This window comes from Ralstonia sp. SET104 (assembly GCF_003851545.1).
In the GTDB taxonomy this organism is placed as follows: domain Bacteria; phylum Pseudomonadota; class Gammaproteobacteria; order Burkholderiales; family Burkholderiaceae; genus Ralstonia.
Genome location: NZ_BHVX01000022.1, coordinates 1 through 54037, shown reverse-complemented (window position 1 = coordinate 54037; position 54037 = coordinate 1). Strand labels below are relative to the sequence as shown.

The window sequence follows — 54037 nt, the reverse complement described above, 5'->3', positions numbered from 1 at the left end:
AGGGCTGAGTCCTGTGCAATACAGAACTCAGCCCTGTCAGGCCTAGCCTTACGAACCGTCCAATTTTACGGGGTCAGTTCACACATTGCGGGCGTAATGAGATGGTCACCCCCACACCCTACGAGCGGGTCACGCTGGTAGGGTGTGTTTCTTTGTGGAGGCCATCATGCAGAACGTCACGCTGGTTGGGATCGACCTGGGCAAGCACAGCTTTCACCTTCACGGGCAGGACCAGCACGGCAAGGCCGTGTTTCGCAAGAAGGTGAGCCGCAAGCAACTGATCGAGTTCTTCGCCACGTTGCGGGCCTGTACCGTGGTCATGGAAGCCTGCGCCGGGGCCCACCACATGGCTCGCAAACTGGCCGCGTTCGGCCATCAGGTCAAACTCATCTCACCGCAGTTCGTGCGGCCCTTCGTCAAGGGCAACAAGAACGATTTCGTCGACGCTGAGGCGATCTGCGAAGCGGCGTCCCGTCCCTCCATGCGGTTCGTGAGCCCCAAGACAGAGTCGCAACAAACACTCTCGGCGCTGCATCGGGTGCGCGAATCGCTGATCCGCGACCGCACCAAGACGGTCAACCAGATCCACGGCTTCCTGCTCGAATTCGGAATCAGCCTGCCGACAGGCCAGGCGGTCATCAAGCGCTTGCCGTCGGTGCTAGCCGAGCACCCGTTGCCGCCCCGCTTGGTTGGCATCCTTGATCGGTTGCACGCCCACTTCAAGTACCTCAGCGAGCAGGTTGACGAGATCGATCGCGAGATGGGTCGGCAGCTCGCCGAAGATGACCTGGGGCAACGCCTGCTGTCGATTCCCGGTGTAGGGCCGATCACTGCGAGCGTGTTGGCTACTGAGATGGGCGATGGCAAGCAATATAGCTGCGGCCGGGACTTTGCCGCGTCGATCGGACTGGTCCCGCGTCAATACAGCACTGGTGGGCGAGCCAACCTGCTCGGCATCAGCAAGCGCGGGGACAAGAATATCCGCCGCCTGTTGGTTCAATGCGCCAGGTCCTACATGCAGCGGCTGGAGCGGCAAACCGGCCGGCTTGCCGACTGGGTTCGGGCCATGCTGATGCGGCGGCACTCAAACGTCGTCGCCTGCGCCTTGGCCAACAAGCTGGCGCGCACCGCGTGGGCGCTGGCGGCGCACCACACCACGTTCAGGGTGGACACGGGCGCTCAGCAAGCCTGAGCGCCCGCTATCCACCCCGGCCGTATTGAACCTCTCCCACCTGGCTTTGCGACCGCTGACATCTGATGACGTGAACGGCACACCGGCCTGACGGACAACCTGGCAAACAAATCGGCTCTCGAAGCCGTGGGCGTTTTAAAGGACCTTCAGGCGCGATTCTCATCGTGGCGCGGGCAGCCTCTGCCCACAACGACGCCGGATAGATTTAGGCAAGCCAACCACACCATCCAACTTCAGGGTTGCAAAAGTGGGGGTGACCATAGATTTTGTTTGTGCCGTCTGTTTGTGCCGTCGGGAAGCATGATTATTGCGAACCGAGTCGCCATTGCCGCGTCTCACTCTCATCGCAACCCGGAAGCCATGATGATTCGTTCCCCCCGTCCGTCCCGCTCCCTCTTGTGTATTCCGCTGGCGGCGGCCGCCATGCTGGCCGGTTGCGCGACAGTCACCCCGGGCCCGTTCCAGATCACTGTGCGCGATGCCGACGACACTGTGCTGGAGCAATTCCAGTTTCAGGCCGGCTCGCAGGGGGCGCTTGAGACCGCAATGATCGGCATGTGCCGCGTGTATCCGGAAGCCACCGTCATCGCCGAGCAGCTCTCCACGCACGAACACCTGGAGGAGCGTTGCAAGCGCTCGTTTGCTTCGATGCTCGCGCCGTCCTGATGCCGCGCTGAAGCGGCTACCATGTCGCCTCATCGGCTGGCATTGCCGGCCTTGTGTGAATCCCTGAACACGCACCTGAGGCCCACGTGAGCCAGCAAGACGAGTCCTCGCAGATTTCCCAGATTTCCCGTTTTGCCGCGGCACGGCCGCGCCTGCTGTCGTCGTTTGTTCTGGGCGCCGTTGCGGTTGCCGTTGTGCCCGCGCACGGGTGGCTTGTCCGTCTGCTGCTCGGCTGGGACGTCGCCGTGTGGACGTACCTGATCCTGATCACGGTGATGATGCTGCGCGCGGACCCGCACCGCATTCGCGCTGTCGCCCGCCGTGAAGATGAGCGCGCATCTGCCGTGCTGGCGGTGGTCTGCCTCGGTGTGGTGGCCAGCATGGTGGCGATTGCGTTTGAGTTGGCGACAGCCAAGTCGGCAGGGCACGCACAGGCATCGCACTACGTGTTCACCGGCATTACGGTGCTGGGCGCGTGGCTGATGGTGCCGATGATGTTCACGGTGCACTACGCGCATCTGTATTACCGCGCGCCCCATGCGCCGCCGCTGCGGTTTCCAGACGAGGAGCTCGAGCCCGATTACTGGGATTTCCTCTACTTCTCTTTTACGATCGCGGTCGCCAGCCAGACGGCCGATGTCAGCATCCGTTCGCGCGCGATGCGGCGGGCAGTGCTAGGGCAATCGCTGCTGTCGTTCTTCTTCAATACGAGCATTCTCGCGCTCTCCATCAACATTGCTGCCGGCCTGTTTTCATGACGATGCTGCCTCCAGAGCTTCCCCCCAGCGCGCACACCCGCCCCATCAACGCCGTCAGCTACGTGCTGGTGGCAATCATGATAGCGACCGTGCTGTGGCTGCATTTGCTGCCGGCGGCCATTGCCGGCTTCCTCGTCTACGCGTTGGCACGCAAGCTGGAAGCGCGCCTGCGCGAGCGACGCATGCTGTCCAGGCGCGCGAAGGCGACTGCGGTGATCGCCGTGTCCGTCATTGCAGCGCTCATTCTTGCGGGGCTGGGCATCGGGATTGGCCGCCTGGTCGAGCACGGACACGGGCTTGAAGGGATGCTTACGCGCATTGCCGACGTGCTTGAAAACGTGCGGGAATCGTTGCCGGCAGCAGTGGTCGACTACGTTCCGCAGTCGGTGTCCGAGCTGCGTATGCAGCTTGTGCAGATGATCAAGGAGCACGGCCATCAGGTGTCGACGCTCGGTATCGACGGCTTGCGTGCCAGCGCATTGATGCTGGTCGGGCTGATCCTGGGGGCGATGGTGGCGTGGTCGGATATGCCGGACCCGTCGCGCCACAAACCGCTGGCCGCAGCGCTGTTGAACCGGTTGAGCCGGTTGACCGATGCATTTGAAGCCGTGGTGTTTGCGCAGGTGAAGATCTCCGCGCTCAACACAGCGCTCGCTGCCATCTACCTGCTGGGCGCGCTGCCGCTGTTCGGGCAGCACGTGCCGTATTCCAAGTCGTTGATCCTGCTGACCTTCGTGGCCGGGCTGATTCCGGTGGCCGGCAACCTTATCTCCAACGCGGCCATCGTGGTGATGAGCGTGACCGCATCGTTGGAGTTGGCAGTGGCATCGCTGATCTTCCTGGTGGTGGTGCACAAGCTCGAGTATTTCGTGAACGCACGCATCATCGGCAGCCGCATCGACGCGCGCGCGTGGGAGTTGATCCTTGCGTTGATCGTGATGGAAGCGCTGTTTGGCGTGGGCGGCGTAATTGCCGCGCCGGTGCTGTATGCCTACTTGAAGCGCGAGCTGACGGATGCCGGGCTGATCGGCGGACGGACTTCTCGTGTTGATGAGCGGGTTGACCCGCCAGCGCCCCCGCGCTGACGGCATCGGCAGAAAAGAGCGCGCCCTACGGGACGAGGGGCGCGCAATAACTCGCTGACCGAGAGACGTCAGCGAGCCGAGGGTCGGTACACGGGGACGAAGCGCGCGGCGGGCGCGTGACATTGCCGGTGACATCCACGGCTTCGGAGGTGACGAAGCAGCAGACGACCCGGTCGTCTAGCAAGGCCTGATAAAAAAGGTCTCCCATCGCGCGGCATAGCGTTCCCGTTAGCAGGATCATCATGGCTCCCCTCCCTGGTTGACCGATGTGCGGCATCGTGAATGCAGGTCATCGGTTCGGATTGCGGATCGTCGTGCATGCAAGTTGCCCACGCATCGGTTCCGTCAGGCCGTCGGCGCTGGCGCTCGCGGGTGGCTCCGGGCGCCGTGCTGCAGTCCATGCTGGCGAGTATAGAAAGCGTCTCCTGAGCGGCCATGCTCCGAACGGAGTAGCCCCGCGCGCGAAAACGGCTAACAGGTCGGCTGCCTGCCAAGGCAAGCTGGGCGCGGGTTTGCGGGAGGTGGGGGCGGCTCTGATGGAAGCGGCGTCGCGTGGACTGACGCTTCTGCCCCGACAGTAAGTTGTCTGGTTTGCGCTAATCATTGTCAAATTTGCGGTAACACGCCTGCACCGTTTGGGCGCAGCATTGAGCGCTCCCCCGCCTGAACATCGTTACCGCAAACCATCATGCAAACCACCGCAAACGGCACAGCCGCTGATTTGGCCAGCCCCGCGGCCACCCCCGCGGCGCAGGCTGACAAGACCGGTTTTGGCGTGATCGGCGCCATCAGCTTCGCGCATTTCCTCAACGACATGATGCAGTCGTTGATCCTGGCGATCTATCCGCTACTCAAAGGCAACTTCCACCTCGATTTCTCGCAGATCGGGCTGATCACGCTCACGTACCAGATCACGGCGTCGCTGCTGCAGCCGATGGTCGGGCTCTATACCGATAAGCACCCGAAACCGTACTCGCTGTCGGTGGGCATGGGATTTACGCTGGTAGGCCTGCTGCTGCTGTCGGTAGCCCCTAACTTCGGCACGGTGCTGCTTGCGGCTGCGCTGGTGGGCACGGGTTCGTCGATCTTCCATCCGGAATCGTCGCGCGTGGCGCGTATGGCGTCGGGCGGGCGACATGGCCTGGCGCAGTCGCTGTTCCAGGTGGGCGGCAACGTGGGCAGCGCGATGGGACCGTTGCTCGCGGCCATCATCATCATGCCGTACGGGCAGCACAGCCTGGCGTGGTTCTCGATTGCTGCGCTCATTGCCATCTTTGTGCTCTATCACGTGGGCGGCTGGTACAAGCGTGAGCGTGCTGCTGGCCATGGCCGCAAGGCGGGTGGCCGGGCCCATGCCGCCGTCAAACTGTCGGGCGCTCAGGTGGCGTTTGCGATGACGCTGCTGGTCGTGCTGTTGTTCTCCAAGTACTTTTACCTGGCGAGCTTGAACAGCTATTACACGTTCTACCTGATCACCAAGTTCCACCTGTCGGCGCAGACGTCGCAACTGTTCCTGTTCCTCTTTCTGTTCTCGGTGGCGGTGGGCACGATTGTCGGCGGGCCGATCGGCGACCGTGTTGGCCGCAAGGTCGTGATCTGGGTGTCGATCCTGGGTGTGGCGCCGTTCACGCTGCTGCTGCCGTACGCCAATCTGTTCTGGACAGCCGCGCTAACGGTGATCATCGGGTTGGTTCTGGCCTCGGCGTTCTCGGCCATCCTGGTGTACGCGCAGGAACTGATTCCCGGCAAGGTGGGTATGGTGTCGGGCCTGTTCTTCGGGTTTGCGTTTGGGCTGGGCGGTATTGGCGCAGCGGTGCTCGGCAAGCTGGCCGATGCGACCGATATCTACAACGTCTACCACCTGTGCTCGTTCCTGCCGCTCATCGGCCTGCTGACGGTGTTTCTGCCGGACATCGAGCGCAAGCGCCAGCAAACGGCCTGATATGAGAAGCGGATCAGCCCAGCGGTGGGTCGCGTGCGCGCCGTTGCGGTGCGAGGGTCGGGAGGGCAGGTGCTTTGACTTCTGCCTGCAGAACGCTGCCGAGCAGCGCGGGTGCGTTCGGGGGCTGACGTCAAGCGCCGCCGCTTGCTGCACACGGCCACGCGGCCCGATGCGTGGCAGACGTGGTGGCGTATCAGCGGCATGCCGCGCCCGCGTGGGCGTTTGCCTGAGTCACGCTACGAACATTTCTACCTGAGCTTGCAGGCAGCCTCGGCTGGGCAGGGCACTGCCATCGCGTCCAGGCTGATGGCCGGAGATGATCTGAAGGATGGCAGATTGGTGGCGTCGGATGGCTTCCGGCGCGATGGATCGGCGTATTGCCTGCTGGCCGACACGCCTGTCACGGCTGACAGCCCGGCCGGCGCCTGGCTCGCCTGGCTGCGCGAGGAAACAGCGACGACCCTGACGGATCCGGGCGCTTAAGCCGCAGCGTGTCGGCCAGCGCCCAGAATGCCCCGAATGGTGGCCAGATACGCCTCACCCACGGCCCGGTTGAATGGTCGCGCACGCTGCGTGGCCCGCTTACGCGGCGGTGGCGTCAGGCCCAGCGTGCGGCAGACTTCCGACGCATACGGCCGCCCGCGCCCGTCCATGCGCAAAACGACTTCGTTCAGGGCCTGTTCACCCAGGCGCTCGCGCAGCCAGAGCACCGTCTGGCGGTCGTATTCGTTCTCAATGCGGATCAGGTCATCCATGGCGAGTGCTGTATAAATTTACAGTTACTGTAAATATATACAGTTGTTCGCAGATTTCAAGGGCGCTGTTGTGGTGCGCGCCACACCCCCGCGAACCGCGCGTTTTTGGGTCGAACTCGGGGCCGATGTGGTTGGAGACGAGCGGCGTATCGAACGCGGCGAGCGTGTCCGTGCCGCGGATGACGACCTGGTTGCCGTCGGGTCGTCATCGTGCGTCCTCTGCGCGGCTCGCCCCGCGTCAGGCCGTCGGACCGTCAGACCGTCATGCCGCCATCGACGACGATGCATTCGCCGTTGGTGTAGCTCGCGGCGTCGGATACCAGGTAGAGCACCGTGCCGGCCATCTCACGCGGCTCGGCGTGGCGGCGCAGCGGAATCTCGCTGATCCAGCGGTCGTAGGTCGCCTTGTCTTCAAACAGTGCGCCTGCGAACTTGGTCTTGGTCAGGCCCGGCAGCAGCGCGTTGACTCGAATGCCGAACGGCCCGCATTCCTTGGCAAACGCGCGCGTCATATGCGCCACGGCAGCCTTGGTGATGGAGTAGATGCCTTGCTTGTCGCCCGGGTGCAGCGCGTTGACGGACGCGGTATTGACGATCGCGCCGCCGCCCTGCGCTTTCATCATCTTGCCGGCTTCCACCGACATGAAGAAGTAGCCGCGAATGTTCACGTCCACGGTTTTCTCGTAAGCAGCCAGATCGGTCTCGAGAATGTGGCCGAAGTGCGGGTTGGCTGCCGCGTTGTTGATGAGGATGTCGAGCCGGCCGTGCGTGCGCCGGATGGTGTCGAACGCGGCCGTAATGTCTTCCATGCGGCCGACGTGGCAGGCGAGGGCTTCGGCTTTGCCGCCGGCTGCGCGGATGCGTTCGGCCACGACTTCGCAGTCGGCCAGCTTGCGGCTGGATACGATGACGTGCGCGCCCTGTTCAGCAAGCAGCTTGGCGATTTCTTCGCCAATGCCGCGGCTGGCGCCGGTGACCAGGGCGATCTTTCCAGTCAGGTCGAACAGGTTGGTGCTCATGGTGTGCTCCTCCAATGGTTGTGTGTGTTGTGGGCGTCTGCTTGCGCGTTCAGCCGTAGGTCTGGAATTCGCGCCGCGCGGGGTCATCCAGATGCGGAATGCCGTTGAAGGTGGCCAACTGGAACGACTCGGCGTTGAAGAAATACTGAGAGACGCTGCTGTTGCGGATCTGCAGATTCAGTGAAATGGCGCTGGCTGGCGGCGCGGCCAGCACCTGTTGCGCCGTGACGGCGATGGGGCCGCCCGAACTGACCGCCAGCACGCGCTGTCCGCCGCCGGCCCGGATGGCCGCGCGCGCCTCGGCCACGCGCTGCTGGAATGCGGCCCACGTCTCGGGCAGGGGCCCGCGGATCTTGTCGTCGGACCACAATTGCAGCACTTGTTTGAGCGCACGGTAGTGGTCGCGCATCGAGCCCGAAGCCAGCTTTGTCAGTTCGGGAAAGTCTTCACCGAGCGCGGCAAACAGCCCCTGGAAGTCGTACTCGTTCAGCCCGGCATGCTGCTCATACGCCGCGCCCGAGGCGCCCATGCCGCGCAGGATGCCGCCGACGGTCTGCTCATGGCGGCGCAAGGTGCCGCAGATGACGCGATCGAAGATGATGTCTTGCCGCGCGAAGTATTCACCGAGCCAGATGCTCTGCTGCTCGCCGCGTTCGGAGAGCCGGTCGTAGTCCGCCGCGCCAAACGAGGCTTGTCCGTGCCGTACGAGATAAAGCTCCGCCATCGTCTGCTCGCCAAATCAAAGGGAAGTCCAGATTAGCGGCGCGCGCATTATTTGTGAAATTTATTCTATGAATGACCGGTAATGCATGCGGTAAATAGTTTGGCGGCCGCCCGGTTTGCGCTGCAAGGCCCGACTGCATGACTTGCCGACAAGAACAAGCTGCGGCTGACACCCGTGCCGCCTACGCAACATGGCGGCTCCGGCGCGCGCCGATCTTGTGTGTAATGGCTGTTTGCCACTCCGCTCCAAAGGTCCTGCATGAAACCATCCCGCCTTGCCATTGCTGCGCTGCTGCTGTGTGCCTCCGGTCTGTCCTGCGCCGCCGATGCCCACCCCAAGGTGCTGTCCGCCGCCGAGGGTTACCGTGGCGACGCGCTGCACCTGCTTGAGCGCCTGGTCAATATCGATTCCGGCACCGGCAACGAGGCAGGGCTCAGCCAGATCGGCACCGTCGTCACCGACGAACTGCGCAAGGCCGGCGCCCAGGTGGAAACAGTGTCCGCAGCGCCGGCGGTGGGCAACAACATCCTCGCCACCTGGAAGGGCACGGGCAAGACGCGCATCCTGCTGATGGCGCACATGGACACCGTCTTCAAAGACGGCACCGCACGCGCCAAGCCGTTCACGATCAAAGACAAGCGTGCCTACGGCCCCGGCGTGATGGACGACAAAGGCGGTGTTGTTGCCGGGCTGTATGCGATGAAGATCCTGCAGCAGCTCGACTTCAAGCAATACGGGCAGGTGACGCTGCTGCTCAACACCAATGAAGAAACCGGCTCCAAGGGCACGCGCGCGCTGATCGAGCGCGAGGCCAAACAGCACGACGTCACCCTCAACCTGGAGCCGGGCCGGCCTGCCGACGGGCTGGTCGTGTGGCGCAAGGGCAGCGGCACGGCAGAGGTGGACGTGAAGGGCAAGGCAGCACATGCAGGTGTCGCACCCGAATCGGGCCGCAACGCCGCCACTGAACTGGCGCATCAGACGCTGCAGCTCGGCAAGCTTGGCGACAGCGCCAGGCAGACTACCTTCAACGTCACCGTGCTCAAGGCGGGCGATGCGACCAACGTCATCCCAGACCACGCAACCGCGTACGCCGATGTGCGCGTGGCCGTGCCGGAAGAATTCGACCGGGTTGAACGCGACATGGCGCGCGTGTCGGCCAACAAGCTGATCCCGGATACGGAGGTGAAAACCTCGCTGGTGCGCGGCTTCCCCCCGATGCCGCGCAATGCCGCGTCGGATCAGCTTGCCGCCAAGGCACAGGCCATCTACGGCGAGATCGGGCGCAAGCTCACGCTGGAGGGCAGCGGCGGTGCGGCAGATTCCAGCCTGTCTGCCGGAGTCGGCACGCCCACGCTTGACGGCTTTGGCATTGTTGGCGGCGGCATTCACACGCCGGAAGAATATGCGGAAGTGGAGAGTGTGGTGCCGCGTCTTTATCTGCTGTCGCGGATGATCATGGAGCTTGCCGCCGGCAAATAAGTGCTGCGTTCGGCGTAGGTTGAAAAAAACGGGTGGCAGCGATGTGCTGTCACCCGTTTTGTGTTTAAGGCTGTGGCGAAAGCATGCCCAGCCACGCCACCAGCGCCAGGACCAGCGCGGCAAGGCAGGCCTCTGTCCAAAGGCTGTTGCGCAGCGCCTTGACCGCGACGGCGTAGTTGGCGTCTTGGAGGGCGGCGGCAAGCTGCGGGCTCAACCGATAGCGATGGCGGGCAGCGAGGCCAAGCATCAACGCAAACAGCATCAGCTTGGCCAGCAGCAACAGGCCATACGGCGTCGTGAAAAGCGCGTCGAGCGTCGGCCCGACGACGTACAGGTAGTTGATGATGCCCGTGGCAACCAGCAACGTCACGATGATGGTGCCGATTGGCGCAAAGCCGCTGGCGGCGCGGCTGAGCGTCTGCACCGCGTTTGGCGTGTCGGCACGTTTGGCAGACGACAGCAACACGAACGCGACCAACGCACCCACCCACATGCCGGCGGCCAGCAGATGCGCAATGTCGGCGGCGAGATGGAACGTGCCGCGCAGGCCATCGTCCATGGCGCCGTGCCCAGCCCACGCGAGTGTGGCCAGGGCGATGGCGCCCAACAGCGCGAGCCCGATTCGCAGGCGGGCGCGCTGTTGGCGCCACGCAATCGCAATGACAAGGCAAGCGGCGAGCACCGCCACGCGCGTCAGCCACGCCATGCCGACAGCGGTGCCGGTCAGGATCGCGTTGAAGACGTGGCCGGTCAGCTGGGTGTAGGCGGTTGTGCCCGACATCGATTCGGCCATTGCCACCATGTCCCACATCGACAGCACGATGCCCGTGACCACCGATGCCGCGGCCACCCTGCCGTACAACCGTGAGATGGCTGACGACCGGTCGGCCGGGCCAAGCGCGTAGAGGCTGAAAAGCGGCACGCCAAAGAGGACCATCAAGTCCAGATGCAACGCAAAGCGCAGGGCAACGCCCAGCCAGTCCTCCGGCATCGTGTTACTTCACCTGGAATGCGAGGGTGCCGCCCACGCGGTGCGTGTCTGCGGCCACAACGTGCCAGTCGACGCGGTAGGCTCCCGGCGCGAGCGGCTGGGCGGGCAATACGGTCAGTGTCTTCCCGTCGCTGCTGGTGGCGACTTTGGCGGCGATATTCGTCGGGCCAGACGCCGCCGCCATGACCAGCGTGGCATTGCAGAACTGGGCGACCAGTTTTTCGGAGAAGTGCAGCGCGATCTCGGTGGGCGCGGGGCCCACGGATTTGTCGGCGGGGTTTGCCGAGATCAATTTTGGATGGGCCAGCGCCAGCGAGGTGGCGAGCGCGGCGACAACGGCCACACTGGCTTTGGCGATGCGGGAAGGGCTGAGCATAGGCATTCGGGTTTCCTGCGAAGTTCGGGGCTGGGCTAGCGTAACGCATTGTTTTCCGCTCTTGCGCTTACCGGGGGGGGCGAGCACCTGCCAATGTGCGCGCGGCAACGCAACGCCAAACTAGATGTAAACGACCACATCCCGCAACCCGCATGGCGCGGCCGATGTGCTATCGTCGCCGCCACGAAAATTTAACAAATTCCGGGTATGCACGACGTCGTCATCAGCGGCACGGGCCTGTGGGTTGCGCCCGAGGTCATCACCAACGAGGAGCTGGTTGCCTCCTACAACGCCTACACGCAGCGCCACAACGCGCAGCACGCAGCGGCCATTGCCGCAGGCGAGCGGACGGCGCTGGCGGAATCGTCGGCGGAGTTTATCGAGAAGGCGTCGGGCATTCGTCAGCGCTACGTGATCGACAAGGCTGGCGTGCTAGACCCGGCACGCATGCGCCCGCATCTGACACAGCGTCCGGACGATGCGCTGTCTCTGCAAGCAGAGATCGGCGTGGCTGCCGCGCGCGATGCACTGGCCGCTGCCGGCCGCAATGCCGCCGATGTCGACATGCTGCTCTGCGCGACCTCCAACTTTCAGCGCCCGTATCCGGCATTGGGCGTTGAAATCCAGAACGGCATTGGCGCGGGCGGATATGCATTCGACATGAACGTTGCGTGCTCGTCGGCCACCTTTGGTCTGGAGCAGGCCATCAACGCCGTGCGCAGCGGCACTGCGCGCGCCGCGCTTGTGGTGAGCCCCGAGATCACCTCCGGCCACCTCGATTGGAAAGACCGCGATTGCCACTTCATCTTCGGCGACGTGTGCACGGCCGTGCTGGTCGAGCGCGCGCAAGACACGCGGTCCACCGACGCGTGGCGCGTGCTCGGCACCAAATGCGCGACCAGCTTCTCCAACAACATCCGCAACAACGCTGGCTATCTGTCGCGCAGCGAAGACCGCAACCCGGACGACCGAGACCAGCTCTTCCGCCAGGAGGGCCGCAAGGTTTTCAAGGAAGTCTGCCCGATGGCCGCCGAGCACATTGCCGGACATCTTGAATCGCTGGGCCACGCCCCGGCTGACGTGCGCCGCTTCTGGCTGCATCAGGCCAACCTGGCGATGAACCAACTGATCGGCAAGCGCCTGCTGGGGCACGATGCGTCGGCCGACGAGGCGCCGGTCATTCTGGACGAGTTCGCCAATACGGCATCGGCGGGTTCCATCATTGCGTTCCACCGCCATCGCACCGATCTGAAGACGGGCGATCTGGGCATGATCTGCTCGTTTGGCGCGGGTTATTCGATCGGCAGCGTGGCGGTGCAGAAGCTGTAGTTGTTTGGCGGACGATGCGCAGGTTTTGGCCGGCAGCGTCGTCCTGAAGCGCGTCAATGCCTGCGCGTGGACTGCACAGGACTGAGTTGCGATCCACGCCCCACTACCGTCCCGCAGTGGCCCGCAAGATGGATGCAAATGTCCGCAGCGCCTTCTTTGCCACCGGATCTGCCCGCCGCGAGTGCAGCACCACGCTGCGCCCCGGCAGCGGCGGCCAGCCGAACGGTTCTTCCATCAGGATTGCACCGCCAGTGCGCCGAGCGTCGTGGCGCAACACTACGGCGGCATCCAGCATGCCGCGCTCGAATTCCTCCAGCACTTCATACGAACTGGCGATGCGGATTTCCAGCGTGAGTGTTGGCTCCGCGTGGCGCATGTGACGCAGCAGCCGTGGGCTCAGGCATGATGCAGGCACCTCACCACCCAGCCAAGGAGTCCACCATGCCTCTGGTTCAAGTGTCGTTGCGGCGCGGCAAGCCAGCCGCCTACCACCAGGCCATCTTCGATGGCGTCTATCGCGCCATGCGCGAGACTTTCAACGTGCCGGAGGACGATCGCTTCATGGCGATCACCGAGCACGACGCCAGCACCTTCAGCGTCAGCCCCACGTACTTTGGCATCGCGCGCAGCGAAGATGCGATCCTGCTCCAGCTCACCGTCAGCAACACACGCACGCGTGAGCAGAAGCAGGCCCTCTATCGGCGCATCGTCGAGGTGCTGCAAGAAAGCCCCGGCGTGCGCCCCGAAGATGTGTTCATTAACCTGGTGGAAGTGCTGCCCGAGAACTGGTCGTTCGGGCACGGCATTGCGCAGTACGTGGCGGACAAAACCTGAGGCACGCCATGACCCGCGCCAGATCCTGTTCGCCTATGTGAGCGGCCTGCTGAGGGGCATGGCGCTTGTCGTCGGCGCGGCGGTCATGCTGGCGACCGTCGCGCGCGATGTGCTGCGGATGCTCAGTCCTTGAGTGAATCGCCCAGCATGTCCAGCAGAAACTGCGTTCCACGCTCGCGCGATCCGGAATCGTCATAGCCATCCAGGAAGGCGCCCTGCTCGGTCATGACAAGCCGGGTGCCGTTGCCTTCCGAGCGCAGTTCCAGCGTGGCGAGCGAGGCAGAGATCTTGCGCTCGTCCAGGTGCATCACGTACGAATAGACGACGCGCTCGTTGGGGATGACGTCGTGGTACAGCGCCTCGAAGCTCGATACCACGCCGCTGTCCCACCGGCCCTTGACGACTTCGCGGCCACCGGGGGTGGCGTCCATCTCGCGCACGAGCAGCGTGTAGCCGTTGCCACCGGCAAACCACTTGGCCTTGGCGGCCGGGTCGGTCAATGCCTTGAACACGCGGGCGCGCGGTGCGTCGTACGTGCGCTCCACGGTAAAGGTGGCATGCACGACTGAACGCTTGATGCCATTGGTGAGCGGCACGCTTGCGGCTTCGCGCTCCAGCTTGTCCAGCGTTTGCTTCCAGCCTTCGGGCGCGCCCTTGATCATCATCTCGGCAATCGGCGCGAGCGGCGTGTGGGTCTGCGTGACTTCCATACGCGTAGTTTTCGCACCTTCGCCGCCTTCTTGCGCAAACGTGACGACGGTGTAGGCGTTCATCAGCGGGCGGTTGTCGCCGTCCACCACAGTCATGTCGATCACCAGGCGCGCATTCGGCACGATCTCGACAAAGTGGCCCCGCGACCAGTGGTCTTGCCCTTCGGGCGAGCGCATGCACACGTCAAACTTGCCGCCCACGCGAAACTCCACCGTCGCATCGGGCACCGTGAAGTGCGTCGGGCAGAACCAGCGCTTGATGTGTTCTGCAGTGCTCCATGCCTTGAAGACCCAGTCGGGCGATACGGGAAAGGTGCGTGAGATCACGAGCGGGCGGAGGGTGCTGGGGCTTTCAATGGTCGTCGTCATGCGGGTCTCCTTGGGTTTTGAGCGTTTCCAGATAGGCGCCCAGGCGGTCGAAGTGCTGTTCCCACTCTAGGCGTCGTTGGTTGATCCACTGCTCAGCCAGGCTCAGGGCCTCGGGTTCGATACGGCAAGTGCGCACGCGGCCCACCTTTTCTGATCGCACGAGACCGGAGTTCTCCAGCACCGACAGGTGCTGCATGACAGCCGGTAACGAGATGTCGAGCGGTTGCGCCAGCTCGCTGACAGAGGCTGGCCCGCGCACGAGCTGAACCAGCATCGCGCGCCGGTTGCCGTCTGCCAGCGCCTGGAAGGCGAGATCGAGAGAGGTGTCATGGTTAAGCATGTTGTTAACTATAGAGACTCCGAATAGTTAAGCAAGTACTTTATCTTTCTGCCGTTGACACAACTATTTACTTCGCATACAAAGTAAAAACTTCGTATGCGAACTAATCGACACGATGGACAGCATCTTCCAAATCATTCCCGCCGCAGACGGCTACCCATTGGGTGCCACGTTCTGGACGGCGGCCGGCACGCCGCAGGGCGTGGTCGTTATGCACCCGGCGACGGGCGTGCCGCAGCGCATCTACCAGGCGTTTGCGCAGTTCCTGGCCGAACGCGGCTTCCACGCCATCACGTACGACTACCGCGGCATTGGTGCATCCCGGCCCAAGAGCCTGCGCGGCTTTGCTGCCCGCATGCGCGACTGGATGCTGCTCGACGCAGACGGCGTGACGCGGTGGGCGCGGGCGCGTTATCCGGAGTTGCCGCAACTGGCGGTCGGGCATTCAGTGGGCGGCCACGCTATCGGCATGTGCGGTGCGGGCTGGGGTTTGGCCGGCGCGGCGCTGGTGGCCTGCCACACGGGCAACTCGCGCTTCATCCGCAAGCGTGGTGAGCGCTGGCGTGTTGAGTTGATCCTGCGCGGTGTCGGCCCGGCACTGGCGCGGCTGATCGGTTATGTGCCCGGCAAGCGCATGGGCCTGGGTGAAGACCTGCCCGGCGGCGTTGCCATTGAATGGGGCGCGTGGGCCGGCATGCAGCGCTACTTCTTCGATGATCCAACACTGAGTGCCATCGAGCGCTTCAACCGCGTGACGAACCCTGTGATCGTCTACGGCTTTGACGACGACCCCTGGGCCACGCCGCCCGCCATCAACGCGTTGACGCAGCACTTCACCGGCACCTGGGTTGAGCGCCGCCAGATTGCCCCCGCAGACGCAGGCGGCGCCGTCGGGCACATGGGTTTCTTTCGCCCGAAGTTTGTCGACGCGCTGTGGCCAGGGTTGGCCGACTGGCTCGCGGCGCAGGCCGCAACGGCACGCGCGCCTGAAGCCGCGGAGGCTGCATGACGGCACCCGAGCGTCGCCTTGTCTATCTGATCAACGTTGGGCAGCGCCGCATGCAGCGCTGGATTCAGACGCGCTCTGGTGAAGGCGTGACGGCCGCGCAATCCGGCTTGCTGTTCTTCCTCGATAAGAAAGACGGCGCGTTGATGCGCGAGGCTGGTGCCGCGTTAGATCTCGGCCCATCCGCCATGAGCGGCCTCGTGGACCGCACGGCAGACGCTGGCCTGATCGAGCGCCGGCCCGATGCCAGCGACGGCCGCGCATGGCAGCTCTGGCTCACACCCACCGGCCGCGCAGCAATGCTCCAGGCCAAAGAGGGCCTGACCGAATTGAACGCACGGTTGACCGACGGCTTTACCAACGCTGAGATCGACGTCGTTGCGCGCTGGCTGGCCAACCTGCAAACCAAATTCCCCACTGGAGACGAGCAATGAGCGAGCACATTCAACGCCATCAGGCCGATGGCGTGCTGACCCTAACCCTGGCGCGCGCCGACAAGAAGAACGCCATCACCGATGCCATGTACGGCGCGCTGGCCGATGCACTGAACGCCGCCGAACACGACAACGCCGTGCGCGTCGTGCTGCTGCGCGCCGAGGGCGACATGTTCTCGGCCGGCAACGACATCGGTGAATTTGCGTCGACGGCCATGACAGGCGGCAAGGGTGACGCCGAGCGCAACGTCATCCGCTTCCTGCATGCGCTGGCACGCGCTACGCGTCCGCTGGTGGCGGCGGTGCAAGGCCGCGCCGTCGGCATCGGCACGACCATGCTGCTGCATTGCGACTTCGTGCTGCTGGCGGACAACGCACAGCTCTCCACGCCGTTCGTCAATCTGGCGCTGGTGCCGGAAGCGGCATCGAGCCTGCTGATGCCCGCGCGCCTGGGCCACGTGCGCGCGTTCGAGATGTTTGCGCTGGGCGATGCAGTGAGCGCGGAATCGGCGCTTGCATGGGGCTTGGCCAATCGTGTAGTGCCGCTGTATCAGCTTGGCACGGAGGCACAGGCCATTGCTGCGCGATTGGCGCGCCAGCCGCTCGGCGCGCTGACCGAAACCAAGCGCCTGATGCGCGATGCAGAGCTGCTCAAGCAGCAGATGGATGCAGAGAGCGCCTGCTTTGCGCAGCGCCTGAAATCTCCCGAAGCGCATGAGGCCTTCCGGGCGTTTGCCGATCGGCGGCCGCCCAATTTCAACGCCGTGGCGCACTGAGCGCGGCGGTGCTTCGGCAGCCTTGGTCCGGCTGCCTTTTTTATGTCTGGACCGGACCGCCAATTGGCCCGGGGCGGCGAAAGGGCCCGAGGCTGCCGCGCCCGGCACGCCCGGCCACGGCTGATACGTCGATCGGCATCATGCCGCCACGGCGCAGCGCGTTAGCGCCGCGTGTCGAGCGCATCGGGTGCATCGGGTGCATCGTCGTCTTCCAGCGAGAAACGCTGTGCGGCGCGTGTACCGTTGCGCACCGTCTCGTCGACCACGCCCCGGTGCACCAGCTTGTGCCCGGCGTCGGGGGCCACGGTCGGCTGCCCTTGGCTGCGTCGGCTATCGATGCCCGCAATTGGCGCTTCCGGGTCGGGCTCGGGGTTGGTGTTGACCAGTGACGCGTTGGAATAGATGACGTTGTCTTGCCACAGCGACGGGTTCTTGGCCGCCTCCTGGCTTTTGCCGTCAGTGTCGATCGTGCTGCCGGAGGCCTCGGTGCCGGACGCGTCTACAGAGCGGATGCGCTGTGATGCCTGCTGCACGGGGTCGGCCGGGCTGGGGCCTTCAACGTAGGTGGTGCCCGCTTTGCCTGGCTCGTGCAGGGGCGGGCGGGCAGAACGGAATTTGTCGGAGTGCATGACGGGGCTCCTGAGTGAGCGCAGACGGCAAACCTGCCGCAACCGTCATGCCTGCGCGCGGCGTCTACGCGCGCTTGCGTGTGGACCGCTTGCCCGCCTCCTGCAGGAACGCCAGCGCACGCGGTTCCGTTGCGTATGCGCTGTTGATGCGCACCCACGGCGATACCTCCAGATTCGGGCGGAAGTAGTGTCCAGGTGCCAGCGTCACGCCGTGCTTTTCCGCCGTGGGAGCCAGCTCGCGCGAATCCTCCACGTGCGGCACACGCGCCCACAGGAAGTTGCCGCCCGACGGATGGTGAAACACCTCCCAGCCTGCGTCAGCCAGCACATTGAGTGCGGCAATGACGGAGTCACCCGCGCGCTGGCGCAGCCGCTCCACATATTTGCGATAGGCGCCGCGCTCGAGCAGCGTGGTCACCACGGCCTCGGCAAAGCGCGATCCGCCCACGCTCGTGAGCATCTTCACGTTGGTCAGGTCATGCACCAGTTCGCGCTTGGCAATCAGGTAGCCCACCGGCAGCGACGCCGATACCGTCTTGGAAAACCCGCCCACGTAGATCACGTGTTCAAGCTGGTCCAGCGTGGCCAGCCGCGCGGTCGGATCAGCTTGCAGGTCGGCAAAGATGTCGTCTTCGAGAAACGTGAAACCGTGGCGCCGCGCCAGCTCAAGCAACCGGAATGCCACCGGCGGCGACACGACCGAACCGGTCGGGTTCTGCAGCACGCTGTTGATGAAGAACAGCTTGGGCCGGTGCTCGCGCAGCATTGCTTCCGTGATTTCCACGTCGGGGCCATCGCCCCTGCGCGGAATACCGACCAGCTTCACACCGTGCAGCCGCAGCAGGCCGAACACGGTGTAGTAGCCCGGGTCTTCTACAAACACCGTGTCGCCGGGCTTGAGCAGGTGCCGCATCACAAGGTCGATCGCCTGGCTGGTGCCGGCGGTGATCAACACATTGGGTGGCTCTGCCTGGATGCCGAGCTGGCGCGCGCGCATCATGACCTGATGGCGCAGCGCAGTGTTGCCCAGTGGCGAGGCGTAGTCGATCACCGCATGCGTATCCGTGCGCGAGACCTGGCGGATGGCTTGCGTGAGGCCATCCACGTCGCGCCAGTCGGCCGGCACGAACCCGCCGCCAAGCTTGAGCATGCCGTCGGGGTAGCTGAACTGCTCGAAGATGTGTTTGGACTCGGCCTCCGCCCGGCGCGGGTCAGACCAGCCGCGCCCGTCGCGGCCGGTCAGGTTGCTCTCAGCCACGTAAAAGCCCGAACCGTGGCGCGAGCCCAGCAGGCCCAGCGAGACCAGCCGGTCGTAAGCCTCGATCACCGGGAAGCGGCTGATGCCGTAGTCGGCCGCCAGTTGCCGGATCGACGGCAGCTTGGCGCCAGGGCGCACGTCGTTGTCGCGAATCCACGCCTGCACGCCGGCCACAATCTGGTCGGCAATCGGTACGCGGGTGGTGGCATCGATAAGGAGTTTCATGGCGCGGGCAGGGCTGGATGCAGCCGAACAGTCGAATATGACTGTTCGCTACTGTTCAAGGATTGTAGCCAAACGTGCCGAAACCGAGGGTGTGCTTGATCAGCTTGCCGCAGGCGATGCGTCCGCGCTGGGCTGATCGCACTGCGGTTGCAATCGTTTGAAAACAGGGCCGGTCCTCGCAAACAGGGGCCGACCCTTCTTCTTTGCGCATTTTGAAGCCGCATTCGGAACCGCCCCGAACGCATGCGACTCCGGCGATACTGGCGCCTTACGCCCGGTGCATGCATACCGGGCGAAGGCAATGCACCTTCAAAGGAGAGGAGACACAATGCGTACGTCGTCCAAGCGTCGTGGAGCCGTGGTGGGGCGGCTGTTGCGCCTCGTCATCGCGATTGTCGTGTTGGTGGCCGCTTACGTGGCGTTCAACACATGGCGGCACGGCTCGCGCCAGCTCGATGTGCCCGCTGTTACGCCGGTGGCCGTGGATGGTCCAGCCGCTGCAGCGCACTTGGCCGAAGCCGTGCGCGCACGCACCGTATCCAGCGCGACGGATGCGCAACTGAACGCCGACCAGTTCCGCCAGTTGCACGCGATGCTTCAGGCGCGTTACTCCAAGGCGCACGCCGTGCTGCAACGCGAGCAAGTGGGTGACTTTGCGCTGCTCTACACCTGGAAGGGCTCCGATCCATCATTGCCGCCGATCATGCTGATGGCGCACCAGGACGTCGTGCCCATTGCCCCCGGCACAGAAGGCGATTGGACTCAGCCGCCCTTTGACGGCGTGGTGAAAGACGGCATGGTCTGGGGCCGCGGCGCGTGGGACGACAAGGGCAACCTCATCTCGCAGATGGAAGCAATCGAGCTGCTGGCCGCCAGCGGTTTCAAGCCTCGCCGCACCATCCATCTGGCCTTTGGCGCCGATGAGGAGGTGGGTGGCGAGCGCGGTGCCAAGCAGATCGCTGCGCTGCTCAAGTCGCGCGGTGAGCGGCTCGACTTCGTGGTTGACGAAGGGCTGCTGATTACCGAAGGCGTGCTGCCGGGGCTGGCCAAGCCGGCTGCGCTGATCGGCGTGGCGGAAAAGGGCTTTCTCTCCGTGCAGCTCAAGGTGGCGGCCACGCCGGGGCATTCGTCGATGCCGCCGCCGCACGGGCAGAGCGCCATCGCCATGATGAGCGCCACGCTCAAGCGGCTGGATGACGACCAACTGCCCGCCGGCATTCGTGGTGTTGCGCAGGAGATGTTTGCAACGCTGGCGCCCGAGATGCAGGGTTTCAGCCGCGTTGTGCTGTCCAACCTGTGGCTGTTCGGGCCGATGGTGCAGAAGCAGTTGGAAGCATCGGCCAGCTCCAACGCCATGCTGCGCACCACCACTGCGCTGACCATCGTGCAGGCCGGCAACAAGGACAACGTGCTGCCCGGCCGCGCCGAGGCCACGGTCAACTTCCGCCTGCTGCCAGGCGACACTATCGCCTCCGTCACCGCACACGTGGAAGACTCCGCCCGAGCCGCCGCGCCCAAAGGCAAGTTCGAATTGAGCCGGCTGCCCGGTTCAAGCGAAGCCTCGCCCCTATCGTCCGTCTCGCCCACGCAATCGGCGTCGTACCAACTGATCAACAAGACGGTGCGCGAGCTGTTTCCGGGCACCGTCGTCGCGCCAGGGCTGATGATTGGCGCGACCGATTCGCGCCACATGATTGAGATTGCCGACCACGTGTATCGCTTCTCGCCGGTGCGCGCCAAGCCGGAAGACCTGCCGCGTTTTCATGGCACCAACGAGCGGATTACCGAGGCAAACCTGGTGGAGCTGATCCGCTTCTATCACCGGCTGGTGCAGCAGGCGGCGGGCTGAGCCGTTTTCTGTCAGGACTTGAGGCGGTCGGTTATTTCACCGGCCGTCCGTCGAAAGATTCGATCCGGTTGCGGCCGTTTTGTTTGGCTACGTAGAGCTGCCGGTCGACGGCCTGGATGAACCCCGTTGCGCTGACGTCAGCATCCGGAACGATGGTTCCAACCCCAATGCTGACAGTGACGTGCTGGCCATGTGGCGACTGCGAGTGAGGGATGGCCAGTTTCTCGATCAGACGCTGGCAGCGCTCTGCAACCCTGTGGGCTCCGGCGGCGCCTGTTTCCGGCAGCATCAGGATGAATTCTTCACCGCCAAAGCGCGCGACCACATCGCGTGGGCCGGTCGAAGCCAGGTTCAGTGTCTGGGCAATGTCGATCAGGCATGTGTCGCCCTGAATGTGTCCGTACAGGTCGTTGTATTGCTTGAAGAAATCCACATCGATCAGGATCAGCGACAACGGCAAGCCGCCGCTGCGCGCGCTTGTCCATTCTCTTTCGAGGCTGACGTCAAACTGGCGCCGGTTGGCGATACCCGTCAGCCCGTCCTTGAATGACAGCGCCTCCAGTTCCTTTTGCAGGGCGATCAGCTTTTCTTCGGTCTTCTTGCGCTCGCTGATGTCGAACATGAAGCCGATCAGCGATTCCACCTGGCCGCTGTCATTGCGCACCACGTGGACGACATCACGAATCCAGACATACCCGTTGTCCTTCGTGAGCGCGCGGTAATCGGCCTCGTGATCCACCCCGGCTTGGGACTGGGCGATACAGAAGTTCACCACGTAGTCCCGGTCGTCGGGGTGAATGCGCGTTGCCCAGTCTTCGGCCGTGCCCCAGCTCTCCTGGCTCCAGCCGAGTAGCGGTTCGATTTGCGGGCCGATGTAGGCAAATGTCATCGTCGACCAGTCGATCTTCCAGGGAATGGCCTTGGTCGATTCCAGCAGCGTCTTGTAGACCGCGCCGTCGCTGCCCAGATCGTTGATGCCAGCCATGCCGAACTCCGTATGCATTCCAGTCTCAATGCGCAATCCAACCGCGCCATCGCTACGTCGGCATAACGGCAGCCGCAGAGAATGCTGAACCCCACAGGAGGCGGGTTTCACCCTGAACTTCGGCTGCCCGAACTGTTCGCGAAAGATATTGAACAGTTCAGTCAAACTGTTCGCAACTGTTCATGTCAACGGCTTGAACTGCCGCGCAAGATGGAACCGTGCCGATCCGCAGTCCCCATAAAAACCCACCAACGAACCCTCGGCACAGGAGTCTCCATCATGCGCGAAATCAGGATCTTCGAACTCGACCGGCCGGGCGTGCCGGTGAGCTGGCGGTCGGCACGGGCCCAAACCATCGCCGCACAAGCCGGGTTGTTGTGGGTTACGCAAGAGCATCAGCGCCAAGACATGTGGCTCAGGCCTGGTCAATCGATCGACGTGCCGGCGGGCGTGCGCTTCTGGCTGTCCGGTGAACCGGTGGAAGGCACGCCGGCGCGCTTTGCCGTGACTGAAGACATCAACGCGCCGCGCCGCCTGTTGCGCTTCATCGGTTTGCTGGTGGCGGCCGCGTATCGGCAGATTCTGCGTGACGATGGGCAGGATGCCACGCGTACGCCGTCGGCGCAGCGCATTGGTACCTGAGAGCACCTGGGCCGCAAACACCAGCCGGAACTCGGTCCGCCCACCCGGCGGGCTGCTGGCCTGCACGCTACTGCGGTGCAGGCCCATGCGTTTGTCGAAGAGGCGCAGGCCGTGCTCGATGCGCAGATGCGTATGCCGGCCGCTGCGCCGTAGAGACGGGGCTTACTGGCCGGCTTGCAGTGCAGCGATGATCTTCTCGGCGTGGGCCTTCAGTTTCTCGCTGTCGGCCTGTACGCGGGCGTGCGGTTGCAGCGGAGTGTCGCTGTAGCGCGGCAGCACGTGAAAGTGCACGTGCGGCACGGTCTGGCCGGCGGCGCTGCCGTTCAATTGGAAGACTGCGATGCCCGGCGGCGTGAACGCAGCACGCACCGCGCGCGCCAGCTTGCGCGTGGTGCGGATGGCGGCAGAGGCGGCTTCGTCGGACAGGTCGAACAGCAACGCGGCGCCTTCCTTGGGCAGCACCAGCACGTGGCCGTCGGCCTGCGGCATGATGTCCATGAAAGCGACGGTGTGGTCGTCTTCGTACACCTTGATACACGGCAGCTCGCCGCGCAGGATCTTGGCGAAGATATTCTGGTTGTCGTAGGTCGCGTCAGTCATGGGTGTCTCCGGCAAACGGGGAAGGGCACAGGAAAGGGCAGCGGGCAGTATATATGCGGCCGGTGGCGACGCGCATGGCGTGCGCTTGGTACGGATCAAGCCGCAGCATCGTCCGCCGATAGCGGGGCGGCCACGTGTTCGAGCGGTTTGCGCTCGGCGGCGGTGCCCCAGCAAGCCTGCACCACGGCGGCCAGCAGCATCAGCACGGCGCCAAATGCATAGCCGCCAAACACCGCGCCGCGCGAGTGGGTGTCGATCAGCCAGCCGAACAATGTCGGGCCTGCCACGCCGCCCAGCCCTGTGCCCACCGCATAGAACAGCGCGATGGCCAGCGCTCGCACTTCTAGCGGAAAGGTCTCGCTCACCGTCAGATACGCTGAACTGGCGGCGGCCGATGCAAAGAAGAACACCACCGTCCAGGCGATCGTCTGCGTGGTGCCATCCAGCACGCCGGCCTTGAACAGCGCACCGCTTGCGAGCAGCAGTACGCCACTGATCGCATAGGTGGCGGCAATCATCGTGCGTCGTCCCACTACGTCAAACAACCGCCCCAGCAGCAGCGGGCCGAGAAAGTTGCCCAATGCGAAGGGCAGTAAATACGTGCCGACCTTGGTGGCGGGCACGTCGTAGAAATCTGTCAGCACGAGTGCGTACGTGAAGAAGATCGCGTTGTAGAAGAACGCCTGGGCCGCCATCAACGCAAGGCCGACCAGCGCGCGCCGGCGGTGCTGCACAAACAGCACGCGCGCCACCTCCATCAGATGAGGATGGTCGCGGCTGCGCATGCGCAACGCGGGCAGCGGCACGGTATCGAAACGATGGCCGCGTGCGGTGATTTCGCTTTCGATGGCGCACACGATGGCCTGCGCTTGCGCATGCCGGCCACGCGTGATGAGCCAGCGCGGGCTTTCTGGAATCCAGAAGCGCATCACCAGGATGACGAGCCCCAGCGCCGCGCCGATCAAGAAGCACAGCCGCCAGCCGGTATCGACGCGCATATGCGCCGGGTCCAGCAGCCACAGCGATGCACCGGCACCCAACGCCGCACCCACCCAGAACGTGCCGTTGATGGCAAGGTCCGTCCAGCCGCGTACGCGCGCCGGCGTCAGTTCCTGGATGGTCGAGTTGATGGCCGCGTATTCCCCGCCAATGCCCGCGCCCGTGAGCACGCGAAACAGCACGAGGCTGGCGAAGCTCCACGAAAACGCCGTCGCCAGCGTGGCCGAGATGTACACGCCCAGCGTGATGAAGAACAGCTTGCGACGGCCCAGGCGGTCCGTCAGCCAGCCGAACAGCAGCGCACCGAACACTGCGCCGACCAGATAAGCACTGCTGGCAATACCAACCTGCGCATTGGTGAGATGCAGCACGGGGCTTTGCTTGAGCGCGCCCGCAACAGCACCGGCGAGTGTCACCTCCAACCCGTCGAGTAACCACGTAATGCCCAGCGCGATGACAACGCGCGTGTGAAAGCGGCTCCAGGGCAGGCGATCAAGCCGGCTGGGCAGGTCGGATGTGTGAAACGCTGGCGATTCGGGCATCGCGGCGCACTCGGGGGGAATGCGCGTGACGCAGCACGATTTATTCCTGCGGCGTGCCGGTCGAACCCCCGGACGGTGCGCCCGCAAGCAGCGTGTCTTCAAAGAAGCGGCGGCGCGCGTCCTTGTCGGGCTTGCTGCCGTGGTGCCAGAGCGTGGCTTCGGAGAGCTGATAAGCGTAGAGCATGAAGGCACGCGTCTTGGCATCCTTGCGCGCAAAGCCGATCGCCTGGAAGTGCTGGACGTAGTAATCCATGCGGTGCTCGTCGACAGCTTCGACAGCCTGTTGCGCCATCGGGTCGCGCCGCGCCCAGACACGGATGGCGAATTCAACCATCGCGGTGCGGCGCGCGCTGCGTCCGCGAAACGGCAGCGCCAGCAGGTCACGCACCAGGCCTTGCACCGATGGATTCTGCCGCTCCAGCTTGGGGCCCACGCGTGTGCGCTCGCTCCAGTCTTGCAGCACCTGGTTCAGCAGGTCGTCGCGGTTCTTGAAGTGCCAGTAGAAGCTGCCGCGCGTGACATCCAATTGCTTGGCGAGCACATCCACACGCACGGCATCGATGCTCTTGGTGACGAGCAGATCGGTGGCGGCACGCACCCAGTCGTTGGGCGTGAGCTGTGCACGCGGCGCGGCGGGGGAGGCGGCATCGGCATCAACGTCGACGGGCACGTCGTGTTGGTCGATCAGCGGGGAGGGCGTGGGCATGAAGGCGGATTCTAGCTCCGCTGACACGGCTGTCCAGCGCTTAAATCGGGCCGGCGCCCCCAGGTTTGCGCGGGTTGACATGTCAACAAACGCGCTCCTACCATGCACATACGTTTGTGTATGGAAGGATCGAGCTACGGTAAGCCTCGGTTTGCGGTTTTTTGCAAGAGCCATGCTCGGCGATGCCTTCTGCACGGCGTCCGACGATAAGACATAAGACATCAGGAGACATTTGCATGAAGGCATTCCGACTCGCGCTGTGCGCGGCGGCCATTGCGGGCGCATTCTGCGCGAGCACTGCTCAGGTTCAGGCGGCCGAGACCGTCAAGATCGCGTGGATCGATCCGCTGTCCGGGTTGATGGGCGCGCTTGGCCAGAACCAGCTGCGCAGCTGGCAATACGCGGCTGATATGGCCAACCAGCAGAACTGGAGCGGCAACGGCACCAAGTTTGAAGTCGTGGGTTTTGACAACAAGGTCTCGCCGCAGGAGAGCCTGACGATTCTCAAGCAGATCACCGATCAGGGCATTCGCTACGTTGCGCAGGGCGATGGCTCCAGCGTGGGCATGGCGCTGCAGGACGCCATCGCCAAGTACAACGACCGCAATCCGGGCAAGGAGATCATCTATCTCAACTACGCCGCGGTTGATCCGGACATGACTAACAACAAGTGCAACTACTGGCACTTCCGTCTGGATGCCAATTCCGACATGAAGATGGAAGCCCTGACCAGCTACCTGGCCAAGGATCCGAACATCAAGAAGGTCTACCTGCTGAACCAGAACTACTCGTTTGGCCATCAGGTGGCGCGCGCCGCCAAGGAATACCTCAAGCGCAAGCGTCCGGACATTCAGGTGGTGGGTGAAGACCTGCACCCGTTGGCGCAGGTGAAGGATTTCTCACCGTACGTGGCGAAGATCCGTGCGTCGGGCGCCGATACGGTCATCACCGGCAACTGGGGGAGCGATCTGGCGTTGCTGATTCGCGCATCGAAGGATGCGGGCCTGAACACCAACTTTTACACGTATTACGCTGGCACCACCGGCGTGCCCACGGCGATGGGCGCCTCCGGTGCAGACCGCGTGAAGGTGATCAGCTACTTCGCACCGAACGACGGCAACCCGAAGACCAGCGCCGTGCTTGACGGCTTCAAGAAGAAGTACAACGACGACTTTTTCAACGCCGATGTCTACACCGGCATGGCCTTCCTCTCCAAGGCTGTCAAGACGGCTGGTTCGGCCGAACCGGCCAAGGTGGCAAAGGCGATGGAAGGCATAACGATCGAGAGCCTGAACGGCCCGGTCGAGATGCGCAAGACCGACCACCAGGCCCAACAGACGCTGTACGTCACCACCTGGGTCAAGGCCGACGGCAAGAAGATCAAGTACGACCAGGAAAACACCGGCTACGGTTGGCGCACCGACGTCACGCTGGAGCCGCACCTGGCGGCCCAGCCGACGTCGTGCCAGATGAAGCGCCCCGCGTCGTAATTCTGTGATGGAGGTGTCTCTGGCCTGGGCCTAAACCTAAACCTAGACCGGGGACACTACACCCGTGCCGGCCAGGTGTCCGCGGGCATTTTCCAGAAAGCGATCCACCGTCGCCTGCACCGATTCCGGCGACCAGCCGGCAATGTGCGGCGTTAGCACAACCTGCTCAAGGTCGAGCAGCCCGGCCGGTGGCTTGGGCTCGCTCTCATACACATCCAGCCCTGCGCCGCCCAGCTTGCCCGCACGGATGGCCGCTTCCAGCGCTGCGGTGTCCACCACGCTGCCGCGCGCGATATTCACCACGGTGCCGCTCGGGCCCAGCGCTTCCAGGATCGTTTGGTTGACGAGGTGCCTGGTCTGCGCGCCGCCCGGCGTGGCAACGATCAGAAAATCTGCCCACTCGGCCATGTCTTTGAGCGTATCGAAGTAGCGGTAGTCCACACCTTCGCGCGGCTTGCGGTTGTGATAGCCGATCTGCATGTCGAAGCCGGTGGCGCGGCGCGCGATCTGCAGGCCAATGGTGCCCAGGCCGACGATGCCCAGGCGCTTGCCACACACACCGGGTTGCAGCGGAATGTCGTCGCGCCAGACCCCGTTGCGCGTCGATTGATCCAGCTTCGGGATGCCGCGCACCGTCGCCAGCAGCAAACCAAAGGCATGGTCGGCCACGCAGGCGTCGTTGGTGCCCGCGCCGTTGGCCACCACCACGCCGCGCGCGCGGGCGGCATCCACGTGAATGTTCTCGTAACCGGCACCCAGCGCGCAGGCCAGTTCCAGCTTGGGAAGCGCGGCGATCTCAGCATCGGTCAGGCCCGTCGCCCCATTGGTGAGCACGATGCGAATGTTTTGGCCGTCGCGCGCGATGGCTGCATCGCGTTCTGCTTGCGTAGGCGCGTGGATGACGTGGAAGTGTTCAGCGATCTGCGCCACGTTTTCGGGCGTCATCGCAATGAGGAGTAGCAGGGTCGGTTGCATGGCAAGGAGAGGGGGGGGCGCGTCTCGTTGGCAAGGAGGGTTGGCAATGAGGTGCGTCGCACGGCGCCCGGCGATGATAACGCGCACCCCCTGCGCCTTGCTGAAAGCCACGACCGTCAGGCGGTTACACCCCGTTACTGATGAGCAGGTTTGGTTGCACGGGTTTGCAGCGCTGCGGCATAGACTTTGCAGCAAGAGGCGCATGGCCACAGGCCGCGCAGCAGACTGCCGGTTCGGCCCAGACGCCTCGTTCACAAGACGGGATTCATCATGCAAGCAACGAACAAGTCGGACCAGTCAGGGCGCGCAGCGCGTTGGGTGACGGCAGCCGCATTGGCTGCCGTGGCAGCAGGGCTGACAGGCTGCGTGACAGCGCCGGCGTATCCGGGTTATGGCGCGGGCTATGGTGCTGGCTATGCCGCAGGCAGCAATGCTTACGGCAACAGCGCTGGCCCGACCACCTACAGCACTACGCCGTATGCCGGCGGGTACGACAGCACCTACAACAACGGTTACGGTAGCTACGACCCGAACGCGCCGCAGCCGTATCCGCAGCAGCCGGCGCCGGCCTATCCCGAGCCGAATTACTCGCAGCCGAACTATTCCCCGTATCCGAACAACGGCGATCAGGGCTATCAAGCGCCGGCGGATAACCGCTACGGCGTTGTTGAATACGTTGAAGCGGTGCCCGTGCGCGGCCAGTCCAGCGGTGTGGGTGCCGTGCTCGGCGGCGTGGTGGGCGGCTTGCTCGGCCACCAGGTTGGTGGCGGACGCGGCAATACCGTGGCCACCATCGGCGGCGCGGTGGCGGGCGCCATGGCCGGCAATGCCGTGGAAGGCAATACGGTGGTCGGCCAGACTTACCGCGTGACGATGCGGCTGAACGACAACTCGCGCGTCACGCTCACGCAGAACAACGCGAACGGGCTGCGCGTGGGCGACCGCGCCCGTATTCAAAACAACATGGCGGTGCCGTACTAGCCACATCTTGCATGGGAGGTAACCGCGCCCTTGCCCGGACTGGGCTTCAGGAATGGCGGGGGCTAGCCGATATAGCGGAGGCGATAACCCGCTGTGACTCCCATGCTCAATCGACTTTCCATCCGTTTTCGGCTCAATGCAGCGCTGACGCTGCTCGCCTTGCTGCTGGCCATGACCGGCACCATTGGCGTGGTCGGGATGCGCGCATCCGACGCGAATATCAACGACATCTATACCAATCAATTGGTTTCGACGTCGTTGGTGGGCAAGGCACAACTGAACGCGGCGATCGTGCGCACGACGCTTGATCGCGCGGTCTTCCATCCGGATGCCGCCGACGTGCCGGCCATCATCGACAAGGCCGCCGGTTACCGCACCAAGTCGGACGATGCCTGGAAGGCGTACAAGGCGCTGCCCATGAACGCTGACGAGGCGCGCCTGGCCGCCGAGATGGAGGCCAAGCGCAACGCGCTGTTCAGTGACGGGATCGAACCGCTGATGGCCGCGCTGCGCGCGCACGACGTTGCCGCTGCCGACACGGTCGTGATGAAGACGATTCCGCCATTGTCTGTGGCGCTTACGGTGGCCGCAGATGCACTGGACCGCAGTCAGGCCGAACAGGCCAAGGCTGCATACGAGGGTGCGGCGGCTCGCTCGCATGCTTTTCTGATGCTCATCATCGGCGCCATCGTGGTGGGTATTGCGGCGGCGCTGGGCTGCGCGTTCGGCCTGCACCGCGCGATTTCGGTGCCGCTGTCAAACATGCTGGGCCACTTCAGCGCGATCTCGCATGGCAACCTGACCGAGCGCATCACCGTTACCAGCAAGGACGAAATGGGTGCGCTCATGCAAGGTCTGATCGACATGCAGCGCGGCCTGATCCGCACCATCGTGACGATGCGCGGCGGCAGTGAATCCATTGCCAGCGCCACCAAGCAGATTGCGGCAGGCAACATGGACCTGTCGCAACGCACGGAAGAACAGGCGTCGTCGCTGGAGGAAACGGCGTCGAGCATGGAAGAGCTGACGAGCATCGTGAAGCAGAACGCCGACAATGCACGCCAGGCCAGCCAGCTTGCGGGCAACGCATCGGACATCGCCGTGAAGGGCGGCGAGGTGGTGGGCCGCGTGATCGAGACGATGTCGGGCATCAACGACAGCAGCAAGAAGATCGCTGACATCATCGGCGTGATTGAAGGCATTGCTTTCCAGACCAACATCCTGGCGCTGAATGCCGCGGTGGAAGCTGCACGCGCAGGCGAACAGGGCCGCGGCTTTGCGGTGGTGGCGGGTGAGGTGCGCAGCCTGGCGCAGCGCTCGGCGACGGCGGCCAAGGAGATCAAGGAACTCATCAGCGATTCGGTGGGCCGTGTTGAGAACGGCTCGATGCTGGTGACTGAGGCCGGCACGGTGATCGACGAAGTGGTGGTGGCCGTCAAGCGCGTGACCGACATCATGGGCGAGATCAGTTCCGCATCGGACGAGCAGAGCGCCGGTATCGAACAGGTCAACCAGGCTGTCACGCAGATGGACGAGGTGACCCAGCAGAACGCCGCGCTGGTGGAAGAGGCGGCTGCTGCCGCGCAATCGCTGGAAGAACAGGCCGGCGTGCTGCGCGAAACGGTGGCGTCGTTCCGCCTGCCGGCGGCCGGTGCGCATGCCGAGCCCGTGCTGGCGCCCGTGGCGGCGAAGGCAATGCCTGCGGCATCGACAATATCGACGACATCGGCCGCATCCAGCCCGGTCGCTAAACCGGCTGCGCGCAAACCTGCCGTGCCGACGGCGCGTGCGGCACGCAAGCGCCTCGCAGCGCCAGTCAAGCCAGCCGTCGTACAGACTCCGAACGCCAAGGCTGCGCCTGCCGTGGCGGCCGAACCCAGGACAGGCAAGCTTGCCTTGGCTGCGGTCTCCAACGATGCCGACGATTGGGAACAGTTCTGACGCGTAAGCTGACACGCATCCGAGCAAGCCGCGCCCTGAGCGCGGCTTTGTGTTTCAGCGCTGCAACCGATTCGCCAGACTGCTTGGGCCGATGTTGTTGCTTCGGCCCGCGCTGGTTGCGGCATATGCCTGCCAGGATGTCGCGCATCAGCTTGCGCCCGCGCAACTGGTGCGCGTGGTGTCTCGCAAAGCCTTTGCACACAAGGCTTTGCGCGCTTCATTTCCTTGCCCGCTGTGGTTCGTGCGCAGACACGGGCGCGGACCCGCGCAAGGCCGGTCCTCGGACGCTTAACCCGAACGCCCTGCACCTGACCACGCATCGCCTCCGTCATTCGTAGGGAGGCCTTGTCCGCAGCCCGGACGAATATCCCACCCCAACAGATCGCGTTGCATGCCGTGGCGTTGGCCCTGGCACCCTTGCCGCCCGTGCTTTGCGTTCACCCATGCAACAACCCGGTGTATCCGGCACGTCCCTGAAGGCGCTTGTGTGCGCTGCATCGCATAACCGTGCGCCTTGGCGGGTGTTGGTATGGTCCTCGCGTTCCTCCTCGCGGCAAGCAGGCTAGAGGGCGACGCATCAACCCGATCGATAGCAGGTGATTGGGTCAGATGCCACGGTGCAAGCGGTTGCGCCGCATGTCGAAAAGACCTTGGGGGAAGTATGAGCGCCACAGCGCAAGGCGGGGGGTACGCCGGACACTGGCAACGCGCCCGTAGGGTGGGAGCAGGGGAGCAGCCATGAGCGATCTGCCATGGGAGCTTTACCTGGCGTTGCTCAACACCTTGACGGTGGCGACTACGCTCGTCATCTTCATCAGCACCGCCGACGATTTCTTCGTGGATGCCTTCTACTGGGTGCGGGAGCTGTGGCTCTGGCCGCAGCGTGGGCGCACGCCAGTCACGATTTCGGCGCAATCGCTGCGTGAACGCGAGGAGCAATGGCTCGCTGTCATGGTGCCGGCGTGGAAGGAGTACGACGTCATCGCCAAGATGGTCGAGAACACCCTGGCGACGATGGAGTACACGCGCTTCATCATCTTTGCCGGCGCCTATCGTAACGATGCGGAGACCACCGCCGAAGTCGAGCGCATGGTGCGCCGCTATCCTGGCCGCGTAGTGCGCGCCGCCGTCACGCACGATGGCCCGACGTGCAAGGCGGACTGCCTGAATACCATCATCCAGACCATCATCCGGCACGAGGCGGGGCACGGCATCCGCTTTGCGGGCGTGATCATGCACGACTGCGAAGACGTGATCCACCCGCTGGAGCTGAAGTATTTCAACTACTTCATCCGCGACCAGGATCTTGTGCAGTTGCCGGTGCTGTCGCTCGAGCGCAAGTGGTACGAGTGGGTCGCTGGCACGTACATGGATGATTTTTCTGAGATGCACCAGAAAGATCTGATAGCGCGCCAGGCGTTGACCGGCACAGTGCCCGGCGCCGGCGTGGCGCTGTGCTACAGCCGCCGCGCCATCGAGGCGGTGATGAAAGTGTGTGGCGAATCCCCCTTCAACACCAGCACGCTCACGGAGGACTATGACTTCAGCTTCCGCCTGCGCGAGCTGGGCATGCGTGAAGCGTTCGTGCATTTCCCGATCTGCGAGAACGCAGAGCCCTCGGAAGATGCCCAGGGCAAGACGCGTACGCGCTGGCGCCTGGGCCGGCGCAAGGGCGTGCGTCCGCAACTGCCGGCCACGCGCGAGTACTTTCCAAGCACGTTCCGCGCGGCCTACCGGCAGCGCGCACGCTGGGTGCTTGGCATCGCTTTCCAGGGCTGGCTGCAGATGGGGTGGAACGGCAACCTCATCACCCGCTACATGTTCTTCCGAGACCGCAAGGGCGTGCTGACGGCGCTGTTCTCGATCCTGGCGTATGTGCTGTCACTCAACTACCTGGTGCTGGGCGGGTTGATGGCCCAGGGCGTAGTGGTGATGCCGGACGGTACGTTTGCAGTTGGCACCGTGTGGATGCAGGATCTGCTTGCCATCAACGCAGCGTTGCTCGTTAATCGGCTGGCACAGCGCGTGTACTTTGTCGGGCGGCTGAACGGCCCGCTGCAAGGCGTGCTGTGCGTGCCCAGGCTGGTGGTGAACAACTTCATCAACTTCTTCTCGGTATGCCGCGCGTGGAAGATCTTCCTGATCTACTGCCTGACCGGCAAGCCCATTGCCTGGGACAAAACCCAGCACATGTATCTGTCGAACGACGCGCTGGGCCGCACGCGTTGCAAGCTGGGCGAGACGCTTATCAAGTGGGAAGTCCTCACGCAGGAACAGTTGGATGCGGCGCTCGTCATCCATCGCGAGACCGGACGGCGGCTTGGGCAAGTGCTGGTCGAGCAGGGCATGGTCACGGCCGATACGCTGGCCGATGCACTGGCAGAGCAGGTGGATCTGCCGCGCGTGAGCCTGACCAACGTCGTGCTGGGGGCGCTGGCCGATTGCCTGCCGCGTGACTTGGCTGTGCGGCATCACGTGGTGCCGTTCTCGATTGGCGAGGATGGCTCGCTCAACATCGCCGTGTCGGAGTTGCCGAACGGCGAAGTGCTGGAGGAGCTGGCCCGAGCGGCCGGGCGCAAAGTCGCGTGTTTCATGGCGTGCGACCATGAAATGTCGGCCGAACTGGCGCAGATGGCCGACCCGAACCGCCGTGCCACGGTCGTGTTTGGCCCGACGGCTTACTCCGCCGTACTCGCGGCCACGCCAGCCGCCGAATCCATGACGGGCGCCGGCCCAGGCGTTTCAGCCGGCACGGCACCCGCACCCGAGGTTTCCACCAATCCCTCCATCTCCGTGCCGCCGGACCTGCCTACAGGGCCGCCTCTTGGACCGGATGCGCGGCCCGATCCGTCTGTTGCGGGAGGTGTGGCATGAAACACGAGAGAGCCAACCGTTCAAGCCTGCACCGCTTGCGCTGGCCGATTGCCGCGGCAGTGTGGGCCTTGTGTCAGGGCGTATCGATGGCGCAGCAGGCTGCGCAGGCGTTGCAGCCCGACGCCTATTTTCGTGCGGACCGCGCCTATCACCTCATCGATGCCAACCAGCTCGACGATGCCGAAGCCGCCATACGCGCAGCATTGGCCGTGCAGCCCGATAGCCTGCAACTGAACCTGCTGCTGCTGGATGTGCTCACGCGCAAAGGCAAGCTGGATGCGGCCCGCACGCAGGCCGATGCGCTGCTGCAGAAGTATCCGAACGAACCGCGCGTGTACGCACAGCACGGGTTCCTCGCGCAGAAAGCGAGCGATCCCGCCGTCGCCGAGCAGGACTTTGCGCACGCCGTGCAAGGCACCGACTGGACCGCGCAGGAGCAGCGCAACCTGCATCTGGCGTGGTCGGACAGTGCCTATTCCGCCAAGCACCCGCAAGCAGCGCTGGACGCGCTGAGCGGCCTCAAGGATGAGCCCGATGCCGACGTGCAACTGCGCCTCGCGCAGTCGCGCCTGCAACTGGGCGACCGGGATGGAGCCACCCAAGCCGCCACCCTTGCCGCCGAACACGCTGCGGACCCGGCGCGGCAGCGCTATGCAAAGGCACTGCTTGCCCAGGCGATGGCGCCCGCCGCGCAGGGCGAGGCCACGTCTGCCAATGACCCGCGCGTGATCGGCCAGCGTGAATTGAACGAGGCTTACGGCCACCTCCGCGCGCGTGACGATCGCGCTGCGCTGGCGGCCTTTCAGCGCGGCTTTGCCACCGGCCAGGGCAACTGGACCCACTACGCCGATGCTGCCTATGCAGCCAAGCGCCTGGGCGACAACCCCACCGCCATCAAGCTCTTCCGAAAAAGCCTCGACCACGCCGACGCTGATGCCAAAAGCGACAGCGGCAAGGATGGTGACAGCGGTGGTGACGACCGCCTCCAGCCAGACCGCCGCTTCGGCTACCGGCGTGAAATCGAGCAGATGCAGCGCACCTTCGGCATGGTGCTCTCGGGCGCGTATCAAACGTCGGCATTCGGTTTGCCCAACACCGTGAGTGCCGGCCAGGCGGGCGCCGAGGTGTACTGGCAGCCGCCGGGTATCGGCTACCGCGACGGCAGCATCTTCCAGCTCTTCGTACGTGGTTACGACAGCGTGTACGACCGCAATGGCCACACCGGTTTGCCGACCGCGCAGGGCTCGGCGGGTGCGCGCTACAAGCCGATCAAGGACATCAACCTGGTGTTCACCGCCGAGCGCCTCTTCCGTATCGGGCAACTGACGACCAACGACACGCTGTTGCGCATCGGCTTTTCAACCGACCAGGGCCTTGACCTGCAGGTCACCAGGCCGCGCTGGCAGACGTGGCAGGTGTATGGCGAGAGTGCGTACTTCGTCAATCAGGGCCGCATGATCATCAGCACGGAAATGCGCTACGGCCACACGTGGCGCGTGAACTCCATCAGTGATCGCCTGACGATGTACCCGCATGTCGTGCTCGCGGGCGATCACGACAACAAGGCGATTGGCCAGCGGCTTGCGCTGGGTATCGGCCCCGGCATCAACTTTCGCTACTGGTTTCGCGAGTCGCAATACGCAGCGCCGGCCAGTTGGCTGGACTTTACCGTGCAGTACCGCTTGCCATTGACGCACGCGGATCGCGCAAAAGGGGTGGTCGCGCGAGCCATTCTTTGGTTCTAGGCCAACTCCAGATTCAAGCAGACCCCAGTCAGAGGTGTCGCAGATGAAACGTTTTTGACCACCGAGGGAAACGGGTAACCAAGTGAAATGGCAGCGACGTCCGCAAGATGGCGTCGCCGCGCCATGGTGGGTCAAAGCGGGACGCATGGCACGGCCTTCGCTCATTGGCGAAGTCTGCCCAGCGTTAGAAGCGACATGTTGGTCGTTGCGCTTTGCATGCGCCGATGCAGATGACTGGGGAAATCATGACAGGGAAAATTTTGACTGTATTCGGCACGCGCCCGGAGGCCATCAAAATGGCGCCGCTGGTGCAGGCGTTGCAGGCGGAGACAGGCTTTGCGTCGGCGGTGTGCGTGAGCGCGCAGCACCGGCAAATGCTGGATCAGGTGCTGGAACTCTTCGGCATCGCGCCGGAGTTTGACCTCAACCTGATGCGGCCCGGGCAAACGCTGTCCGACATCACGTCCAACGTGCTGGGCGGCATCGACGGCGTGCTCGACGCCTACCAGCCGGATGCCGTGCTCGTCCACGGTGATACGACAACCACGCTGGCGGCAAGCCTCGCGGCCTTTTATCGGCGCATTCCGGTCGGGCATGTGGAAGCGGGTTTGCGCACCGGCAACATCTGGTCGCCATGGCCGGAGGAACTGAACCGCCGCGTCACCGATTCCGTGACCACCTGGCACTTCGCACCCACGGCGGAATCGCGCCAGAACCTGCTGGACGAAGGCATTGATCCGCAGCAGGTCACGCTCACCGGCAACACCGTCATCGACGCGCTGCTGGCCGTCAAGCAACGGCTGGACGACGACGCCTCGCTGTCAGCGCAGATGGCCGCGCGCTATCCGTTTCTGAAGGCGGGCCGGCGGATGATTCTGGTGACAGGCCACCGCCGCGAGAACTTCGGCGAGCCGTTCGAGAACTTCTGTGTGGCGCTGCGCCTGCTGGCGGCGCGTCATCCGGATGTGCAGATCGTGTATCCGGTGCACCTGAACCCGAACGTGCAGCAGCCCGTCAACGCCATCCTTTCCGGCCATGACAACGTTCACCTGATTGCGCCGCAGGACTACCTGCCGTTCGTCTACCTCATGGATCGCGCCTACCTGATCGTCACGGATTCCGGCGGCATTCAGGAAGAAGCGCCCGCGCTGGGCAAGCCGGTGCTGGTGACGCGTGACACTACCGAGCGCCCGGAGGCCGTGGCATCGGGCACCGCACGCCTGGTGGGCACCAACACGCAACGCATCGTCGACGAAGCCGAAACGCTGCTGAACGACGGCACCGAATACGCACGCATGGCGCAGGCCCACAACCCTTACGGTGACGGGCAGGCCTGCCGACGGATTGTCGATGCGCTCAGGCAGGCCTTCACCACGCAGCCGCAGAAGGTGGCGCGCGGCCCGCAACTGACTCGCAAACCGGCCCCGCAGGCCGAGATCATCGATCTGGAAGCGGCGCGTGCCACCGTGCAAGCGTCGTCCGTGCAGCACCGCCTTAACGGCTAGGAGGCTTTGATGAAAGCGAAACGAATCGGGGGTGGCGTGTTGCTGGCCTCTGCACTCGTTGCCGGGTGGCTGATCGTTGCGCCACCGTGGGCCGGCGATGGGGGCGTGCCCGCCATCGTGACGGGTGCGGTGGACCGGAGCGGCCCCGTTTCAAACGCGGACAAGAAAGCCTCGTCGCCCGCGTCTTCCAGGGTCATAGCCGCGGCCGTGCAGCCCACTGTTGTGGCGGCGGCACCCAGGCCCGTGACCGGAGGCCCGCGCGCCTACGGCTACGGCGTCATGGATGAGAACGGACAGGTCATCCCGCCGCCACGCACGGTGGTCATGACTGACGTCCGCCCCGGCGTGCCGGAAAACGAAGCGACAGGTACCGAACGTGGCCACGACCGTGGCCTCAACTTCAATCTCGGGCTCTACCGCCAAGCGGATGGCTCGGTCTATCGCCCATGATTGTCATGAGTCGGAGAGTCATCATGAAGACACTGCTACGTAAGTTCCTGTGCGCGCTCGTGTTTGCGGGCGGCCTGCTTGGTATTTCGCTGACAGGGCCAGCACAGGGCGCCACCTGCACGATCGGGCTCGGGCCCATTTGCGTGACGGTCGGCGGCTCTGCATCGGCGCAGACCACGCCGGCCAAGATGCTGGTGCTGTACGATGCGCCCGCCAACGACCAGTACACCAACCTGGGCAAGGCGTACGCGATCATGCTGTACAACCTGCTCGCACACTTCAACACCACCATCACCATGCTGCCCGTGCAAAACTACACGGCCGGCATGACCGAGCAGTACACCGCCACGTTCTACCTGGGGAGTTACTACAACAACCCCATACCGGCGGCGTTCCTGTCGGATGTGACCACCACACAGAAAACCGTCGTCTGGTTCAAGTACAACCTGTGGGAGCTCGCCTGGAATACGGCGTATCCGTTCACCACGCGCTACGGGATCAACTTTGCCGGCCTGCGCGGCATGAATGCGGCGCCCTCGGCTAGCACGCCGAACCCGGGGTTCTTCGATACCGTGTCGTACAAGAGCCAGTCCATGACCAAGTACTACGCCTTCGATGCCACGAGCGGTGTCATTTCGGCCGATCCCGACATTGGCGTAACGTCTGTGGTGGATGCCACCAAGGCCAGCAGCGTGGTGACCATCACCAATTCGGTCACGCAGGAAACCGCGCCGTACATCATCCGCTCGGGCAACTTCTGGTATGTGGCCGACATGCCGTTTTCGTACATCGGACCGCGCGACCGCTACCTGGTGATGTGCGACATGCTGCATGACATGCTGGGCACGAATGCGCCCACGCTGCACCGCGCACTGGTGCGCCTGGAAGATATCAACGCCACCAATACCGTGACGTCCATCAACACCCTGACTGACTACCTGTACAGCCTGAAGATTCCGTTCTCGCTCGCCACCATCCCGCTGTATACAGACCCGAACGGCGTTTACAACGGCGGCGTCTCGCAGACCATTCACCTGGTCAATGCAACAGGGCTCAAGAAGGCGCTGAACCACGCGCTGGCACGCGGCGGGCATATCCTGATGCACGGCTATACGCATCAGTACAGCAACATTCCGAACCTCATCAACGCGGTCAGCGCGAACGACTTCGAGTTCTGGCTCGCCACGCAGAACCGGCCCGTGAACGAAGATTCAACGCAATGGGCAGCAGGGCGCTTGTCTGCCGGCCTGCTGGAGTTCCAGCTCAACGGTTACACGCCGTTTGCATGGGAGGCGCCGCATTACCAGTCGTCTCCGCTGGCCATCAAGGCGGTGCCGCAGTACTTCAAAAACACGTATCAGCGCGTGGTGTACTACACGTCTGACAATCCGCAGACGCTGAATGCCAGCACGCTGGGTCACGATTTCTCGGTTGGCCAGTTCTTCCCCTACATCATTCAGAAGGACTACTACAACCAGCGCGTGATTCCGGAAAACCTTGGCAACGTGGAATACAACATCTGCAATATCGATCCGTCATCGTGCCTGACGTACACCGCGCAGGACATCTTGACCAACGCAACGTATGCGCAGGTTGTGCGCGATGGCTTTGCCTCGTTCTTCTTCCATCCGTTCTGGCTGGAACCGGAACTCGGCACGCCGGGCTATCAGGATTTCCAAACCATCATCAGCGGCATCTCCGCACTGGGCTTTACCTGGGTGGACGCCAGCACGGTGCAGTAAGCCATGCTCCGGATGCGCTTGATACTGGCAGTGACAATGCTGGTATTGAGTGCATCCACCCAGGCCGCGGGGCCGGTGGGCATGATGCCTGCCGGCCCTGCGCCGTTATATGGGGTGACAGTTGATGCGGTGGACAACGTGCCGGCCGTGGTGGATGCGCTGGCGCACCTATCGCGCACGCCCACCGTGCGCATCGTCTTTGATGAAGGTATGGACGCGCCGCACTACGCCGGGCCCGTGGCCGCCATCCGGCACGTGGCGTACGTGATGGGCGAACTGGTGGATTCCTCTACGCTCAGGCAATACACCACGCTGCAATTGCGCGAGCGCGCAACCGCCTACCTGCACACGCTCGGCAAGACCGTCGACGTCTGGGAAATCGGCAACGAGATCAATGGCGAGTGGACGGGCCCCACACACGACGTGGTCGACAAGACCATGGCTGCTTACGAGATCATCAAAGCCGCTGGCGGCCGCGTGGCACTCACGCTCTACTACAACGAAGGCTGTGCCGAGCAGCCGTCACGCACGATGTTCAGTTGGGTCGAGCGCAACCTGCCCCCGCGCCTGCGCGACGGGCTCGACTACGTGTTCATCAGCTTTTATGAAGACGACTGCAAGATCGCGCCGCCCGACTGGAACGCGGTGTTCGGCCGCCTGGGCCAACAGTTTCCGCACGCCATGCTCGGCTTTGGTGAAGTCGGTACGCGGCATGCCGCCCGTAAGGCGGCGCTCGTCGCGCACTACTACGGGCTCACGATTGCGCATCCGCGCTTTGTGGGCGGCTACTTCTGGTGGTACTTCCGGCAAGACATGGTGCCGCGTTCAAGGCCGCTGTGGCACAGCCTTGACGCAGCGTTTATCACCATGCCCGCGGTGCTCAGCCGCTAGCCCGCGCGCTTACGCGTTGGGTGCCCGCTGTGGATTTGCGGCCCGCCAGGTCTTCCGGTTCAACGGGCTCGCCGTCACGACGCACAAGCTGGATCGTGCGTGTCGGCAGCGCGAACGACGTACCGAGATTCTCCAGCCCCTCCAGGATCGTCAGGTTGATGCGCTGCTGAATGTCCATGTACAGGTTGAAGTCCGGATCGGTGACGAAGTACACGACCTCGAAGTTCAGCGCGTTTTCGCCAAATTCCTTGAAGTGCGCGCGGTCGAAGCGCGTGTTGCCCGCAGCTTCCACCGCGTGGCGCACGATGTCCGGAATCTTCTGCAATTGCGCCGCGCGCGCATCGTAGGTCACCCCGAAGGCGAAGACGATGCGTCGTTCCGACATTCGTTTGTAATTGTGGATCGTGCTCTTGAGCAACGCCGTGTTGGAAGCAACGATCTCCTCACCCGACAAGCTGCGGATGCGCGTGGTTTTGAGCCCCACGTGCTGCACCGTGCCGGCAATCGATTCGAAGACGATGAAGTCACCGATCTCGAACGGCTTGTCCAGCCCGATGGCGAGCGAGGCAAACAGGTCACTCAGGATGCTCTGTACCGCCAGCGCGACCGCCACACCGCCTACACCCAGGCTGGCGACGAAGGCCGTGATGTTCACGCCCACGTTGGCCAGAATGGCCAGCAGCAGCATCGACCACAATGCAAACCGCAGCACCCACCCCGTCATCGATGTGATCACAGGGTTGCGCGTGGCGTGGGTTTGCGTAGACAGCCGATCACGCGCCCACAGCTTTACGGCGCGGTTGAGCCATAGCGCGACCTGGAAGCCGATGATGACGAACCAGATGTGGTCGAGTTTGTTGGCAATGCGCGTGGGCAGGTCGATGAAATACGACCCTGCCAGCAGCGCGGCCAGCGCGATGAACAGCGGATGCGTATCGCGCAGCACTGCCGAGGCCAGGATGTCGAAGCGATAGCCAGTGCGGCGCGCACGGGCTTCAAACCGGTTACCGATCAGGCGCAACACGCTGGACAACAGCGCATAGGTGGCAACCACCGTAAGTGCGGCGGCCGCCCAGTCGCGGGCCGGCACGCGCAGGAAGGTGTGGGCATTCAGCCACTCCATGGGACTCTCCGTGCAAGAACACGGGTGTTGCGCCGCACATAACGTGCCTGCCCGAGCGTGCGGTGCTGCTCTAGTGTGGTTGGTCTGCCACGCTTCGCACGTCGGCTGGCACGCACACGCGGTTGCGGCCTTGGCGCTTGGCTTCCATCAGGCCGATGTCGGCATCGGCCAGCAGGCGCGCGAGGTCTTGCCCCGGGCGCAGCGGTGCGGCTCCTACGCTCACGGTCAACGGGCCTACCGGCGTTTGCGTGTCGGCCACGGCAGTCTTGAGCCGATCGACCACCGCAAGCGCGCCGGTCAGGCCGCAGCCAGGCAGCAGCACAGCAAATTCATCGCCGCCCAATCGGCCGAACAGATCAGCCGGGCGCAGCACGCCTGCCAGCGCGTCGGACAGTGCAACGAGTGCGTCGTCGCCGGCGGCGTGTCCCCACGTATCGTTAATGGATTTGAAGTGATCAACGTCGAGGTACAGCGCGCAGAGCGGCTCGGCATGATGCTGCGCGCGCTCTACCGCAAAGCTGCCCAATTCAAAGAAGCGCTGCCGCGCGAGCATGCCCGTCAGGTGGTCGGTGTTGGCACGATCGGCCAGGCTGCGTTCGGCTGCAAAGTGTCGCGCCATGGCGCGCAGCAGGTAGTGGTGAATGACGGCGGCCGCCGCAATACAGATGGGCAGATAGAGCACCAGGCCCAGCCACCCATGGTGGATTGTCGTGGCGGGTTCTGGCGCGATGAGCAGCGCGGTGATGGGCCCGGCGGTGCACAGCGCCATGGCAATGCAGAAATCGCGCCGGGTGAGCCACGCGGGGCTGGTGGCAAGCGGCATCAGGTAGAACGCGGGCAGCACCCATTCGAGGCCGGCCTGATGGCCAAACGCGATGATGGCAACTTCTTCGGCAAACAGATGGGTAAGCGCCAGCGGCCCCCACAGGCCAGTATGCCGATGCCGCTGCGCCGTCTGCACGATGACTATCAACAGCACGAGCAGCGCAAGCAGCGGCTCCGGCCGATGCAGCAGCCCGACCGACCAGCCCAGCATGATTGCGAAGCCATAACCGAGCACGCCGCATTTGCTTAGCGCGAGAATCATCGGCACGAAATGGCGTGCTTGATAATCACGCGAGGGCGCGCGTGCGTCGGGCAGGTCGGAGACGGTAGGCAGGTTCGCGCTCAAGGCAGGGCAAGAGGGGCCTTCGGGCGCGGCGCGATGATGCAGGCGCGGGCAGGAACAGGCCGGATTGCGCTACAAAGCGCGCATTCTAATTGGCGCGCGACCCACCGTGCGCAGATTTTTAGTGGGGGGGGCCCGCAACTTACCGCTTAGCCCGCCAGCACTTGCCACGCCAGTACCGTCGTTAATCAGTTGCTCGCAAACACGCCCATCAGCGTGCGATCGCCCGTCATACGGATCAGCGGAAACATCGCAAACGGCAATTGCAGACCCAGCACCACCTGGCTGATGACAAGCAGCTTGCCAATGGCGTGCTCGCCCAGCATCGCCACGCCGATGCATGCCGGAATCAACGCCGGAACCAACGCCGGAACCAACGCCAACGTCATAAGAAAAATACAATTGAAGTTTTTTAGTGATAGTCAAGAGGCTGCTTTCTATGCCGATAACCATGCGCAGTCTCTGTTTGTGGGGCGACTGCCACGTCACGTGTCGCCACACATTTAAGGTAAAGCTCAGTCCATTGCGGTAGATTTCGACCTTCGCCGGCGCCTGTTTTCCTGGGTGCCGGTTGTCCGTTTACGTTATTCCCGCCGCCGAGATTCCCGCGCATGAACGCCATTCTCCTTATTGAAGACGATTTGCCACTGGGCACCGCACTGGCCCGCGCGCTGCGTCAGGCCGGCTACAACGCGACCTGGGTGCGCCGCCTTGTCGACGCGCAAAAATGGATCACCACCAACACCTTCGAGGCCATCGTGCTCGATCTCGGGTTGCCCGACGGTGAGGGCCACACCTTCCTCGAAGAACTGCGTGCCGCGCACAGCGACGTGCCCGTCATCATTGCCAGCGCGCGCGATGCGTTGTCCGAGCGTCTCAAGGGTTTGGATTCGGGCGCGGACGATTTCCTCGTCAAGCCGTTTCCCGTGGACGAGCTTATCGCCCGCCTGCGCGCCGTGCTGCGTCGCCATGCGGGGCAGAGCACCAACCAGTGGAACGTCGGCAACCTGGTGGTGGAGCCCTCGCAGAAGCGGGTGACGCAAGGGGGGCAGGTCATTGAACTCACGCCGCGCGAATACCAACTGCTGCTCGAACTCGTGCGCCGCGCCCATCGCTGGGTGCCGCGCGAAACGCTCATGGACGCGCTCTATCGCGAGGGCGACAGCGTGAGCGCGAACGCGCTCGAAGTCGTCATCCACCACTTGCGCCGCAAGCTCGGCAACGAAACCATTCAGACCATTCGCGGTGTCGGCTACATGATCGGTGGCAATCGCGGGGCCACCCAATGAAGCTGGCGGTTCCGGCGATCCTGCGAGTCCGCTCGCTGTCGTTCCGGCTGTATGTGCTGATCCTGCTTGCGCTGGTGTTGATGCTGCTGGTGCAGCTCGTTATTGCGCACCTGGAGATCTCGCGCACCAACAGCCGCCAGGTGGTGAGCGATCTGCGCATGTCGGCGCAGGCCTATGCGGACCTCACCACCCTGAACATGGATGATGTGCCGCGCCGCGAAGAATTCCTGCGCCGCCTCACCGACATCAAGCTGGGCCTGTCGCTGCCCAACATCCTGCCCGGCGAATTCCGCTACGTGCTGTGTGATCGCGCCGGCCATGTCATCACTGCTTTCCCCGGTGCGCCCACCATGCCGTGCGGCAAGGCACACGACACCGTCGTCGAGATCATGCTGGAAGGCAAACCATGGCGCAGCTATACGGTCGACAGCATCGACAGCAAACTTTCAGCCACGGTGGCGCAGCCGCTGTCTGCCTACGAACGCGCCATTCGCGATCTCTTTCAAGAGGTGGCGGTGGCGCTGGCCATTCTGGCGAGCGTGCTGATGGTGATGGTTGGTTGGGCTGCGCACCAGGGCCTCAAGCCGCTGCGCACGCTCACGCGCCAGGTTGAGGCGCGCGACTCCGCCGATCTCGACCCCGTGCAGAGCGTTGAGCATGCCGAACTGAAACCGCTGGTCGATGCGCTGAATGGCCTGTTCGCGCGCGTGCGCCGTAGCATTGAGGCGGACCGCCGCTTCTTTGCAGATGCCGCGCACGAATTGCGCACGCCGCTGGCGGCCATTCAGGCGCAGGCGTATGTCGTGTCGCACTCCGACAGCGAAGACGATCGCTCCACCGCGCTGCGCGAGTTTGATCGTGGCATTTCACGCGCAACGCAGTCGTTGGCCAAGCTGCTTGCCATCGCGCGGCTCGATGCGCGCCGCGTGGAGGCGCAGCTCGCGCAGGGCGCGTTGTCCGATCTGGCGGGCTGTGCGCGCAGCGGCGTGATCCAGCAGGCCTCGCGTGCCGAGCGGCGCGACATCACGCTGTCGTACGACGGCGCCAACCAGGCGTGGGTGTCGGTGTCACATGAAGACGCTGCCACGCTGGTGGAAAACGTGCTCGACAACGCCGTGCGTGAGACGCCCAACGGCGGCGAAGTGCGCGTGGCGGTGCGGCGTATCGACCAGGCAGGCATGCCGATGGTCGAGCTGCGCATTGAAGATTCCGGCCCCGGCATCCCGCCTGACGAGCGCGACCGTGTGTTCGAACGTTTCTACCGCCCGCGCACCAGTCAGTCGCAGGGCAGCGGCCTCGGGCTGGCAATCGTGCGCCGTATCGCCGAATTGGGGAATGGCTCGGTGGCGATTGAAGACGGCCTGGCCCACGCGGATGGACGGGGCTGCGCGATCGTGATTCGCCTGCCGGCGCTGGATTCTGCGCCCGACCCGATCGAGCCCGATGATGCGCCACCGGGCGTGACCGACACGCCCGCCGATTGACTGGCGCCGGGCGTGTCTGTGCCGAAGACCAATCAGTAACCGACCGTGAAGCGCTGGCGCGGATGCGCCGGCTTTTCGGTCTCGTCAAGGAAGGCGATGGCGTAGTCTTCCATCGAGATCCAGGGCTTGCCGTCGGCATCCACCAGCAGCGCGTCCTTACCGACACGGAAGCGGCCCGTGCGCTCGCCCGGTTCGAAGATCGCCGACGGCGATACGAACGTCCAGTTCAGTTCGGTCTCCTTGCGCAGCGCGTTGAGGAAATCCCGGCCTGCGGAGGCTTCTTCAAAGTACGCCTTCGGAAACTGCGGCGTGTCGATCAGCGCCACGCCCGGGGCCACTTCCAGGCTGCCAGCGCCACCCACCACCAGCAGGCGCGGCACGGCCGCCTTCTTCACTGCACCAACAATCTGGTTGGCATTGGCTTGCAGGAAGCGCACGGTGCTGTAGGCCACATCGTTGCCCTCGAGCGCGGCGGCCAGTGCAGCCTGATCGGCCGCATCGACATCTTTGGCGGTCAGGCCCGCACGTGCCGGCAGCGTGGACGCCGTGCGCGCAATGGCCGTCACCTGATGGCCGCGGCGCAGGGCTTCGTCGATCAGGCGGGTACCCACGCGCCCCGTGGCGCCGATGATTGCGATTTTCATAGCTAACTCCTTGTGGAATGGTCTGAGCGGTTGAAACGTTATATGTAATTGATTCGGTTACATATAGAGATAAAAAAATGGGCCGACATGCTGGCCTGGTCAGGCTCGGCGACGGCGGCGTTGTGCGTGTCCGACCTCGTTAAGGATGCCGGCAATGGTTTGCGCGGCAAGCTCGGCTTCCAGCGCGGCCTGTGCGCGTTCAGTCGCTCTCTCTAGCACGCCGGTGATCTCGCGGCCAACCTCGCATGCCGGGTTGGGCGCGTTGGGCGGCAACGCAATCAACACCGCAGACTCCACCACGCGAAACACGTCGAGCAGCGTGATGCGATCTGCCGGCCGTGCCAGCGTGGCGCCGCCCGTTGCACCCATCTGCGAGGTGACAAAGCCGGCATCGGCCAACTGCGCCACCAGGCGACGGATGAGTGCCGGGTTGGTCCCCACGCTGCCCGCGATGAGCGACGATGGCACCGGCCCTTCCGCGCTGGCAAGCAGGGTGAGAATGTGCACGGCGACGGCGAAGCGGCTGCTGGTAGACATGATGATCGACGCAAAGTGTAACCATGTTAGATACAGTTTGGAGGGCAGTCAACCCGTCGGCCACCATGCATTTCAGAAGGCGATCGCCAATGCCGGCAATCCCAGTCGATGCAGGCCACGTGTGCGAGCCGCTTCCCAACACACTCGGGAAGCGGCCCGCTTGCCTTGGTGCTTACCGCTTGATGTCGGTCAGATGCTTCATGAGACCTTCGTAGCGGAAGGTGTGGATCGGGCGATCCATTGACTGCATTTGCTGCAACTGTGCCGCCTGCGGACGCAGCGAGCCGGTCGGCTTCACAGACTGTGCGGCCAGCGTTGCTACGGCAGGCTGGAAGTTCTTGATGCCGACAATCCGGTCGTACTGCTCCTTGGTGATCAACTGCGCGTTGTACAACTGCGTGGCATCGCCCGCGATGTTGGTCTTGGCGGCGTCGTTGTTGATGGCACCGGCCTGCGCCAGCAGCGTGCTCCACAGCGTCGGGCTGTAGTTGGTCACGTAGTAGTCCAGGCCCGACGGGTTGGCCAGCACGGCCGAGCACGTCGGCAGCGTGACCTGCGCGGTCTGCTGGTCCAGCACGACGGTCTGTGTCTGACCAAAGTTGTCGCCATAGGCCAGCGTGAGCGGCACGTTCCACTGATAGCCCGAGTAGACGTTCTTGTTCGGGAACGCCTTCTGCGTGATCGTCAGCACGTTCTGGTTGGTGGCCGGATTGCACTGCGCGTCGATACTGACGAGCGGCACGCCGGTCTGGCGCACAAAGCTGTCGCCCACCTTGCCGACGGGTTTGCCGCTGGCGGCTTCCAGTTCGGCCCACAGGCGCGGCGGCGTGCCGTTGCCGAATTTGTACTTGTTCAGGTAGCTCTGGAGGCCGCGGCGCATGGCGTCCTTGCCGATGTAGTTCTCCAGCATCTGCAAGACGTGGCCGCCCTTGTTGTAGGCAAAGCGGTCGAGGAAATCCATCGAGCCGGCATCGCTCAGGTTGTGCTGCACCGGCACGGCCGTCGGCTGCAGATCCAGCGTGATCACGCGCTGCTTGACCGCCGCATAGTCCTGCCACGTGTTGCCCTGGAACTCGGGGTGCAACGCGATCTTCGTGACATTCTCAAACCAGTTGGCGAAGGATTCGTTCAGCCAGATGTCGTCCCACCAGTCGAGCGTCACAAGATCGCCAAACCATTGGTGTGCCAGCTCATGCGACACCACTACGAACGAGCGCGCCTTGCCCATTGAGTGGACAGTCGTGGGCGCGCCATCGGGCGGCACCAGCACCTGGTCGGCAAACTCGAAGATGGCGCCCCAGTTCTCCATGCCGCCAAAGCCGGCATTCTTGTTGTCATAGCTGTCGTTGGCGACGATGGTGTCCATCTTGTCGAACGGCAGCGGGATCTGGAAGTAGTTGTAGTAGTGGTTCAGCGCTTCCTTGGTGAACTGCAGGCCGGCCACCGCAGAATGCGCTTCACCAGGCGGCACCCACCAGCGCAGGCGCATGCTGCTGCCATCGAGCGGGTTGGTGAACTTGTCTTCCAGGATGTCGAACTTGCCGCCACCAAAGAACAGCAGGTAAGCCGGCATCGAAGGCGTCTTGGCAAACGAGACCTGCTGATAGCCGTCCGGCAGCTTGGTGGCGCCAGTCTGGCGGCCGTTGGCCACGGCCTTCCAGTCGCCCGGAATTTCGGCTGTTACCTCAAAGGTGTTGCGGAAGGCGGGTTCGTCCCAGCTCGGGAACCATTCGCGCGCGAAGTTCGATTCGCCCTGCGTGACGATGGCGTCGGAGCTTTCCCCCGTGGCGGCCTGCAGGCCGAGCTTGAAGATGCCCTCGGCCTTGGTGAAGTTGATCGTACCCGTCCACTCCATGTGCAGTACGTAGTTGCCGGGCTTGATGTCGCCGGTCGGGTCGCGCAGGTCGTAGAAGGCGCCTTGCGATTGCGGGATCGGCACCAGCACGCGCGACGCGCCATTGCCGGACGTAGGCGTGAGCGTCAGGCGCGAGGCGTCCAGCTTCAGGTCACGCACGGCCAGCGTGACGGCACCGGTCTGCTTGGTGACCTTGATCTCGACATCGGCGCGGCCCGAGAAACTGTTCAGGTCTGCACTCGGGCGGAACCACAGCTTGTAGTTGACGGGCTTGATGTAGTCCGGCAATTCCACTGGTGGAACGGAGGCATCAACGGCCGGCGCGGCGGCGTTGGTGCTGCCCGTGCCGGTATTGCCCTGCTGCTGCGAGCCGTTGGCGTCAAGCTTGCCGCCGGCCGGGGTAAGCGCGTCGTCTGCGCCGCCGCCGCAGGCCGCCAGGATCATCATCGCCGCCGCAGCCTGGGCCACGAGGGCCAGCTTGAACGGTCGCCGCGCGTTGCCGGGGCTGCTTTTGGCGCGTGTAGCGCCCATACGACGGATAGTGGTCGAATCCCGCATTGCATCTCTCCTCAGGTGGAAACGAATCGGCAGCCCAGGGCTCGTCAACATTTGGGGGGAAGGACCACCGAATCGGGACAGGAATAACCCCGCAACGGCACAAAGAAAATGACGAAGCTGCGTGATAGCCCCGTCACAGTCCCGTCCAGGGATGCACGGATTCTGGAGGAAAAGTTCTCTGAATCGAGACGAAGTTTTTTAATTCACGAGAACCAATTCGCAGGCCGGGTATTTGTAGTTTTTGACTAAAAAGGACCCGCGCCGGGCGGGCGATTCAGGTTGCATGTGTGATTTCTGCAGAGCGCGTTGAAAAATTGAAATGAAAAATCCGGCCCTTGCGTTCTCACAAAAATGGATCAGCGCGTTATTACAACGACGGATAAAACAAAACTGTATGCGTCACGCTTGGCGATAATGTCGATCGGCAATTCACTGGATAAATCCTGACGATTGACTGACGGCAACGTTCGGGGTATCGCAGCCGGGGGTAATTCTTCCGGATGAGGCACGCATTGCGCGCGGCGGCGCACAAAACCTGTACGCTCGCATCGTTCGTGAACCTGTTCTCTTGTTGAGCGTTGCATGCAATCCGCGTCCGATAGCGTCGGCAGCCCGGCTGCCGTGGGGGTCGATCTGATCGACTTCTTCGATGTCACTCCCACCGCGCTTTGGCTGGAGGACTACAGCGATCTCCACCGCCTTTTCGCCAAATGGCGCGAAACCGGGGTCACCGATCTGCAGCGTTTTCTCGAAGAAGACGTATCGCGCGTGGCGGCGTGTTCCGCCTGCATCAAGGTGCTGCGTGTGAACCGGCGCACGCTGTCCATGTACGGCGCCCCGGATGCCCAGACCCTGACCGCGCGCCTGGCCGACGTGCTGCGCGATGACATGCTCGAAGCCCACGTGGGCGAACTTGTGCAGATGTGGTCTGGCGAGCGCTCGTTTGAGAGCCGCAGCGTCAACTACAGGCTGGACGGCCGCCGGTTAGACATCCTGCTCAAGGGGGTGCTGCTGCCCGACCACGATCAACCGTGGGACCGCGTGCTTGTGGCGGTCGACGACATCACCGAACTGGAAGATGCCCGCCGCCGCACCGCCGCCAGCCAGCTCTATGCGCGCGGCGTGTTCGAGCACGCACCGGTGTCGCTATGGGTGGAGAACTTCAGCACCATCAAGGCGCTGCTGGACGAGGTGCGCATGCAGGGCATCACGGATTTCCGCACCTTTACCGACGTGCATCCGGAATTCGTCGAGCGCTGCATGCAGGAGATCCAGGTGCTCGACGTCAACGGCTTCACGCTGGAGATGTTCAAGGCACGCAATCGCAATGACCTGCTTGGCCGTTTGCCCGAAGTGTTTCGCGACGACATGCGCCCGCACTTCCGCGAGCAATTGATCGACCTGTGGGAAGGCAAGCTCTTCCAACAGCGCGAGGTGGTCAACTACGGGCTCGACGGCAACCCGTTGAACATCCACCTGCAGTTCTCCGTTTTTCCGGGCCGCGAGCGGGATTGGGACATGGTGCTGCTCGCGTTGACCGATATCACCGCACGCAAGAAGGCGGAGTCGTATCTCGAATACCTCGGCAAGCACGACGTACTCACCAAGCTGAAGAACCGCTCGTTCTATGTGGACGAGGTCAACCGGCTGGAGCGCAAGGGTCCGTTCCCTGTCACGGTCATCATGATCGACCTGAACGATCTGAAGACCGTGAACGACCAGCTTGGCCACGCCGCCGGCGATGCGCTGCTGCGCCGCGCTGGCGAGGTGCTCGGCAAGGCCATCGACAAGCCCGCGCATGCCGCGCGCATCGGCGGCGACGAGTTTGCCGTGCTGTTGCCGGGCGCCGATGCCCAGGCCGGCGCGGCACTGGTAGAAAGCCTGCGCAAGCTGGTCGAGCTCAACAACCAGTTCTATCCGGGCGCAACGCTTGGTTTTTCCATGGGTTGCGCCACTTGCGATAAGGACGGGCGGCTGGAAGAAACGCTGCGCGAAGCGGATGCCGCCATGTACGAAGACAAGCGTGTCCAGCACGAGGGCGGCCGTCCGGCATAGGTGCGAAATTTGTGCGGGCGGCGCACAAATCCTGTTGCCCGGTTGGTCTGGTTCTGAACCAGCCGCGCTGACAGACTGCGCTCCTGATCTTTTATTCAGGAGCCGTTATGACTTTCCATCTCTTCCGTTTCGTGAAAACGCTTGCCGCTGGCATGTCGCTGACTGCCGCCGTGGCTTCCAGCGCCTGCGCAGCACAACCCAATGCCCACCCGACCATCCGTGCGATGGCCGGCGCAAACCAGGTCGATCATCTGGACCCAAAGACGACCGCGCTGGTGGTCATCGATTTCCAGAGGGAATACTTCACCGGCCGCATGCCGATTCCGGATGGCGCCAAGGCTGCGGAGAACGCGAAGAAGCTCATCAAGTTTGCCGATGACAACAAGATGCCGGTCTTCCAGGTGCAGCACGTCACGCCGGCAGGTTCGGCTGTGTTTGCGGAAGACGGCGAGACCGTCAAGTTCCAGCCGGGCATGGAACCGCGCGCACACGACATTCTGGTGAAGAAGACGACCGTGAGCGTGTTCCCCAGCACCAACCTGGACAAGCAACTGAAGGACAAGGGCATCAAGACCATCGTGATTGCCGGCTTGATGACACACGCTTGCATTGCTGGTGCCGCGCGTGATGCGGTGCCGCTGGGCTTTGACGTCGTGGTAGCATCCGACGCCACCGCAACGCGCGATATCACGCGTGCAAGCGGTGCGACGGTCGACCACAAGGCGCTTCACAACGCGTCGCTGGCTGAACTGGAAGACACCTTCGGTTCCGTCATGACCACCTCGGAGATCACGAAGCTGCCGCTGCGTTGATGCCTCTGCGGAAGGTTTTGAGCGGGCGCCAAGCCCGCTTTCGCTTTCGCCGTCTTGTCATCAGAGCCATGGACCAACTGCTTGCAATGCGCGTGTTCTGCTGCATCGTCGAGGCTGGAGGCTTTTCCGCTGCGGCGGATCGCCTCGACAGCACGCACTCCTCGGTCTCGCGGCAGTTGAAGAACCTGGAAGCCGCACTCGGTGTGCAGTTGCTCAATCGCACGACGCGGCGCTTTGCGCTGACGGTTGCCGGCGAGCGTTACTACGCCTCCTGCGTCGATATTCTCGGGCGTGTCGAGGCCGCATCGCACGCCATGGCCAACGAGCGCGAGCACGTGTCCGGCACATTGCGTGTGAGTGTGCCACTGGCCATCGGCACGCTGGAGTTGCCCGATTGGCTGCCCGCGTTTCAACAGCGCTATCCCGCCATTCAGCTAGAGCTGTCATGCAGTGACCAGATGGTCGACCTGGTTGGCGAGGGGTTTGACGTTGCGCTGCGCATCAGTGGCCCGCTGGGCGACAGCAGCCTGATGGCGAAGAGGCTGGTCGAGTCCGACATCGTTCTGGTGGCATCTCCGGCGTATATCGCCAGACGCGGGCTGCCTATCACAGCGCACGATCTCACGTCGCATGAACTGCTCAGCTTCTCGGGTTCTGCCGGCGCTGCTGAATGGCTGATCGAACCCGAGCAAGGTGAGCCGGTGCGCGTTGCGCTGAACAGCCGCCTCACGGCGGACGCGATTACCGCGACATACTCCGCCGCCGTGGCCGGGATGGGCATTGCCGCGTTCACGTGGAACACCGCGCAGCCCGGCGTGGCACGTGGTCATCTTGTTCGCGTGCTGCCCACTTGCGCGTTGGGCAAGCGCATTTACTACGCGCTGTATCCGCAAACGCGCCATGTCGCACCCAAGGTGCGTGCCTTTGTGGACTACATGAGCGAGCACTACCGCGCGCAGTAAAGGGCAGCGCACGTACTCGCCATTCGACGCGGCCTCTGGCTCAGAATCGGACGGTTCTGATACGTCAAAAGACAGTGCGTCAGTACAGTTGGACTCGTGCCGAATTGTGACGTGCCCCCACGTTGGCGATGCGGCATGACCTGAATTCCTCCTGATTCTCTAACGAGTGCTGACGCCATGCGGTTCGATCTGCTTTCCCGTCTCGCACGCGAACAAGGTCGACTGCCGAGCAGCGCCGCCCAAGAACGTCATATGCGACGCTCATGGGCGAGTCTGGCTTTGCTGTCCGGGTTCGTGATTGCGGTTATTCCTGTTGCCGTGTTCGGTGTGATGTCCGGACCCAAGGCGCCGGCAGTGTCGCTGTCCACGCCCTCGGCCAACGATCTTCTTGATATGCCTTCCTTTGCCCCTTCGCGGCCAGCCAGCCAGGCGGGAGAGATTACGACCACAGTCCGCGGTGCGCTCGCACAGGCTGATCTTCCAGAAGATATCTCGCAGCAGATCACCCGCCTGTTGGGCAAGACGCTCGATCTGTCGGCACGGGGCCAGCCTGGCGACTATTTTCGCGTGGTGTATGAACCGATGGACGGCGACGTCAGCGAGCAGAAGCGCCGCGTGACGGCGCTTGACGTGCGGTTTCGTGGCAAACACCGGCGCCGTGCGTGGCGTCTTTGGAACCTCGATAGGCGCTGCGCCTTCGTCAGCGTCGAGCTCTTCCAGTCGCAACTCGAGTTGTTCGATCTGGTGGTCGAGCTTCTCGGAGCTACGACCGAACTGCATGCGGCGCAGCTTCGCAATCAGCAGTTTCAGGTGCTCGATCTCGGCCTTGGCGGTAGCGTTTGCCGCCTTGTGCGATTCGACCACGTCTTGCAGATGCCCGATGCGTGCATCGCGCTCAAGCAGCAAGGGCTTGAGCGCTTCGATGTCGTCCGGATAGGCGTCTGCCGCAGTCATGCCGGCAGTTTACGCGGCGCCCGGTAGGTTTACAACGCCGATGTCGGCTCCGCCGTACGTATCGGCTGCCGCCAGTCGATGCCTTCGAGCAGCATCGACAGTTGTGCCTGACTCAGGCACACCACGCCACCATCGGCACGTGGCCACACGAACCGGCCACGTTCCAAGCGTTTCATCAGCAAGCACATGCCGTCACCGCTCCACCACAGCACCTTGACCAGGTCGCCGCGCTTGCCTCGGAACACGAACACGTGGCCGCTGAACGGATCTCGCTCCAGTACGGTCTGGACCTTGGCGGCCAGGCTGTTGAAGCCCGAACGCATGTCGGTCACGCCGGCGGCCAGCCAGATCTTCGTGCGGCTGGGTAGACCGATCATGCTGCGGATCCCGATGCGCTGCGCAGCATGCGCAGTACCAGCAGTAGCGTGCCTTCGTCGGGCGAGCCTTCGATGCGCACGCGCGTGTTGCCCACGCTGATCTCAATGGCGCCCGTCGGAACAGCGCTGCCAACTGGCGCCGGGACCGGCTGCTCGATCTCCTGCCCCGGTGCTTCCACTGTCACCGGCAGCAAACCGATTGGATCATATTCACCAGCGCGGAGTGCTCGGCGCCATTTGAATACCAGGTTCGGATTCAACCCGTGCTCCATCGCCAGACGCGCTACCGATACGCCTGGCTCGCACGCCAGCTTGGCCAACTGCCGTCGGAATTCGAGGGGGTGATTCGGGATGCCTTTGCGTGAATGTCTCTTGGGTGCTTCTGTTGCCACTGTGGTCCCC

At 63.7% G+C, this 54037-nt stretch carries 50 protein-coding genes and 3 pseudogenes; 28 read left to right on the top strand and 25 right to left on the bottom strand.

The window, feature by feature from the left end:
- The first annotated feature begins 166 nt into the window (after positions 1-166).
- The 6 genes from PSUB009319_RS20920 to PSUB009319_RS20885 all read left to right on the top strand — a co-directional run bounded on the left by PSUB009319_RS20920 (position 167) and on the right by PSUB009319_RS20885 (position 6126).
- Positions 167-1192: an IS110 family transposase gene (locus PSUB009319_RS20920; protein WP_124384095.1), complete on the top strand. Its 1026-nt coding sequence runs from the start codon at positions 167-169 to the stop codon at positions 1190-1192.
- Positions 1193-1555: 363 nt separating this feature from the next.
- On the top strand, positions 1556-1858 hold the full coding sequence (locus tag PSUB009319_RS20910) for a hypothetical protein (protein ID WP_124384099.1): 303 nt from the start codon (positions 1556-1558) through the stop codon (positions 1856-1858).
- An 86-nt stretch (positions 1859-1944) separates the two neighbouring features.
- Positions 1945-2616 (top strand): DUF1345 domain-containing protein, encoded by a 672-nt coding sequence (locus PSUB009319_RS20905; RefSeq protein ID WP_124384093.1) that lies wholly within the window; start codon positions 1945-1947, stop codon positions 2614-2616.
- A complete protein-coding gene (locus tag PSUB009319_RS20900; protein WP_124384092.1) occupies positions 2613-3701 on the top strand; it encodes an AI-2E family transporter in 1089 nt (362 codons plus the stop codon). The genes PSUB009319_RS20905 and PSUB009319_RS20900 overlap by 4 nt, the downstream gene beginning before the upstream one ends.
- A 688-nt stretch (positions 3702-4389) precedes the next feature.
- Positions 4390-5643, top strand: coding sequence for an MFS transporter (locus tag PSUB009319_RS20890; RefSeq protein WP_124384090.1), 1254 nt, complete (start codon positions 4390-4392; stop codon positions 5641-5643).
- 111 nt (positions 5644-5754) lie between these two features.
- A complete protein-coding gene (locus PSUB009319_RS20885; protein WP_260393093.1) occupies positions 5755-6126 on the top strand; it encodes a LysR substrate-binding domain-containing protein in 372 nt (123 codons plus the stop codon).
- Here the strand turns inward: PSUB009319_RS20885 and PSUB009319_RS20880 are convergent.
- From PSUB009319_RS20880 to PSUB009319_RS20865, 4 genes and pseudogenes are all read right to left on the bottom strand, one after another.
- Positions 6123-6398, bottom strand: coding sequence for a hypothetical protein (locus PSUB009319_RS20880; RefSeq protein WP_124384089.1), 276 nt, complete (start codon positions 6396-6398; stop codon positions 6123-6125). The two genes, PSUB009319_RS20885 and PSUB009319_RS20880, sit on opposite strands and share 4 nt — an antisense overlap.
- Before the next feature lie 109 nt (positions 6399-6507).
- Positions 6508-6600: pseudogene (locus tag PSUB009319_RS23320) on the bottom strand (MBL fold metallo-hydrolase); the annotation flags it as partial.
- A 52-nt stretch (positions 6601-6652) separates the two neighbouring features.
- On the bottom strand, positions 6653-7417 hold the full coding sequence (locus PSUB009319_RS20870; RefSeq protein WP_124384088.1) for an SDR family oxidoreductase: 765 nt from the start codon (positions 7415-7417) through the stop codon (positions 6653-6655).
- Between the two features lie 49 nt (positions 7418-7466).
- Positions 7467-8141 carry a histidine phosphatase family protein gene (locus PSUB009319_RS20865; RefSeq protein ID WP_124384087.1) on the bottom strand — a complete coding sequence of 225 codons (675 nt, stop codon included), beginning with the start codon at positions 8139-8141 and terminating at the stop codon, positions 7467-7469.
- A gap of 258 nt (positions 8142-8399) precedes the next feature.
- Here PSUB009319_RS20865 and PSUB009319_RS20860 point away from each other — a divergent pair, with 258 nt between their 5' ends.
- Positions 8400-9623 carry a M20/M25/M40 family metallo-hydrolase gene (locus PSUB009319_RS20860; protein WP_124384086.1) on the top strand — a complete coding sequence of 408 codons (1224 nt, stop codon included), beginning with the start codon at positions 8400-8402 and terminating at the stop codon, positions 9621-9623.
- Between the two features lie 64 nt (positions 9624-9687).
- On the opposite strand, the gene copD is transcribed toward PSUB009319_RS20860, so the two are convergent.
- Entirely contained in the window at positions 9688-10614 is a 927-nt protein-coding gene (gene copD, locus PSUB009319_RS20855) for a copper homeostasis membrane protein CopD (protein WP_124384085.1), read from the bottom strand.
- Positions 10615-10618: 4 nt separating this feature from the next.
- On the bottom strand, positions 10619-10990 hold the full coding sequence (gene copC, locus PSUB009319_RS20850) for a copper homeostasis periplasmic binding protein CopC (protein ID WP_124384098.1): 372 nt from the start codon (positions 10988-10990) through the stop codon (positions 10619-10621).
- 207 nt (positions 10991-11197) lie between these two features.
- Here copC and PSUB009319_RS20845 point away from each other — a divergent pair, with 207 nt between their 5' ends.
- Positions 11198-12319, top strand: coding sequence for a beta-ketoacyl-ACP synthase III (locus tag PSUB009319_RS20845; protein WP_124384084.1), 1122 nt, complete (start codon positions 11198-11200; stop codon positions 12317-12319).
- Between the two features lie 103 nt (positions 12320-12422).
- Here the strand turns inward: PSUB009319_RS20845 and PSUB009319_RS20840 are convergent, their stop codons facing one another.
- Positions 12423-12695 carry a hypothetical protein gene (locus PSUB009319_RS20840; protein WP_260393092.1) on the bottom strand — a complete coding sequence of 91 codons (273 nt, stop codon included), beginning with the start codon at positions 12693-12695 and terminating at the stop codon, positions 12423-12425.
- Positions 12696-12760: 65 nt separating this feature from the next.
- Between PSUB009319_RS20840 and PSUB009319_RS20835 the strand changes: the two genes are divergently transcribed.
- On the top strand, positions 12761-13153 hold the full coding sequence (locus PSUB009319_RS20835; protein ID WP_124384083.1) for a tautomerase family protein: 393 nt from the start codon (positions 12761-12763) through the stop codon (positions 13151-13153).
- Positions 13154-13275: 122 nt separating this feature from the next.
- Here PSUB009319_RS20835 and PSUB009319_RS20830 read toward each other — a convergent pair whose 3' ends face one another.
- Positions 13276-14232, bottom strand: a complete 957-nt coding sequence (locus PSUB009319_RS20830; RefSeq protein ID WP_124384082.1) for an SRPBCC family protein — start codon at positions 14230-14232, stop codon at positions 13276-13278.
- Positions 14216-14572 (bottom strand): helix-turn-helix transcriptional regulator, encoded by a 357-nt coding sequence (locus PSUB009319_RS20825; RefSeq protein ID WP_048931586.1) that lies wholly within the window; start codon positions 14570-14572, stop codon positions 14216-14218. The genes PSUB009319_RS20830 and PSUB009319_RS20825 overlap by 17 nt, the downstream gene beginning before the upstream one ends.
- 115 nt (positions 14573-14687) lie before the next feature.
- Between PSUB009319_RS20825 and PSUB009319_RS20820 the strand changes: the two genes are divergently transcribed.
- The 3 genes from PSUB009319_RS20820 to PSUB009319_RS20810 are packed head-to-tail and all read left to right on the top strand — an operon-like array spanning position 14688 to position 16788.
- The gene (locus PSUB009319_RS20820) at positions 14688-15581 is read left to right on the top strand and encodes a serine aminopeptidase domain-containing protein (protein ID WP_124384081.1); all 894 of its coding nucleotides are present in this window, start codon (positions 14688-14690) and stop codon (positions 15579-15581) included.
- Positions 15578-16012 (top strand): MarR family winged helix-turn-helix transcriptional regulator, encoded by a 435-nt coding sequence (locus PSUB009319_RS20815; RefSeq protein ID WP_124384080.1) that lies wholly within the window; start codon positions 15578-15580, stop codon positions 16010-16012. Before PSUB009319_RS20820 ends, PSUB009319_RS20815 begins: the two co-directional genes overlap by 4 nt.
- Positions 16009-16788: an enoyl-CoA hydratase gene (locus tag PSUB009319_RS20810; protein ID WP_124384079.1), complete on the top strand. Its 780-nt coding sequence runs from the start codon at positions 16009-16011 to the stop codon at positions 16786-16788. The genes PSUB009319_RS20815 and PSUB009319_RS20810 overlap by 4 nt, the downstream gene beginning before the upstream one ends.
- A 161-nt stretch (positions 16789-16949) precedes the next feature.
- Here PSUB009319_RS20810 and PSUB009319_RS20805 read toward each other — a convergent pair whose 3' ends face one another.
- Together PSUB009319_RS20805 and PSUB009319_RS20800 are read right to left on the bottom strand one after the other, a co-directional pair.
- Positions 16950-17417 carry a DUF3005 domain-containing protein gene (locus PSUB009319_RS20805; protein ID WP_124384078.1) on the bottom strand — a complete coding sequence of 156 codons (468 nt, stop codon included), beginning with the start codon at positions 17415-17417 and terminating at the stop codon, positions 16950-16952.
- Between the two features lie 64 nt (positions 17418-17481).
- Positions 17482-18900 carry a PLP-dependent aminotransferase family protein gene (locus PSUB009319_RS20800; protein WP_124384077.1) on the bottom strand — a complete coding sequence of 473 codons (1419 nt, stop codon included), beginning with the start codon at positions 18898-18900 and terminating at the stop codon, positions 17482-17484.
- Between the two features lie 328 nt (positions 18901-19228).
- Between PSUB009319_RS20800 and PSUB009319_RS20795 the strand changes: the two genes are divergently transcribed.
- Complete coding sequence (locus PSUB009319_RS20795; RefSeq protein WP_124384076.1) at positions 19229-20749, top strand: M20 family peptidase; 1521 nt, start codon at positions 19229-19231, stop codon at positions 20747-20749.
- Positions 20750-20780: 31 nt separating this feature from the next.
- Here the strand turns inward: PSUB009319_RS20795 and PSUB009319_RS20790 are convergent, their stop codons facing one another.
- The gene (locus PSUB009319_RS20790) at positions 20781-21734 is read right to left on the bottom strand and encodes a sensor domain-containing diguanylate cyclase (protein ID WP_124384097.1); all 954 of its coding nucleotides are present in this window, start codon (positions 21732-21734) and stop codon (positions 20781-20783) included.
- A 279-nt stretch (positions 21735-22013) separates the two neighbouring features.
- Here PSUB009319_RS20790 and PSUB009319_RS20785 point away from each other — a divergent pair, with 279 nt between their 5' ends.
- Positions 22014-22376, top strand: coding sequence for a DUF2917 domain-containing protein (locus PSUB009319_RS20785; RefSeq protein WP_124384075.1), 363 nt, complete (start codon positions 22014-22016; stop codon positions 22374-22376).
- Between the two features lie 162 nt (positions 22377-22538).
- Here PSUB009319_RS20785 and PSUB009319_RS20780 read toward each other — a convergent pair whose 3' ends face one another.
- The 3 genes from PSUB009319_RS20780 to PSUB009319_RS20770 all read right to left on the bottom strand — a co-directional run bounded on the left by PSUB009319_RS20780 (position 22539) and on the right by PSUB009319_RS20770 (position 25223).
- Positions 22539-22976, bottom strand: coding sequence for an HIT family protein (locus tag PSUB009319_RS20780; protein WP_124384074.1), 438 nt, complete (start codon positions 22974-22976; stop codon positions 22539-22541).
- A 95-nt stretch (positions 22977-23071) separates the two neighbouring features.
- Positions 23072-24517 (bottom strand): MFS transporter, encoded by a 1446-nt coding sequence (locus PSUB009319_RS20775; RefSeq protein ID WP_124384073.1) that lies wholly within the window; start codon positions 24515-24517, stop codon positions 23072-23074.
- Positions 24518-24557: 40 nt separating this feature from the next.
- Positions 24558-25223 carry a TetR/AcrR family transcriptional regulator gene (locus PSUB009319_RS20770; protein ID WP_124384072.1) on the bottom strand — a complete coding sequence of 222 codons (666 nt, stop codon included), beginning with the start codon at positions 25221-25223 and terminating at the stop codon, positions 24558-24560.
- A 236-nt stretch (positions 25224-25459) separates the two neighbouring features.
- On the opposite strand from PSUB009319_RS20770, the gene PSUB009319_RS20765 reads away from it, so the two are divergent.
- Entirely contained in the window at positions 25460-26713 is a 1254-nt protein-coding gene (locus tag PSUB009319_RS20765; protein ID WP_124384071.1) for a branched-chain amino acid ABC transporter substrate-binding protein, read from the top strand.
- Positions 26714-26755: 42 nt separating this feature from the next.
- On the opposite strand, the gene PSUB009319_RS20760 is transcribed toward PSUB009319_RS20765, so the two are convergent.
- Positions 26756-27688, bottom strand: a complete 933-nt coding sequence (locus PSUB009319_RS20760; protein ID WP_124384070.1) for a 2-hydroxyacid dehydrogenase — start codon at positions 27686-27688, stop codon at positions 26756-26758.
- Positions 27689-27958: 270 nt separating this feature from the next.
- Here PSUB009319_RS20760 and PSUB009319_RS20755 point away from each other — a divergent pair, with 270 nt between their 5' ends.
- From PSUB009319_RS20755 to PSUB009319_RS20720, 8 genes are all read left to right on the top strand, one after another.
- Entirely contained in the window at positions 27959-28669 is a 711-nt protein-coding gene (locus tag PSUB009319_RS20755) for a glycine zipper 2TM domain-containing protein (protein WP_124384069.1), read from the top strand.
- Positions 28670-28771: 102 nt separating this feature from the next.
- Positions 28772-30610, top strand: coding sequence for a methyl-accepting chemotaxis protein (locus tag PSUB009319_RS20750; protein ID WP_124384068.1), 1839 nt, complete (start codon positions 28772-28774; stop codon positions 30608-30610).
- A gap of 738 nt (positions 30611-31348) precedes the next feature.
- Positions 31349-33484 carry a glycosyl transferase family protein gene (locus PSUB009319_RS20745; RefSeq protein ID WP_124384067.1) on the top strand — a complete coding sequence of 712 codons (2136 nt, stop codon included), beginning with the start codon at positions 31349-31351 and terminating at the stop codon, positions 33482-33484.
- Entirely contained in the window at positions 33481-35229 is a 1749-nt protein-coding gene (locus PSUB009319_RS20740) for a bacteriophage N4 adsorption protein A (RefSeq protein ID WP_124384066.1), read from the top strand. Before PSUB009319_RS20745 ends, PSUB009319_RS20740 begins: the two co-directional genes overlap by 4 nt.
- Before the next feature lie 245 nt (positions 35230-35474).
- The gene (gene wecB / locus PSUB009319_RS20735; RefSeq protein WP_124384065.1) at positions 35475-36734 is read left to right on the top strand and encodes a non-hydrolyzing UDP-N-acetylglucosamine 2-epimerase; all 1260 of its coding nucleotides are present in this window, start codon (positions 35475-35477) and stop codon (positions 36732-36734) included.
- A gap of 9 nt (positions 36735-36743) precedes the next feature.
- Positions 36744-37184 (top strand): hypothetical protein, encoded by a 441-nt coding sequence (locus PSUB009319_RS20730; protein ID WP_124384064.1) that lies wholly within the window; start codon positions 36744-36746, stop codon positions 37182-37184.
- A gap of 23 nt (positions 37185-37207) precedes the next feature.
- Positions 37208-38926 (top strand): DUF2334 domain-containing protein, encoded by a 1719-nt coding sequence (locus PSUB009319_RS20725; RefSeq protein WP_124384063.1) that lies wholly within the window; start codon positions 37208-37210, stop codon positions 38924-38926.
- 3 nt (positions 38927-38929) lie between these two features.
- Positions 38930-39817 carry a hypothetical protein gene (locus tag PSUB009319_RS20720; protein WP_124384062.1) on the top strand — a complete coding sequence of 296 codons (888 nt, stop codon included), beginning with the start codon at positions 38930-38932 and terminating at the stop codon, positions 39815-39817.
- On the opposite strand, the gene PSUB009319_RS20715 is transcribed toward PSUB009319_RS20720, so the two are convergent.
- The 3 genes and pseudogenes from PSUB009319_RS20715 to PSUB009319_RS20705 form a co-directional block, all read right to left on the bottom strand.
- Positions 39807-40940, bottom strand: a complete 1134-nt coding sequence (locus PSUB009319_RS20715) for a mechanosensitive ion channel family protein (protein WP_124384061.1) — start codon at positions 40938-40940, stop codon at positions 39807-39809. The genes PSUB009319_RS20720 and PSUB009319_RS20715 overlap by 11 nt on opposite strands.
- Positions 40941-41010: 70 nt before the next feature.
- The gene (locus tag PSUB009319_RS20710) at positions 41011-42111 is read right to left on the bottom strand and encodes a GGDEF domain-containing protein (RefSeq protein ID WP_185453514.1); all 1101 of its coding nucleotides are present in this window, start codon (positions 42109-42111) and stop codon (positions 41011-41013) included.
- 188 nt (positions 42112-42299) lie between these two features.
- Positions 42300-42464: pseudogene (locus PSUB009319_RS20705) on the bottom strand (divalent metal cation transporter); the annotation flags it as partial.
- A 255-nt stretch (positions 42465-42719) separates the two neighbouring features.
- Between PSUB009319_RS20705 and PSUB009319_RS20700 the strand changes: the two are divergent.
- Together PSUB009319_RS20700 and PSUB009319_RS20695 are read left to right on the top strand one after the other, a co-directional pair.
- Positions 42720-43397, top strand: a complete 678-nt coding sequence (locus tag PSUB009319_RS20700) for a response regulator (RefSeq protein WP_124384060.1) — start codon at positions 42720-42722, stop codon at positions 43395-43397.
- A complete protein-coding gene (locus tag PSUB009319_RS20695) occupies positions 43394-44881 on the top strand; it encodes an ATP-binding protein (RefSeq protein WP_124384059.1) in 1488 nt (495 codons plus the stop codon). The genes PSUB009319_RS20700 and PSUB009319_RS20695 overlap by 4 nt, the downstream gene beginning before the upstream one ends.
- Before the next feature lie 32 nt (positions 44882-44913).
- Here PSUB009319_RS20695 and PSUB009319_RS20690 read toward each other — a convergent pair whose 3' ends face one another.
- The 3 genes from PSUB009319_RS20690 to PSUB009319_RS20680 all read right to left on the bottom strand — a co-directional run bounded on the left by PSUB009319_RS20690 (position 44914) and on the right by PSUB009319_RS20680 (position 48475).
- Positions 44914-45525, bottom strand: a complete 612-nt coding sequence (locus PSUB009319_RS20690) for an NAD(P)-dependent oxidoreductase (protein ID WP_124384058.1) — start codon at positions 45523-45525, stop codon at positions 44914-44916.
- Between the two features lie 99 nt (positions 45526-45624).
- A complete protein-coding gene (locus PSUB009319_RS20685) occupies positions 45625-46062 on the bottom strand; it encodes an Rrf2 family transcriptional regulator (protein ID WP_124384057.1) in 438 nt (145 codons plus the stop codon).
- A gap of 172 nt (positions 46063-46234) precedes the next feature.
- Positions 46235-48475, bottom strand: coding sequence for a M1 family metallopeptidase (locus PSUB009319_RS20680; RefSeq protein ID WP_124384056.1), 2241 nt, complete (start codon positions 48473-48475; stop codon positions 46235-46237).
- 582 nt (positions 48476-49057) lie between these two features.
- Here PSUB009319_RS20680 and PSUB009319_RS20675 point away from each other — a divergent pair.
- The 3 genes from PSUB009319_RS20675 to PSUB009319_RS20665 all read left to right on the top strand — a co-directional run bounded on the left by PSUB009319_RS20675 (position 49058) and on the right by PSUB009319_RS20665 (position 52304).
- Complete coding sequence (locus tag PSUB009319_RS20675) at positions 49058-50530, top strand: sensor domain-containing diguanylate cyclase (protein ID WP_124384055.1); 1473 nt, start codon at positions 49058-49060, stop codon at positions 50528-50530.
- 152 nt (positions 50531-50682) lie between these two features.
- On the top strand, positions 50683-51342 hold the full coding sequence (locus PSUB009319_RS20670) for a cysteine hydrolase family protein (RefSeq protein WP_221620974.1): 660 nt from the start codon (positions 50683-50685) through the stop codon (positions 51340-51342).
- Between the two features lie 68 nt (positions 51343-51410).
- On the top strand, positions 51411-52304 hold the full coding sequence (locus PSUB009319_RS20665; protein WP_124384053.1) for a LysR family transcriptional regulator: 894 nt from the start codon (positions 51411-51413) through the stop codon (positions 52302-52304).
- A gap of 677 nt (positions 52305-52981) precedes the next feature.
- On the opposite strand, the pseudogene PSUB009319_RS20660 reads toward PSUB009319_RS20665, so the two are convergent.
- The 3 genes and pseudogenes from PSUB009319_RS20660 to PSUB009319_RS20650 form a co-directional block, all read right to left on the bottom strand.
- Positions 52982-53258, bottom strand: a pseudogene (locus PSUB009319_RS20660) (transposase); the annotation flags it as partial.
- Between the two features lie 29 nt (positions 53259-53287).
- Positions 53288-53635, bottom strand: coding sequence for an IS66 family insertion sequence element accessory protein TnpB (gene tnpB, locus PSUB009319_RS20655; protein ID WP_124384052.1), 348 nt, complete (start codon positions 53633-53635; stop codon positions 53288-53290).
- A partial coding sequence (locus PSUB009319_RS20650; protein WP_260393090.1) for a transposase occupies positions 53632-54037 on the bottom strand: 406 nt, incomplete at its 5' end. The genes PSUB009319_RS20650 and tnpB, both read right to left, overlap by 4 nt.

Bases quoted from the DNA above. Each gene is read 5' to 3' on its own strand.
- wecB (WP_124384065.1), top strand. From the start codon at position 35,475: ATGACAGGGAAAATTTTGACTGTATTCGGCACGCGCCCGGAGGCCATC.
- PSUB009319_RS20880 (WP_124384089.1), bottom strand. From the start codon at position 6,398: ATGGATGACCTGATCCGCATTGAGAACGAATACGACCGCCAGACGGTG.
- PSUB009319_RS20860 (WP_124384086.1), top strand. From the start codon at position 8,400: ATGAAACCATCCCGCCTTGCCATTGCTGCGCTGCTGCTGTGTGCCTCC.
- PSUB009319_RS20665 (WP_124384053.1), top strand. From the start codon at position 51,411: ATGGACCAACTGCTTGCAATGCGCGTGTTCTGCTGCATCGTCGAGGCT.
- PSUB009319_RS20745 (WP_124384067.1), top strand. From the start codon at position 31,349: ATGAGCGATCTGCCATGGGAGCTTTACCTGGCGTTGCTCAACACCTTG.
- PSUB009319_RS20840 (WP_260393092.1), bottom strand. From the start codon at position 12,695: ATGCGCCACGCGGAGCCAACACTCACGCTGGAAATCCGCATCGCCAGT.
- PSUB009319_RS20670 (WP_221620974.1), top strand. From the start codon at position 50,683: ATGTCGCTGACTGCCGCCGTGGCTTCCAGCGCCTGCGCAGCACAACCC.
- PSUB009319_RS20730 (WP_124384064.1), top strand. From the start codon at position 36,744: ATGAAAGCGAAACGAATCGGGGGTGGCGTGTTGCTGGCCTCTGCACTC.
- PSUB009319_RS20810 (WP_124384079.1), top strand. From the start codon at position 16,009: ATGAGCGAGCACATTCAACGCCATCAGGCCGATGGCGTGCTGACCCTA.
- PSUB009319_RS20890 (WP_124384090.1), top strand. From the start codon at position 4,390: ATGCAAACCACCGCAAACGGCACAGCCGCTGATTTGGCCAGCCCCGCG.
- tnpB (WP_124384052.1), bottom strand. From the start codon at position 53,635: ATGATCGGTCTACCCAGCCGCACGAAGATCTGGCTGGCCGCCGGCGTG.
- PSUB009319_RS20715 (WP_124384061.1), bottom strand. From the start codon at position 40,940: ATGGAGTGGCTGAATGCCCACACCTTCCTGCGCGTGCCGGCCCGCGAC.
- PSUB009319_RS20795 (WP_124384076.1), top strand. From the start codon at position 19,229: ATGCGTACGTCGTCCAAGCGTCGTGGAGCCGTGGTGGGGCGGCTGTTG.
- PSUB009319_RS20780 (WP_124384074.1), bottom strand. From the start codon at position 22,976: ATGACTGACGCGACCTACGACAACCAGAATATCTTCGCCAAGATCCTG.
- PSUB009319_RS20700 (WP_124384060.1), top strand. From the start codon at position 42,720: ATGAACGCCATTCTCCTTATTGAAGACGATTTGCCACTGGGCACCGCA.
- PSUB009319_RS20680 (WP_124384056.1), bottom strand. From the start codon at position 48,475: ATGCGGGATTCGACCACTATCCGTCGTATGGGCGCTACACGCGCCAAA.
- PSUB009319_RS20845 (WP_124384084.1), top strand. From the start codon at position 11,198: ATGCACGACGTCGTCATCAGCGGCACGGGCCTGTGGGTTGCGCCCGAG.
- PSUB009319_RS20900 (WP_124384092.1), top strand. From the start codon at position 2,613: ATGACGATGCTGCCTCCAGAGCTTCCCCCCAGCGCGCACACCCGCCCC.
- PSUB009319_RS20830 (WP_124384082.1), bottom strand. From the start codon at position 14,232: ATGACGACGACCATTGAAAGCCCCAGCACCCTCCGCCCGCTCGTGATC.
- PSUB009319_RS20740 (WP_124384066.1), top strand. From the start codon at position 33,481: ATGAAACACGAGAGAGCCAACCGTTCAAGCCTGCACCGCTTGCGCTGG.
- PSUB009319_RS20785 (WP_124384075.1), top strand. From the start codon at position 22,014: ATGCGCGAAATCAGGATCTTCGAACTCGACCGGCCGGGCGTGCCGGTG.
- copD (WP_124384085.1), bottom strand. From the start codon at position 10,614: ATGCCGGAGGACTGGCTGGGCGTTGCCCTGCGCTTTGCGTTGCATCTG.
- PSUB009319_RS20760 (WP_124384070.1), bottom strand. From the start codon at position 27,688: ATGCAACCGACCCTGCTACTCCTCATTGCGATGACGCCCGAAAACGTG.
- PSUB009319_RS20725 (WP_124384063.1), top strand. From the start codon at position 37,208: ATGAAGACACTGCTACGTAAGTTCCTGTGCGCGCTCGTGTTTGCGGGC.
- PSUB009319_RS20675 (WP_124384055.1), top strand. From the start codon at position 49,058: ATGCAATCCGCGTCCGATAGCGTCGGCAGCCCGGCTGCCGTGGGGGTC.
- PSUB009319_RS20825 (WP_048931586.1), bottom strand. From the start codon at position 14,572: ATGCTTAACCATGACACCTCTCTCGATCTCGCCTTCCAGGCGCTGGCA.
- PSUB009319_RS20920 (WP_124384095.1), top strand. From the start codon at position 167: ATGCAGAACGTCACGCTGGTTGGGATCGACCTGGGCAAGCACAGCTTT.
- PSUB009319_RS20695 (WP_124384059.1), top strand. From the start codon at position 43,394: ATGAAGCTGGCGGTTCCGGCGATCCTGCGAGTCCGCTCGCTGTCGTTC.
- PSUB009319_RS20815 (WP_124384080.1), top strand. From the start codon at position 15,578: ATGACGGCACCCGAGCGTCGCCTTGTCTATCTGATCAACGTTGGGCAG.
- copC (WP_124384098.1), bottom strand. From the start codon at position 10,990: ATGCTCAGCCCTTCCCGCATCGCCAAAGCCAGTGTGGCCGTTGTCGCC.
- PSUB009319_RS20755 (WP_124384069.1), top strand. From the start codon at position 27,959: ATGCAAGCAACGAACAAGTCGGACCAGTCAGGGCGCGCAGCGCGTTGG.
- PSUB009319_RS20800 (WP_124384077.1), bottom strand. From the start codon at position 18,900: ATGAAACTCCTTATCGATGCCACCACCCGCGTACCGATTGCCGACCAG.
- PSUB009319_RS20820 (WP_124384081.1), top strand. From the start codon at position 14,688: ATGGACAGCATCTTCCAAATCATTCCCGCCGCAGACGGCTACCCATTG.
- PSUB009319_RS20805 (WP_124384078.1), bottom strand. From the start codon at position 17,417: ATGCACTCCGACAAATTCCGTTCTGCCCGCCCGCCCCTGCACGAGCCA.
- PSUB009319_RS20685 (WP_124384057.1), bottom strand. From the start codon at position 46,062: ATGTCTACCAGCAGCCGCTTCGCCGTCGCCGTGCACATTCTCACCCTG.
- PSUB009319_RS20770 (WP_124384072.1), bottom strand. From the start codon at position 25,223: ATGCCCACGCCCTCCCCGCTGATCGACCAACACGACGTGCCCGTCGAC.
- PSUB009319_RS20690 (WP_124384058.1), bottom strand. From the start codon at position 45,525: ATGAAAATCGCAATCATCGGCGCCACGGGGCGCGTGGGTACCCGCCTG.
- PSUB009319_RS20835 (WP_124384083.1), top strand. From the start codon at position 12,761: ATGCCTCTGGTTCAAGTGTCGTTGCGGCGCGGCAAGCCAGCCGCCTAC.
- PSUB009319_RS20775 (WP_124384073.1), bottom strand. From the start codon at position 24,517: ATGCCCGAATCGCCAGCGTTTCACACATCCGACCTGCCCAGCCGGCTT.
- PSUB009319_RS20910 (WP_124384099.1), top strand. From the start codon at position 1,556: ATGATTCGTTCCCCCCGTCCGTCCCGCTCCCTCTTGTGTATTCCGCTG.
- PSUB009319_RS20750 (WP_124384068.1), top strand. From the start codon at position 28,772: ATGCTCAATCGACTTTCCATCCGTTTTCGGCTCAATGCAGCGCTGACG.
- PSUB009319_RS20720 (WP_124384062.1), top strand. From the start codon at position 38,930: ATGCTCCGGATGCGCTTGATACTGGCAGTGACAATGCTGGTATTGAGT.
- PSUB009319_RS20865 (WP_124384087.1), bottom strand. From the start codon at position 8,141: ATGGCGGAGCTTTATCTCGTACGGCACGGACAAGCCTCGTTTGGCGCG.
- PSUB009319_RS20790 (WP_124384097.1), bottom strand. From the start codon at position 21,734: ATGGCTGGCATCAACGATCTGGGCAGCGACGGCGCGGTCTACAAGACG.
- PSUB009319_RS20765 (WP_124384071.1), top strand. From the start codon at position 25,460: ATGAAGGCATTCCGACTCGCGCTGTGCGCGGCGGCCATTGCGGGCGCA.
- PSUB009319_RS20870 (WP_124384088.1), bottom strand. From the start codon at position 7,417: ATGAGCACCAACCTGTTCGACCTGACTGGAAAGATCGCCCTGGTCACC.